We start from the raw sequence: 54,745 nt of genomic DNA on the forward strand, positions 1-54,745 counted from the left end.
CATCGCGGTGGTCGCCAGGCCCGCGACCAGCAGGGTCATGACGAGCATGGACTTGCGGCCGATGCGGTCGCCGTAGTGGCCGGCGACGATCGCGCCGACGGGGCGGGCGATGAAACCGATCGCGAAGCCGGCGAAGGCGACGAGGGTGCCGACGGTCGGGTCGGAGCTGGGGAAGAAGAGCGTGTTGAAGACCAGGGCGGTCATGAAGCCGTAGAGCAGGAAGTCGTACTGCTCGATGACGGTGCCCACGAAACTGCCGATGGTCACTCGCAGGAGGGCGGGTCTGGGTCGGCTGTCGACGGTCATGGGGGGTCCTTTCCTACCGATCGATCGGTAGGCCGAGAATAGACGACCGATCGATCGGTAGGAAGACCTTCCTTATCGCGGCACGAGCGCGTTGCGGCGCACGTCCGACCACGTGCCGCGGTCGACGCAGATGCCGCAGTCCGGGCCGTAGAACAGGGCGCGGGCCTGCGGGTCGTCCATGAGCTGGAAGCGCCACCAGGCGGTGGTGGGCGCGGCGAACGGGCCGGGGTCGCCCACGACGGTGAAGTGGTCGGCGCCGCGCACCTCGCCGTAGATCGCCGGGATGTGGTCCGCGTCGTTGTAGAAGGCCCTGACCAGCGCGGGCCAGACGATGGAGTCGTTCTGGCCGGCCATCAGGAAGGCGGGGCCGTGGACGTCGTCGATGTCGGCCAGCGGGCCGGGCTGGATGGGCAGGATGCTGTCGACACGGGAGTCGGCGCCGACGACGATGGCGGCCGCGCCGCCCTGGGAGTGTCCCGAGGCGCCGATGCGGGTCAGGTCGACCTTGCCGTGGAAGATGCTCGACGGGTCGGCGTCGAGCCGGGTGAGGGCGTCGATCCCGGCGCGCATGGAGATGCCGAGGTTCGACATCGGGGTGTTGGCGGCCGAGACGATGAAGCCGTGGCTGGCCCACTGCAGGAGCAGGTCGCGATAGACGAGCGGGGCGCCGCCCGTGCCGTTGCCCCAGACGATCACCGGGTGCCGGCGGTCGCTCCCGGCGATGTCGCGGGGAAAGTAGAGGGTGTTGACCGCGCCGACCTCCACGGCGGTGGCGTAGGGGCCGGGTGCGCCCCAGTCCGCGGTCGCGGCACGGGCGGGAGCCGTGCCCAGGGCGAGCACGAGGATCAGGGGGATGAGCAGGCGTCGGAACACGGTGGCCTCCTGGCTGGGGGGTTTGATCGCATCCTGGCCATGCCGGGGGCCGCCGTCTTTCCGCACTTGGGGCAAGGATTGACGTACCGGTTTGGGCAATGTGACGATCCCGGCATGGCCGACCTGCACAGCCGGATGGCGCCGAAGGTGCGGGGACTCACCTCCGCGGTGGTCGCCCGGTGCGCCGCCGAGATCCCGTTCTACCGGGAGTCGCCGCCCGAGATCCTCAGCGGCGAGGTGGCCCGTTCGGTCTCGGCCGTCCTGGCGATCCTGCTGCGCACGCTCCGCGGGCCCGACGCGGTGGGCCCGGCCGATCTCACCCGCATCATCGAGTGGTCGGCGCGCCGGGCCGAGGAGCGGCTACCACTGGAGGCGGCGGTGACCGCCTACCTCATCGGCGCCGAGGTCTGGTGGCAGGCGCTGACCGAGGTGGCCGAGGCCGACGAACTGGCCGCGGCCGGTGAGGGGCTGCTCGGCTGGCTGCGTACGGCGATGCCCGCCGTCGCCCTGGCCCACCAGCAGGCGCAGGAGGACATCAGGAGCGAGAGCAAGCGGGTACGGCGGGCGCTCATCGGCGCGCTGCTGGGCGGCCAGCCGTACGAGAGCCTGGCCGAGGCGGCGGGCGTGGAGGTGGGCCAGGCGCACGAGGTGGTGCTCTTCGACTTCGGGCAGCCCGCGCCGCCGGTCCGGCTCGTGCAGTCGGCGCTGGACGCGCACACCGGGACGCTGGTGCTGATGGACCACGTCGACGGGGTCGCGCTGCTGCCCGGCGGATGCGCGCTGGAGCCGCTCGTACGCAGGCTGGCCGAGGTCGTGGGTCGGCCGGTGCTCGCCGCCGCGGCCCTGGCGGGGGAGCCCGCGAACATCCCGGACGCGGCGCAGGAGGTCCGCGAGGTGCTGGAGCTGGTGCGCAGGATCAACAGGCCGCCTGGCCTCTATCGCTTCGACGACGTCCTGCTGGAGCACCAGCTCGCGCGACCAGGCGCAGGACTGGTACGGCTGGCCGCCAAGCTGGCGCCGCTCGACGGCCATCCCCATCTGCTGGAGACGCTGCGCGCGTTCGTCAACCGGGGACACAACCGCCGCCGGACCGCGCTCGACCTGCACATCCACCGCAACACGCTGGACTACCGGCTGCGGCGAGTGAGCATGCTGACCGGACTGGACCTGGCGGTGCCCGCGCAGGCGCGCCTCCTGGAAGCGGCGGTCACCGCCCGCGATCTAGCCAGACCCTGAGCTCCTCGTCCCTGGGGGCGTGCACGACGCCGGAGTCCGGTGAGTCGAAGATCATGACGGGCCGGGAGGAGTCCCACCGCTGCCAGCCCGGATCCCCGGTCGCGGCGAAGGCGACCCAGGCCCGGTGCATGGCGTCGGCCAGCTCCTGCGGAGCGCCGTCGCCGGCCAGCTCGCGGCCGTGCCGGAGATTGTCGAAGACGAAGCCGATCTCCAGGCCGTGGCACGAGCCCAGGTCCATGACCGGGGAGCGCCAGGCGAACTCGTAGACGTAGGCCCGCTCCACGGCATCGGCCAGGCGGTTGAGCGGGCCGCGCAGGAGCAGGTCGGTGGCCATCTCGCCGAGGATCTCGCCGGGCTTGGCGCCGGGGCGGCCGGAGCGGTAGAGCCGGGCGACCCGGCTCGGGATGCGGAACTTCAGCAGGGCCAGGCGCAGTGTCAGCCGGTTGATTCGATCCACGGCGCCGGTGGGGACGAACCAGAGGCGGTACTCCTCCCGGTTGGCACCGATCAGGAGGTCGACCTCGACCGGACCGGAGCCTGGCTCCGCCACGATGTGGAAGCCGGGCCCGCCGGTGATCGGATCGGCCTTGCCCACCACCTCGACCTGGGCGTCGAGCAGCCGCTCCCGGTCGACGGCGGCGAACGCCTCGGCCGTGGGCGGCACGCCCAGCTTGGCCGCCATCAGTTTCACGGTCTTCCCGGCCTCCTCGCGCGTGACCGTGTGCGGGGGACCGCTCTGCATGATCGCCCGGTGGAACAGGCCCTTCGCCCGCGGGCTGGTGAGCAGCGCGCCGATGCTGATCGCCCCCGCGGACTCGCCGAAGACGGTGACGTTGCCGGGGTCGCCGCCGAAGGCCGCCACGTTGTCGCGCACCCACTCCAGCGCGGCGAGCTGGTCGAGCAGACCGCGGTTGTCGGGCGCGTCGGGGAAGACGCCGAAGCCCTCCACGCCGAGCCGGTAGTTGATCGAGACCAGCACGACGCCGTCCCGGGCGAAGGCGTGCCCGTCGTACAACGCCGGGCTCGACGAGCCGTTGCGCAGGGAGCCGCCGTGGATCCAGACCATCACCGGGCGGGCGCCGTCGTCCACGCCCGGGGTCCAGACGTTCAGGTTGAGGCACTCGTCGCCGGGGATCCGCTCCTCGGGGATGAGCCGGTCCAGCGGTGGCCGGTAGGGACGTTTGGGGGCGGTCGGCCCGAACTTCAGCGCGTCACGGACCCCTTCCCAGGGCTGAACGGGCGCGGGGGTACGGAAGCGCTCGGCTCCGAAGGGAGCCGCCGCGTAGGGAATGCCACGGAAGACCGCGATCCCGTCCTGGAGCAGGCCACGCACCTTGCCGTGCCGGGTGGCCGCGATGATGTCCATGCCTCGAATCCTACCGATCGATCGGTAGCAAACAAGGTGTCAACGTGCGGCGCCAGCCGTGCTAGGTGCCGGGCGGCAGGTCGCCGTCCCGACGCCTCGTCGCGCTCGGCGCGAGACAGCGAGGGAAGAACGCGACGACGACCAGGGCTCGGTCCTGCCGCTGATCAAGACGGGCAGGGGCCGCCCCCCGTTCCGGGTCTCCAGCAAAGCCGGGGCGGTTCACTGACCCGCGGAATCATAGGTCCTGCCAGGGGCGGTGCGGTTCCCCGCCGCTCCCGGTGATTCACCATGATCGCCCGCTGCGTCCGGCACGGATCTGGCACGACGATCATGGGGTCGACCGGTACGGACGCACCTGAGATTCGGCCTCTCGGTCTCGTGCCCAGTGGCCCCGGCCCCTTGGCCTGTGCACCCTCCGCGCCCTCCGAGACGGTCCCGGACCTTCGATCGCCGTCAACCGGTTCGGTGATCGGCCACAGCGCGATCGCGACCTGTAGGGGGGCCGACCCATGGCTAGGTCCAGATCGGGCCCTGGTCGGTCCAGATGACGCCCTTGTTGCGGCACAGGCAGAAGGGGTGGCCGATCGGGTCGGTGTAGATCCGCCAGCCGTAGCCTTCGGGGCCGATGAAGTCCTGCTGCAGCGTCGCGCCGAGGTCGAGGACGCGGCGCTGCTCGGACTCGATCTCGTCGACTTCGAAGTCGAGGTGGAACTGCTTGGGGTGCTCGCTGTCGGGCCACCGCGGAGCGCGGTAGTCGTCCACCCGGATGAAGGCCAGTTCGACCTCGCCGAACTTGATGCCGGCCCAGTTCTCGTGGCTGCCTTCCTTGATCGGGCGGCCCGTCACCTCGGAGTAGAAGGCCGCCAACTTCATCGTGTCCGGGCAGTCGATGATGAAATCGGTGAGTCGCAGCATCCCGCGATCTTGTCACAAGATCTTTGATACCGGCCTTGGCCACGATGGCGGGAACCGGGCATCCCAGCGAACCGGGTCCGGCGGTCTTGCCTTCTCTACAGGTCAGCGGCATGATCGCGCGTCGGATCCGGTAGGTCCCTGTTCCCTGACCCTACGGGTGCGCGTTGCGGTACTCCGGAGGGTCGTACCGTCAGCGAATTCCTCGGGCAAGAAGGGCCCTGGCGGCCCGGGACGCCTTCGCGGGGGATCCGGCGTCGAACGGTGGCTGTGGGTCGTACTCGATCGCAAGTTGGATCGCCTCGGCAGTGGTCTGATCGGTGATGCGCGCTGCCAGCGCGAGCGCCATGTCGATGCCGGAAGAGACTCCGGCGGCGGTCACGATCTTTCCCTGAAATATCACGCGCTCGGCCGTGTAGGTGGCCCCGAACGACTCCAGCACATCGATCGCCGCCCAATGGCTAGTCGCCGAGAGTCCTGTCAGCAGTCCGGCGACTCCCAGCAGCAACGACCCCGTACACACGGAAGTCGTCCAAATGCTCCCCTGGTGCATCCGCCGGAGCCAATCGAGAAGTTCGCCATCCCGCAGTAATTCCCGCGCTCCTGGACCCCCGGGAACCACTAACACGTCACAGGAGTCAATATCGGTAAACGTCGCATCGGCGGTGATGGCAAGCCATCTGGGAACGTCCCGCACCGGTCCGGGCTCGGTGGCCGCGAACACGATCTCGACGCCCGGCAAGAACTTGAGCACCTCATACGGACCAACCGCGTCAAGGGCGGTGAACCGGTCGAACAGCGGTATGACGATACGCACAGCGACTCCCTTACCGAACTACGGGGAACGGCGACCAGGCCATTAGGAAGAATCCGCAGTTCAAGCTGGTAATGCGGAGTAGGGCACCTGGGACTCGAACCCAGAACCTACGGATTAAAAATGGACGGCTCTTATTGCCATTCACAACGCTCTGAACTGGCGTTTCGGGTGCCGTCTCCCACCTGCATGGGGAGGAAAACCGTGCATGGTCCGGAACTTGATGACGCTTTCGAAGAGGGGGCTGGGAGACTGTGTGACATGAGCAAGATCGAGCGGCCGCTCGTACGTGAGTTGTTCCCCGATCTCGTCGCGGATCTCATCGCGTGTTTGAGAGAAGAAGGGGAGGAAGACCTTGCCGTCTCCACCTGGGACATTCGGTTCCACGAGGAGTGCGGATGCGGTGATGACTTCTGCCAGAGCTTCTATACGGCCGAGCGGCCGGACGGAGCGTACGGTCCCGGGCACAGATGCGTGCCGCTGCTTCCGCCGAGAGGTGATCTGATCCTTGACGTCGTTGAGGAACGGATCATGTACGTGGAAGTCCTGCACTATCCGAAGCTGCCACGTCCGGTGAGTTGAAGCCATCAGCTTGGGGATCATCTACTGACTCTGGTGCTCTGAGGTGGGAAAACGGGGGTACAGGTCAGGACAGGTCGAGTTCCGGTGAGTCTGCCAGTGGGATGCGATATCCAGATGGTGGTGGTCTGGCCCCGGAGGCGCGCGCCAAGCGGGAACGGGTCCGCTTGCAGGCCCATCCCGGCCTGCTTGATGCCTTCGTGGCTCACACATATTCCGCGCGCCCCCCACCTGATCTATGGTGATCGTCGTCAATTGGAGGTCACCCGTGAACAGGCTCGGCCGACGAGGCTTCGCGTTCGTATCTCTCATGATGGGCGCGGTTGTTTCGCAGCCGATCAACACCGCCGCGGCCTATCGAGAGTCCTCTACAGTACATGTCGAGGTATCAACGAGAATCGCGAAGCCGCCTGCCCCGACTCTCCCGAAAAAGCTGTCGGAGCCGATCCGGTATGCCTACTCGCCCTGTGGTGACTTCGGGAAGACGTGTGGCGTGTGGCACGTGGTTACCACCTCCGGGAAGCAGTGGGCAGTCCGTGACGCGCTACCGGACGAAGACCTAGGCAAGATCGCTGTGTCACCGGATGGCGTCCGGCTCGCTTACGTGCTCGCCAAGAGTGAACGCCTCGTGATCCGCGACCTTGAGCGAGGGACGGTCCGTATCGTCCCAACCCCGAAGAGTTGGGACGGGTGGGAGATGTCTTTCGGGTTCTCCCGCAACAGTCGGTGGTTGGCAGTCGACTCGATAGGCGGCCACCCCAAGTCGCGTGCCATCCGATATGACGTGAAAACCGCCAAGGTTCTCACTCTCCCACGGGCATGTTGTGTCATCGGCGTCTCTGATGTAGGCACGACCTTCGTGGCCGCTCACAAGGACTCCGCCAAGACAACGGAGGCGAGCGCTGTGCGTCCGGGGAGAACGTCAAAGGTCCGTTTTCCGATTCTCCCCTACCTGATGCTGTCGAAGACTCACGTCTCTCCCGATGGCCACCTGCTTGCATTCGATGGCGAGAAGTATGGCGTGCCATCCCGCACCGTTGGCACCTTGGATGCGAAGACCGGCCAGATCGTTAGCCGTGTCACCCCCGATATCGACGGTCTACGGGAGATCGAAAGCTTTGTCTACTGGTACGACACCAGCAGAGTGCTCATTCATATCGAGACAAAGGGGTATGAATCCCAGCTCTACCTGGTCGATGTCCATACCGGCCGTGCGGAGCGAGTTTTGTTGCCCGAGGAGGCGTTCGATCTCCACTCCGTGATCGTGAGCTCACACGTCGAGGTCGCCGAGTGAGGCTCCGGCGACGAGAGCGAAACAAGGTCGGTCAAGCTTGGCATCAGTACCGCTTCGGTCACTCCCGTGCCGGATCGGACACGGGATGGAGTTCCGGCTTATCGCCTGGTTGGCTGCAGTCTCATTCAATCGGGTGAGAGTGTGAACCGCGCCGGGGTACATCATCGACGGCCAACACGAGGTGGCCAACAAGCGGATCTTGGAAGTGCTCACGACGTGACAATCTCAACAACAGGACACGAAGGACTCCGGGTAGCCCTCGGGGTCCTTCGTCGTGTCGGCTACCGCGGCCCCGGAACCGCTCCGCGAGCTTCCGAAACCTCTGAGCTGACCTGGGGAAACGTCGTCGATCCCATTCCGCGTATATTCCGGGACCGGTGGCAGACGGCTGCGTCCGGCTGCATGGGCGGAGAAAGATCGTCAGGAACGTAGGCCCAGGTCAGAGCCTACGTTCCTGCTCGCGGGTGGTAGGGCGCCTGGGACTCGAACCCAGAACCTACGGATTAAAAGTCCGCAGCTCTAACCATTGAGCTAACGCCCCGCAGGTGACAGCGTACCGAGGATAGTGTCCACTAACGTCCGTCGCCAGGCCTATTCGCGGTCACCTGTTTGCCGAACGGCAGGTGGAGGGCGGGAACGGCTCCTAGAGTGGCGGGCATGACGAGCTCGGGGCTTGAGCCCGCCCGCAGCGCACATGTCTCCACGCGGCAAGGGTATGTCGTGGTCGACGTGGAGACCACCGGTTTCTCGCCCTCCAGGGGCGACCGGATCTGCGAGATAGCGCTCGTCTCGCTGAACGCCCAGGGCGAGACCGTCGACGAGTGGCACTCGCTGGTCGATCCGGGGCGCGGCACCGGGGCCGTGCACGTCCACGGCATCACCGGCGCGATGGTCGCGGGCGCGCCGATGATCGAGGAGTTGCTGGACGAGGTCTGGCAGCGGATCGCCGGCCGGGTCCTGGTGGCCCACAACGCCTCCTTCGACCTGCGCTTCCTGCGGCACCTGCCCGGCAGCGAGTGGGTGACCGAGACGCTGTGCACGCAGCGGCTGGCACCGGGCTTCATCCCCGACGGCCGGTGGACGCTCGCCGCCTGCTGCGAGCGCGCGGGCATCCCGCTTCTCGGGGCCCATGCCGCGCTGGCCGACGCCCGCGCCACCGCCGAGCTGTTCCGTTTCTACCTGCGTACCGGGGTCTCCTGGGCGGAGAAGCTGGAGCGGGCCGCCCAGGCCCCCGAGTGGCGCCCCTGCGGCCTGCCCCAGCGCCACCCCCGCCGGAGGTAGCCCGAACGGCGCCGGACCCGGGCCCCTCGGGCGTACGCGACACGGAAGCGTCAGCGGTAGGCGGGGATGCCGGTCAGCGCCTCGCCGAGCACGAGCGTGTGGATCTCCTGGGTGCCCTCGTAGGTCAGCACGCTCTCCAGGTTGTTCATGTGCCGGATCACCGGATACTCCAGCGTGATGCCGTTGCCGCCCAGGATGGAGCGTGCCTGGCGGGCGATGTCCAGGGCGGCGCGGACGTTGGCGAGTTTGCCGAAGCTGACCTGGCGGGGAGTGAGGGTCCCCGCGTCCTTGAGGCGGCCCAGATGGAGCGCGGTGAGCTGTGACTGCCCCAGTCCGACATAGGACCAGGCGAGCTTCTCCTGGGTCAACTGGAAGCCGCCGATGGGCCTGCCGAACTGGATACGGGAGGTGGAGTAGTCGACCGCGGACTCCAGGCAGGCGCGGGCCGCCCCCACCACGCCCCACAGGATGCCGAAGCGCGCCTCGGACAGGCAGGACAGCGGGCCCTTCAGGCCGCGCACCCCGGGAAGTACCGCGGAGGCGGGCAGGCGGACGTCGTCGAAGTAGAGCGACGAGGTCACCGAGGCCCGCAGGGACATCTTCTTGTGGATCTCCGGGGCGGTGAAGCCGGGGGTGTCGGTGGGCACCACGAAGCCGCGGACGCCGTCCTCGGTCTGCGCCCAGACCACCGCGACGTCGGCGATCGAGCCGTTGGTGATCCACATCTTGGCGCCGTTGAGTATCCAGTCGCCCGAGGGGTCCAGCTTGGCGTGGGTGCGCATGCCGGCCGGATCGGAGCCGTGGTCGGGCTCGGTCAGGCCGAAGCAGCCGATCGCGTCGCCCGCGGCCATCCGGGGCAGCCACTCGTCCTTCTGCTCGGCGGAGCCGTACTTCCAGATCGGAAACATCGCGAGCGAGCCCTGCACGGAGACGAACGACCGCAGCCCGGAGTCTCCCGCCTCCAGTTCGCGACAGGCCACCCCGTACGAGACGGCGTCGAGGCCCGCGCAGCCGTACCCTTCCAGGTGCATGCCCAGCACGCCGAGCGAGCCGAGCGCCGGGGCGAGCTCGCGGGCGGGGAAGACGGCCTCCTCGAACCAGTCGCCGATATGAGGGAGCACCCGGTCCGCGACGAAGTCCCGCACGGTGTCGCGGATGAGCCGCTGCTCCTCGGAGAGCGTGTCGTCGATACGCAGGAGGTCGTCCATGGCTTTTCCTCTCTGTTCGGCCCTGTCAGGGTATTGCCGGGACGAACAGGGTGGATGTCAGGGTTGCGCCAGGGGAAGTCCCGATGTGATGAGGACCCGCTACGGGGCAGTCTTAATACATGAACGAAAACGACTTTTCCGGCGTCAAGCAGCTCCGCAGGACCAGGGACGGGCGCATCGTCGCCGGGGTGGCCTCCGGCCTCGGACGCTACGCCGGAGTGGACCCCAACATCATCCGCGCGGCCCTCGCCATCGCCACCTTCTTCGGTGGTCTCGGGGTGGCGATCTACGCGATCGGCTGGGTGCTCCTGCCCGAGGAGAACAAGGACAGGTCGGTCCTCCAGGACCTGATCGATAAGAACAAGGACAACCCGATCTGGGTGGACGCCAAGACCAAGGCCGAGCAGGGCTGGGCCAAGGCCACCAGCCAGCACCGCGCTCCGCACCAGCAGGCCCCCGAGTATCCCCCCTACCAGGCTCCCCAGCCCCCTTCGGCCCCGTACGGCACGGTGCCGCCGCGTAGCGACGACCCCCGCCCCCAGGGGTGAGTCAGGAGTTCGCCTCGGCGCGAACCCTCTCGATGATCTCTTTGCGGGATCCCCTCCAGAGCACGGCCAGCGCGACCGCCACGGCGAGTCCGGTCGCGCCGGCCAGTGCCACCACCATCTCGGGGCCGAGATGGTCGGCCGCGGCCCCGCCCACCAGGATCCCGACGCCCTGGGAGGCCAGCAGGCCCGACTGGACCAGCCCGAATGCCTGCCCCCGCCGCTCGGCGGGGACGCACTGCACGAACGCGGCGTTGGCCGCGAGCTGGTAGGCCCCGCCCAGTCCCGAGGCGAACCAGAGCAGCAGCACCACGGGCAGCGGCGGCCGTGCCGCGCACAGGATCAGCGGCGCGCAGGTCAGCATCGCCATCCAGCCCATCGACCGCAGCCGGTTCGACGGACTGACGTAGCGGCTGAACAGGAACGCGCCGACGACGGTACCGGTGGGCATGGCACCCATCAGCAGACCGGTGACCAGGGAGAGCTGCTGGGGATTTCTGGTCAGCTCACCGGCGTACGGGGCCGCGATCCCCTCGGGGAGCACGTAGAAGCCGCAGAGCCAGGCGAAGAGCACCAGCGTCCGTAACCGGGGGTCGCCGAAGACCAGCCTGGCGCCGGCGCGGGTCATCGTCCACATCGAGGGCCGGTTCTCGTCGGCGGAGATGGGGGCGGGACGCCGCCGTACACCCGAGACGATGATGAGCGCGGAGGCCAGGTAGGTCGCCGCGTCCAGGGCAAGCGCGCGATACGGCCCCATTCCCATGATCAGGAAGCCGCCGGCGGCGAAGCCGAGCATCTGCGCGCCCTGGTTGGTCATGTTCTGCAGGGCGGAGCCCGCGACGTAGCGGTCGCCCGTGAGCAGCTCCGGCAGGAGCGCCGCCCGCGCCGCCGAGAACGGCGCGCTGAGCAGCACCACGCAGAAGACCAGCACGCACAGCATGGCGAACGAGGTGCCGGGGATCGCCATGAGCGCGACCAGGAGGGCCCTGAGCACGTCACAGACGAGCATGATGCGCCGTCGGGCGTGGCGGTCGGCGAGTCCCGCGAGGAGCGGCCCGCCGATGATCGGTGGCAGGTAGGTCAGGGCGTAGACCGACGCCGTGGCCAGGGGCGAGTCCGTCCGCTCGAAGACCAGGACGGACAGCGCCACCCGGGAGAGCTGGTCGCCGAGCAGGGAGAGCCCCTGGCCGATCCAGAGCGCGCGGAACTCGCCGATGGCGATGACCTCGCCGTAGGTCGCTTGGCGTTCCGCCGGACGGCGGTGCCGCCCGGGTGGTCGGCCGGACTTGGTCGCCGCCATAGGACTCCGCTGAGCTCGCAGGCACACTGACTGTGGGTGTTCACTGTGTAACCTACGGTGCCTGCTGTGAGGCCGACGCGCAACCGAAAGCAATCAAGCGCATGCAAACCGTAATGATAAGCTGTGATATTTCAGGAACGGCGGTTTTGATGTGTTGTGCAGGGCTAGTTACCAGCCCAGCTCGTGCAGCCGGTCATCGTCGATGCCGAAATGGTGGGCGATTTCGTGCACGACCGTTATCTGCACTTCCTCGATGACCTGCTCCTCGGTCTCGCAGATCGAGCAGATCGGCCTGCGGTAGATCTCGATCCGGTCGGGTAACACTCCTGCGTACCAGCCGCCACGTTCGGTGAGGGGAATGCCGGTGTAAAGACCTAGAAGATCTGGCTCGGGTGGGTCGTCGACGACGACGAGCACCACGTTGTCCATCATTTTCGTCAGCGCGGGGGGGATGGTGTCCAGAGCCTCGGCCACGAGCTCCTCGAACTTCTCCCGCGAGATCTCGATCACACCTGTCATTCTGCCCCGGCGCTCCCGGGGCGAGGTGGAGGCCCATGAAATTCGCTGATTGGACCCAGAGGACCCGCCGGCTCGCCACCGGTCGCGCGGGCAGGCGGATCGCCCGCGGTACGGCCGTCACGGCCGTCGCACTGGCGGGTGCGTGGCTCGGCATCATGCTCGGCGGGGCCGTACGGTCCAATGTCGGTCCGGTGGAGCTCGGCATGTCCGCCGAGCCCTCGTGGACCGGGGAGACCGTGCTGGACGCTCACCCTTTCGGCACACTTCTGTTCGACACGCACAACGCCCCGGTCGGCCTCCGGGTGACCCTGGAGAACATCAATCCCGACCGGGCGCGCGGGTTCCTGGACGACCCGAGGTTCTCCGCGGACCGGCTCCCGGCGCTCCTGGAGGAGGAACTGGGCAACGGGGTCAGAACGCTGATCATGCGCGCCGCCTTCTGCGGCCTGGCGGGGGCCCTGGTCACCTCTCTGATCGTCTTCCGCCGCCCAGGACCCGCCCTCGCGGGCACGCTCGCCGTCGCCGTCGCGATCGCCGGCACGGGCGCCGCCGTCGCCCTGACCTTCCGGCCGGACTCCGTGGTGGAGCCCAAGTACACCGGCCTGCTGGCCAACGCACCGACACTGGTCGGCGACGCCGAGTCGATCGTGACCAGGTTCGAGTCCTACCGGGTCCAGCTCGCCAAGCTCGTCAACAACGTCTCCCAGCTCTACGACGTCGTCTCCGCGCTGCCGGTCTACGACGCCGACCCCACCTCGATCCGGATACTGCACGTCTCCGACATCCATCTCAGCCCCATCGCCTGGAACCTCATCCGCTCGATCACCACCCAGTTCAAGATCGACGCGATCATCGACACCGGCGACCTGACCGACCACGGCACCGGCCCCGAGGACAAGTTCGTCGAGGAGATCGGCACCTTCGGCGTCCCGTACGTCTTCGTCAGGGGCAACCACGACTCCATGACCACCCAGCGGGCCGTACGCAGGCAGAAGGGCGCGGTCGTCCTCGACGACTCGGCCAAGACCGTGGCGGGGCTGCGCATCTACGGCCTGGGCGACCCCAGGTTCACCCCCGACAAGTCCGTCTCCGTCGACTCCAACCTCGAATCCCTCGACGCGCTGGGCCGCTCCCACGCCGCCAGGCTGGCCCGGCTCCCCAAGCAGGTCGACCTGATCGCCGTCCACGACCCGACGATCGCCAAGGGATTCTCCGGCGCGGCCCCGATGATCCTCACCGGCCACTCGCACGAGCGATCCACCGAACTGCTGCCCTCCGGCAGCCGCCTCCTGGTCCAGGGATCCACCGGCGGCGCCGGGCTGCGAGCCCTCGAACACGACGAGCCCACCCCCGTCGCGGCCTCGGTCCTGTACTTCGACGCCGACACGCACCGCCTGCGGGCCTGGGACGACATCACCCTGGGAGGGCTCGGTGAGCAGTCGGTTCAGATCCAGCGTCACGTTGAGACCGAGCCTGGCCGTACAATTTCTCCTGTGCCGACGATCGCCCCGTCTCCAACGGGGTCCATCACCGTCACACCGACGCCGTAGGCCGGAAAGCCGCTTTGGCAACGGGGCAAAAGTCCCCTATGCTTCAGAGGTCTCCAGCGGAGCACGGCGAAGGAACGGGACGCGAGTCCCGAGCCCCCATCGTCTAGTGGCCTAGGACACCGCCCTTTCAAGGCGGCGACACGGGTTCGAATCCCGTTGGGGGCACCGGCAGAGCCAAGGCTCGCCAGGGAAACGGAAGGTCGAAGACCTCCGAAGAACTGGTAGGCTGGCAAAGCCAGAAAGGCCGGGGACAAAAGCCCCAGCCAAGCAAGGTCCTGTAGAGCAGTTTGGAGTGCTCGCCACCCTGTCAAGGTGGAGGTCGCGGGTTCAAGTCCCGTCAGGACCGCTCAGGTAGGTGTTCGATCCACCACCAAGGTCAGGTAGCTCAGTCGGTACGAGCGTCCGCCTGAAAAGCGGAAGGTCGGCGGTTCGACCCCGCCCCTGACCACAGCAACTGAGCAGCGCAAACGCCCCGAGCCGATCACGGCCGGGGCGCTTTTCGTTGTGCTTGACGACAACGAGTTCCGACGTTCCAGGTTGAGGTAAGCCTTGGCTACGACAACCCCGATGTCTACAAGGCCACCCAGGCCGCCTGACCACCACGCCAAGGGTGTTCGCCAAAGCGGATCAAGCTCAGATACCTTGCTACAAGATCGTAATGAGATGCGAGGCATCGGAGTGGTGTCCAGCCCAGATACTGCTGTAGTGGCGTTTCGTGGGCTATATATCCTGATCGTTCCGTTTGTGGTCGCAGGAGTTTCCGCGTGCTCGGTCATACCTGAGCCATTAATTTCCAAGGCGACTGGACGGGAGTCCTACCGCGAACCGAGCGAAGCGATGATGCCTACCCTCAAGAAGGGTGACCTGGTCACCGGTAAGATCCCCGGTGGGACATACGCACCCAAGGTGGGTGACGTCATCGCTTTTCTGCCCCCGAAATCATGGGGCGGGAGTGGCGGATATATGATCAAGCGAGTCATTGGCGTTCCAGGGAACACAGTCAGTTGCTGCGATCCGCAGCATCGGATGGTCATTGACGGCAAGCCGGTGGATGAACCGTATGTGACCAACGAGCGGGCTTCGAATTTCACCTTCGAGCCGGTAGTTGTCCCGGAGGGACGTATCTGGGTTCAAGGCGACAATCGCGATGTCTCTCTTGACTCGCGTAACCACCATCGCATGGGGGCTGAGGGCACCGTTCCTGTGTCCAACGTTATCGGAGTCATCGACGTTAGCACTGCGAGGTAGAACCCGCTCATGAAGCGTTCGACGATCGCGGTGCTCGTGGCCGCTGCTGTCTGGGGTGGCGCTCTGCTCGTTCCTATCGCTTTTGTCGTGCTGAACTACGGGTGCGATGCCGATGATGACCGGCTCGTCGCATCCCTCGGCATCCTCGATGTTCGTCCGGCAAGCGCGACACCGCAGGAGGGACGCGACAGCTCTTGCGAGGAGGACGATCGGATCACAACCGTCCGGCAGACCTACCGTCCCTCGGGCCCGCGAGCCGACGTGCTGCCCTTCTACCGAGACATCGCACTCAAGAACGGGTGGACGCCCCCTCCGGGGGATGACGGTGAAGGGGTGCACTGCTTCACCAAGTCCGTCGAAGGAAGGAACGTCGAGCTCTTTGTGCAGTTTGTGGATGCGACGGGAGAGGAGTACGGCGATGACTACGAAGTACTCGTGAGCACTTCCGCGGCCGGCATGAGCTGGTGGTGTTGACACCGCGGACTCTTTGAATGCTTCGAGCCTCCACCATCGGCTACGGGAGGTGGGGCTGACGACAACGGTGACGACAACATCGGCCACCGCGAGCACACGTCGGCAGCCGTCCACAGCCTTCTGACCTCGTGCTGGTTGAGCGGAGCAGGGTGATCGTTCCGCCTGAAAAGCGGAAGGTCGGCGGTTCGACCCCGCCCCTGACCACAGCAACTGAGCAGGAAAGACGCCCCGAACGATCATCGTTCGGGGCTTTTTGATCTCCTATGACAGCAACATCACCAGTCTTCGGCCATCTCTCGGAGATAACGGAAGTGCTTGTCTATGCCAACCTCTGAGCCCTTGAGGTAGCCGGCAATCCTCCATCTCATTCGTATCTTTATGCAACGGCCTGAGTTCTGCGCATGCCCGCGTGCGGACCCACCGCAACATCTTTGATGTACATCATCATGTACACTGAAGACATGAAGGTGATGACCATGTCCGAATCGCGGGCCAACTACGCCGCCACCCTCGACGCTGTCATCGATGACCAGGAAGAAGTCCTCATCACCCGCCCTGGCGGGGAAGGCGTCGTTATGGTGTCGCAACATGAATACGAATCGATGCGCGAGACGCTCTACCTCATGGCCTCGCCTGCCAACCGCCGACGTCTGTCGGAGGCGGTCGCCCGCCTGGAGGCTGGCGGCGGCACCGTCCGCGAACTGGCCGATGAGGACACCACCTCGTGAAGGTCCCCTTTGACGAGCTTGCCTGGGATGACTACTGCTACTGGCAGCGAGAAGATCGACGGATCCTCAAAAGGATCAATCAGCTGATCGCCGACATAGCCCGAAACGAGAACGAAGGCATCGGCAAACCAGAGCCGCTGAAGTACGAATGGTCCGGCTACTGGTCCCGGCGCATTACTTCAGAACATCGGCTCGTCTACCGCGTCAACGACGACACCATCATGATCGCCGCCTGTCGCTATCACTACGAGAAGTAGCATCTGCCCGGCCGGCGAACCCCGGCATCCCGCTTCGGTTCAGAGCGGGAAGCCTGCGGCGCCCCTCTTGCGGGAGATGCCTGTCACTCACGGGCTGTGGCCAGGGCGATCGACCCCGGGGCCCGATGGACGGTCCGGCGCGGGGTGACCTGCGCTGATGTGACAGCAGCACTGGCAGCAACATGCCCACACACCAGCACATCTGCGTCACCGTCCACATGCGACTGACCATGGCCTCGGTCAGCCGAGCAGGGCAGTTGTCCCGCCTGAAAAGCGGAAGGCCGGCGGTTCGACCCCGCCCCTGACCACAGCAACTGAGCAGCACAAACGCCCCGAGCGAATATCGTTCGGGGCTTTTGATTTCCAGTGACGGCAAAGGTCTCCTTTCCTGGCGATGGTGACGACCGAGAGCAACGCCACGAGGGGAAGCTGCGGTTAGGGTGGTTCGTCACCGCGTCGCCTTTGACGACCGATTACTGGCCGACCGTCGGGCGACAACACTGGGGACGCCGACCTCGGCCCCGCGTTTTGATGATCAGTACCGCATCACGCGATCGGCTCGCCGATGTTCAGAATCTTCAGACACGATGGCCGGTCAGCCGGTTCCCAATGGGCCGCCTGGGGAGATCAATCCGGTTTCGTAGGCCAGTACGACGGCCTGGACACGGTCGCGGAGGCCGAGTTTGGACAGGATGCGGGCGACGTGGGTTTTCACCGTCGTCGCGCTGAGAGTCAGCCGGTCGGCGAGTTCGGCGTTGCTCAGGCCGGTGGCGAGCAGGCGTAGCACTTCCAGTTCTCGGGGCGTCAGTTCGGACAGATCGCGGTGGAGATCGGCCTCGCCTCGTCCCGGGGTGCGAAACGCTCGATGAGGCGGCGCGTGATGGTCGGTGCGAGCAGGGCGTCGCCGGAGCGCACCAGACGTACCGCGGCCACCAGGTGCTCAGGGCTGATGTCTTTGAGCAGGAAGCCGCTGGCGCCGGCGGTGAGGGCGGCGTAGACGTAGCGGTCGAGATCGTAGGTGGTCAGGATGACGACGCGGGTCTCGTTCGCTCCACCGCTCATGATCTGGCGGGTGGCTTCGATGCCGTCCATCCGCGGCATCCGGATGTCCATGAGCACGACGTCCGGCCTGGTGCCCCGCACGGCGGCGACCGCTTCGGCCCCGTCGGCCGCCTCCGCCACCACCTCGATGCCGTCGGCGGAGAGGATCATCCGAAACCCGGTGCGGACCAGCGTCTGGTCGTCGGCGATGACCGCGCGCAGCGGCCCGCTCATACGGCGGTCCACGGAATGCGGGCCGTGATCCGATACCCGCCCCCGGTTCTGGGTCCGGTGACCAGGGTTCCGCCGTAGACGGCCAGCCGCTCACGGAGTCCGATCAGTCCGCGGCCGTTGCCGGCCCGCGACTGGGGGCCCGGCGCGCCGCCGGTGTCGGTGACCTCGATCTCCAGCTGGTCGCCGCTGTGGCCGATCGCGACGAACGCCGCCGCGCCGACCGCGTGCTTCATCGTGTTGGTCAGAGCCTCCTGCACGACGCGGTAGACAGTGAGGCCGATCCCGTCGGGCAGGGGGCTCGGCGGCGAGAGTGCGACGTCCACCGACACCCCCGCGGCGCGTACCCGCTCGACGAGGCCGTCGAGTTGGTCGAGTCCGGGTTGCGGTTCGAGCCCGTCGTCCCGGCCGTCCACGCGCCCGCCTTCCGGTCCGGCAAGCAGGCCCATGACGTTGCGCAGTTCGGCCATGGCGGCTCGACCGCTGCTTTCGATCGCGAGCAGTGCCTGCTTGGACAGTTCCGGCTCGGCGTCCATCACCTTGCGCGCCGCGCCCGCCTGGATCACCATCACACTCACATTGTGGGTCACCACGTCGTGGAGTTCGGCGGCGATCCGGGAACGCTCGGCCTCGACTGCCTTCCGCATGGCTTCCTCCTGGGCCTGCTGAAGTTCGGTGAGCCGATCCCGGCTCCGCCGCAAGAAGCGGATGATGCTCGCGCAGACCCCGGCGCTCAGCAGGACGATGTAAGGCCCCAGCCAACTGGGGAGACTGGGGAGGCCGGACGCGACATCTCGGTCCACGGCGCCGGCGAGCACGGCCGCGAGCAGGAGGCCGGTTACCGCGGGCACCCGGTTGCGGCTGTGGGCGATGGCACTGTAGCCGGCGATCGCGCAGGTCAGCATGGTGATCCACGTCTCACCGCCGTTCATGGCCAGCGTCGCGGACACCACCACCCAGAAGGTGGTGAGCGGATACCTGCGCCGGGCCGCCAGCGGCAAGGCGGTCAGTACCACCAGGAGCACGGGCGGCTCGTACCCATCGGAGACGGCGTCGTACGGCAGGTTGATCCGCGCAGGGGTGAGCGGCTGGACGCCGATGCTCGCGTCCGGCAACACAGGAGGGGACGGGGCTTCTGGAGGAGATGGGGCTTTTGGAGGGGTCGGAGCCTCTGGAGGGGTCGGAGCCACCGAAGAAGGCCGCAGTTGCAGCAACTCGATCAGAGGGTCCGACCGCACGTCGACGTGATGAACCGGGCCGGGGAGTCCCCCCACCGCCAGCAGCGCGATGGAGGAACCAGAGCCGACCAGGCATCGCCATTGCGAAAAGTGGCGCTGTTAACGAGGGCGGAAATGAAGTGTCCCGGAGGTGACCTCCGGGACACTTCATTTGTGTGCGTGCGATGTCAGCCGAGGGCATCGCCGAGCTTGCCGAGAGCGTTGCGCTTGTCGTCGAGGGAGACGTGGGCGTAGATCGTCATGGTCACCTCGATGTCGCTGTGGTCGACGATGTCGCGGACGACCTGGGGCGGCGCGCCGAGGTTGAGTAGCAGGGTCACGCAGGGGACGGAGATCGTGAAAGCGCATGTCCCCGAGGCCGGCGGCCTTGCGGATCGCTTCTCAGCTTCGCCGGAGGTTGTCCGGCTCCAGAGGCGTTCCACGCCGAGACGGAAAGACGAGGCCGTGTTCCTCCCAGTCCTGCCAGCGGTCGGAGCGTTCGGCGAACTGTCGCCTACGGTGCTCCCGAAGTGTCTCGACGCAGATCGAGGGAATCGGGACAGTCCGTTCGGAGTCATTGGTCTTGGGGCGGACGAACTGAAGACGACCCCCGACCCGCTGGAGGGTCTGGATCACTTCGAGTTTCGCGCCGTCGAGGTCGAGGTCCACCCAGCGGAGCCCGAGGAGATCCCCGCGCCGCAGGCGGGCCTGGCGGCCCTGCGGTACGGGTTCCCTTGCCATCGGATGACGGAGGTGGCGACCCCGAGCAGGACTCCTCCTGGCCCTGACGGCACCCGCCGCCCCGCGCCCGCCCTGACGCACGCCGGTGGACCGCCGGGCGCGGGCGGTGTCAGCCGATCCACGCGCCGGTGGTGAAGTTCCCGGTGTTGATCGCCATGACCGGGATCATGATGGCCATGCTCACCAGCCACACCCAGGGTCTTCGCACCCCCGCGACGCCGATGGCGATCCACAGGGGGAACCAGGTCAGCGACCCCCGGCCGATCGACATGTAGAACGACGACAGGGTGAGGAAGGACAGCACCTGGGGGATGATGTACGCGAACTCCGGCCACTTGCGCCGTACCGCGAGGCAGCCGGCCAGCACCAGCAGCACCGCGGCCGAGATGATCTCCTCGTAGTAGGACGTGGTGAGCGAGGCGACGTCGTCGGACATGCTCCAGGTGTTGGCGAGCGCCTCCCACGGCCAGACGGCGTGCCGGCCCCAGAACCGGTCCTGCACCGAGTTGTAGGCCAGCCAGTCGCCGGTGCGGGTCCACTGGTAGACGCTGTACAGCACGAGCGGCACACCGGGGAGCGCGAGCCAGGGCAGCAGGCGCCACCCGCCCGGGCGTTTGCGGCCGTTCTCCGCCACCAGGAACATGACGAGCAGCCCGAAGGCCAGGAACAGGCCGGAGATGCGCACCGTGGCGGCTCCGGTGGCGCACAGCGCGGCGTCCTCCCAGCGGCCGTTCCTGGCGAGCAGCCACGCCGAGACGGCCAGGGCGAGGAACAGCGCCTCCGAGTAGCCGGAGTACAGGAACACGGCGAACGGGCTGAGGAACAGCGCCGCCACCGCGTACCGGCCGCTGCCTGCCGCGTACGTCTCGGCGAGCCGCGACAGTGCCACCGCGAGCACCGCGCTGGCCACCAGCGAGATGATCATCGTGGCCAGCCGGCCGTCTTCGATGACCGGCCGCATCACCCTGATCAGTATCGCCATGCCGGGGAAGAACGCCGGCAGCTTCTCAGCGTCCTGCATGCCCGGGGGGCCGTCGTAGCCGAACTGGGCGATGGTGATGAAGTTCTCGGCGTCCCAGCGGGTGAACCGGTTGAGGAAGGGGTCGGTGGTCCTGCCAGGGCCGGCCAGGTAGGCGTAGATCAGCACACCGACGTGCGACAGCGCCCAGAGGAGCAGGGCCAGCCGGTCGCCGGGGTCGGTCAGGAACCTGGGCACCCACCGCCGCCCGGCCACCTCACCGGTTGACTCGCCGGTCGTCTTGCTGGAGGTCTCGGCGGGACGTGCGCCGGGTTCCGCGTCGGCCGGTTCCGGCTCCGTGATCTCCACCGGCCCGCTGGGCGCGCGATCAGTCACGCGAGAATCCTTATATAGCCGCAAAATCCGGGCAACCGGTTGCCCGCAGCATGATCCTTCCGTGTCGGCCCGTCCCCGCTCGTCTCCTGCGAAGACCACTTCCGCCCGGTGGCGGGACGCCCCGCCCCGCCGTGAAACTTCCACGCGGTGCTAGCCGCCGTGCCCGCCGTGGAAGGGGGATGTCACGCCCTCGTACCGCAGATGCAGGGCCATCCCCTGGTCGGCGTGCGCGAGGTTGTGGCAGTGGTTCATCCACACGCCGGGATTGGCCGCGCGGAACGCCACCGCCCACACCTCGCCGGGCCGTACGTCGAAGGTGTCTGGCGGCAGATCGTGTACGACCTGCAGGCCGCCGGGGGCGCCCATGATTGTCGTGGTGCTGGTGGTCGCTGGCCTTGCCGGTGCTGTCGCAGTCGAAGGACGGCTGGAAGCAAACGCCGGTGCCGAAGCCGGAGGAGGGTGTGACGCAGGTCTGCCTCGCCAAGGTCATCAACAGTCGGAATGTCTACCTGTCTGTGTGGTACTCCGACAGGCCGGAGGAGAAGGACAGCGATGACTACTTGTTGCAGGTCGATTCCGGCCCCAGTGGGGGCAATCTGTGCTGATGCCGGGGAGGGGTGTTCGTCCGATCTCGGTTCTGGAACGTGAGGGTTGACGACAACATCGGCCACCGCGAGCACACGTTGGCAGCCGTCTACAGCCTTCTGGCCTCGTGGCCGTCGAGCGGGGCAGGGTGATCGCTCCGTCTGAAGAGCGGAAGGTCGGCGGTTCGACCCCGCCCCTGACCACAGCAACTGAGCAGCACAAACGCCCCGAGCGATTATCGTTCGGGGCCTTTTTTGATCTTCAGTGACAGCAACGTCTCTGCTGCTTCAAATCCCAGGTTTTTCGTGTCCTGGACGATCCCGCCCAAACGCAGGATCATGAGAATGTGAGCAGGACGGACAACACAATGCCGCTTCGCTTGCAGGAGCAGGATGGTCGCCGCTTCAGGCACGATATGGGCGGGTCCTATTCGGGTATCGGTGAGGATGCCAACCTGGCGGAGCGCAAGGCCCGGCAGCGGGTACGACTCACATTGCTGCGCGGTGAGGAACCAGAGCCGACCAGGCATCGCCATTGCGAAAAGTGGCGCTGTTAACGAGGGCGGAAATGAAGTGTCCCGGAGGTGACCTCCGGGACATTTCATTTGTGTGCGTGCGATGTCAGCCGAGGGCGCCGCCCAGCCTGCCAAGAGCGTTGCGCTTGTCGTCGAGGGAGACGTGGGCGTAGATGGTCATGGTCACCTCGATGTCGCGGATGACCTGGGGCGGGACGCCGAGGTTGGGCAGCAGGGCAACGCAGGTGTGCCGGAGATCGTGAAAGCACATGTCCCCGAGGCCGGCGACCTTGCGGATACGGAAAAAGTCGCGCGCCCCGTTCATCTATGATCCAGGATGTCCGATGGCCGGTAAGAACGATCAACGGGTCCCCGTTCAAAATCAGATAGTCTGATTTCATGAAGGTGATGACTGCTACTGAGGCATCTCGAAGCTTCGCGGTCGTTCTGGACGAGGCGGAGCGAGGGGAGACGATCGTGGTCACCCGGGGAGGTAAGCGGATCGCGGTGATCGGTCCCGCGCCCACGGCGCCGGGACGTATGGTCAAAGCCTTCCTGGCCAGAGCTGCGGGGACGCTGGACGCCGATTTCGAGGCCGATGTCGCGGCGGCCCGGGAGGCTGTCGACGACGAGATGAGGAGCACGTGGCCCGACGCCTGATCCTGGACACCGGCGTATTGATCGCGGCGGAGCGGGGCAGGGCCTCCGTGGACGCGGTGATCGGGGATGCCGACGATGTGGCGGTCGCCGCGATCACCGTGGCCGAGCTGCTCGTCGGTGTGGAGCTGGCAGATGAGGCGCGCCGTCCCGGACGGCAGGCTTTCGTGGATGAGGTTCTGGCGTTGATTCCGGTCGAGGAGTACACGGTGGACGTCGCCAGGGTTCACGCTCGTCTTCTGGCGCATGTGCGCCGGTCGGGAAAGACACGGGGAGCGTACGATCTGCTGATCGCCGCGACGGCGGCCGCCACCGCCAGAATCCTGATCACGATGGATTCGTCCGCCGCGTTCGACGACCTGCCCGGCGTCCGGGCGCAGGTCGTTCCCCGCTGAACGCCGACGGCGATCTTGACGGCAACGTTCACCATGGTCAACTGCTTCATCAAGATTAACGAGGGCAGCGATGAAGCGTCCCGGAGGTGACCTCCGGGACGCTTCATCCACGTACGTGCGATGTCAGCCGAGGGCGTCGCCGGGGGTGCCGTTTCGCCTGGGGAGAGGCTGGACAGGTATGAGCGGGGATCTGGTGAACCTGGCCCATGAGGTGTCGCCGTGTGTCACGGCGGCGCGGTGCTGGTCAGGGCCAATGAAGAGGCCGCCGACGCCGCTGTCGGGTGGGGGCGCACGCTGCCGTGGTGCGTCTTCGAAGTCACCGCCACCGAGGCGATGACGACGCCGGCCGCCGTCCACTTGATGGTCCACGGCGACGGCCGCCGCTGAGCCGGGGCTCGCGCCACCGGGACGACGAGAGCCCACGGGGCGTTGACTTTGTCGCAAGGCATGACGCACTATGTTGCTACAAAGCTTGCGACAAAAGGAGGCGCTGTGACCCGTGAACCGTTACCGGACGTCGGCCCGCCGGTGCGTGCGGCCGATCTGCGACTGGCGGGCGAGTGGCTGGCCCGGCACGACCTGGCCGACGCCCGTCCGACCCCGCTGCTGGCCAGCCGGCTGGCGGTCCGCAGACGCGCCGGCCTCGCCGCCAACGTCATCTTGGCCGTGCTGATCCTCGCGAGCGCGCTCGCCGCGGCCTACGACCGGCTGGCCAGTTCCGCCTTCGGCGGCTTCCAGCCGCATCGCCCGCTGCCGCTGCTGGCCCTGACCGCGTTGGTGGCCGGGCTGCTGCTGGCCCAGTCGCTGCTCGACTGGTGGGTGCGACGCGTCGACCAGCGGGCGGGCGCGACGCTGTCCCGCAGGGCCGCCCATCTGATCCAGCCCGGCTGGCGGGTCGTGCTCGGCCGGCCGTACGCCGTCTTCGCGGTCGTCACGTTCGCCGGTGCGATGGCGCTGGCCGGGAGCGCCCTGGCCGTTCCCGACTCAACCGTGCGGCAGTTGGCCGTCGTCGTGCTGATCGGCCTGCTCGGCGTGACCGCCATCACCGCCATGCAGCTGCGTCACCTGATCAGGCGCCCGGTCGTGGCGGAGGACGAGGAGTCGCTCACCGCCGACGTCATCATGCGCGTCGAGGACGCCCGCGCCGTCACCACGCCGAACGTGCAGTGGTCGCTGCCCATGGTGCTGCTGTTCGGCACCGCGCCCGGCTGGTGGAGCGCCGCTTCGGCCGCCTACCTGGTCCTGGGCCTGGCCGCGTGCATCGCGCTCCATGCCAGGACGCCGTCGAGCGCGACGGTGGGCCGGCGGGCCATGAGCGTCCGATGATCGTCATCGACACGGCCTCGCCGGTGCCGCCGTTCGAGCAGCTACGAGCCCAGCTCGCCCGGCAGATCCAGGACCGCACGCTGGCCGTGGGCGCCCGGCTGCCGACCATCCGCCACCTCGCGGCCGACCTCGGCCTGGCCGTCAACACGGTCGGCCGGGCCTACCGGGAACTGGAGGAGGCAGGGCTGATCGAGACACGCGGGCGGGCGGGCTCGTTCGTTTCGGCCGCCGGCGAGGAGGGCCGGGAGCGAGCCCACCGAGCCGCCGCCGACTACGCGGCCCTGATCGCCAGCGTCGGCATCGACGCGGGCGAGGCGCTCCGCATCGTACAGGCGGCTCTGACATCCGGCGCGGCAGCACCGGCCTCGTCATGACCGCGACCCGGCCGCGGGGGTCACGTCCTCGAACGCACGACGTCGATGTGGTGGCCGATCAGGCGGCGTCCGGGCCGCTGCATCGGCTGCACCGGAAATCCCGCACCAACTCCGCGGTGATCTCGATCTCGGTGTGGGTCATGGGGAGCAACAGCAGCTCGACTCCCACCGCGAACCACGGCCCCTGTTTCTCCACGTGATCAAGCGAAGAGTCTCACGTACCTGGCGGTGCCGATTTCACAGTCATTGAGAAAGCAGCTGTTCCTTTCGAAAAGGGGTACCAGTGCGATCAAGTCTGACATCGTTCATCGCCGTGGCGACGGTGGCCATCGTGGCGGCAGGCGTGCCCACGTCGGCCGGGGCCCGGATCGGCACACCGGAGTCGGCGGTGGCCGAAGCCGGGGGAGCGGCTCCGATCTGGGGCGAGTGCCCGCCGGTGGAATCCGGCGGCGTCTCGCGCGACCCACGCCGGCAGTGCGCGACGTTGCGGGTGCCGCTGGACTACCGCGCCCCGCGCGGGCGGAGCATCGAGATCGCGATCTCCCGGATCGGCACGGCGCGTCCCGGGGCGCGTCGCGGGATCCTGCTCTCCAATCCGGGCGGCCCGGGCGGTAGCGGCCTGGACCTGCCCAGCCGGCTGGCGGTCGTACTGCCGCGCGAGGTCCTGGATCGGTACGACCTGATCGGCTTCGATCCGCGCGGGGTCGGCCACAGCACCCCGGTCACCTGTGGCCTCGATCTCATGAGGCAGTTCACGCTGCTGTTGCCCTACCCGGGACCGGATGGCGGCATCGGGCGCAACGTCGCCTTCGCACGGGACACCGCGGCCGCGTGCGCCGAGCATTCCGGCGATCTGCTTCCGTTCATCACCACGGCCAACACAGCCCGGGACATGGACCGCATCCGAGCCGCACTCGGTGAGCCGAAACTGTCCTACTTCGGCCTCTCCTACGGCACCTATCTGGGAGCCGTCTACGTCTCGATGTTCCCGGGACGCACCGATCGGATCGTGCTGGACGGCGCCGTCGATCCGGACCTGGTGTGGCGGGACATGGGGCGAACCTGGAGCCAGGCGATCGCGGTGCGCCTGCCCGACCTGCTGGCCTTCGCAGCCGAGCGGGACGCCGTCTACCACCTCGGCGCGACACCGGACGAGGTGCGGCGCACCTACGACCGGCTGCTCGCGACCCTCGACAGGCGGCCCCTGCCGATCCCGGGCGGCCCCGTGCTCGATGGCAACGCACTGCGCGAGATCACCCGAGTGGGGCTTTACCTCGACGGCGACTTCCCCTTCATCGCCGAGTTCTGGCAGGAGCTCACGGCCGCCGTCTCAGGATCCACCGTGGACCCCGCCATCCTGAGGCGACTGGACCGGCTGGGCTCTGCCGGCAGGGCCGACGACTCGGGAACTGGGAGCGCGGCAGGTGGCGAATCAGGTTCAGGCCGGCAGGCGGTTGGTTGGAGTGGGGCCTGGTTCGAACAGCTCGACGAGGTTGCCGGCGGGATCGGTGAGCAGGATCTGGCGTCCTCCGGGGCCGGCGACCACGTCACTGCGGAATGGCAGTTCGGCCTTGCGGAGCCGGTCGATCGTGGTGTCGAGGTCCTCAACGATGAGGTGGATGCGGTTTCGGCCGGCAGGGGTGTCCGAGGGTGTGGCGCGGGCGCCGGAGCTGGTGGGTCCGGATAGCAGCAGCCGCAGGGGACCACGGACCACGTCGGCGAAGGCGGGCGCGGCGTCCAGGCGCAGGGTGAAGCCCAGGTGAGTGGTGTAGAAGTCGATCGAGGCGCGCACGTCGTCGACGAGGTAGCGGACGCCGGCGAGCTGATCGGGTGTGGTCATGGCAGGGTCTCCTAGGGGGTCAGGACCGGCAGTAGGTGGCGGACACGGGTATCGATCTCTGCCGCGGTATGGACGAAGGCGCGGTGGGCGTCCTTCTGGGCGGCCTTGGACGCTGCGGGGTCGGGGATGCTCCAGTGGATGCGCCGGGTGTGGTCGCCGAAGTCGGGGCAGACCTCGCGGACCTTGTCGCACAGGCTGATCACGTAGTCGAAGTGGCGGTCGGTCATGGTCGCCAGGGATCGTGGGCGCTGTCCTGTCAGGTCAATGCCGTAGCCCTCGTTTAAGGCCTGTACGGCATGGGGGTGGAGCTGCGGCCGGGGGTGGCTTCCCGCGCTGGTGACCTCGACGTGGTCGGCGTGGCGGCGGAGCAGGGCTTCGGCGATCGGTGAGCGGGCGCTGTTGCCGGTGCAGGTGAACAGTACGGTGGGCGCAGGTCCCGGATGGCGTGGCGGTGGGGTGGGACCGGGGTGGAGCGCCGGATGCAGAGCGGCGCCGGCATCGGTCAGCGCCTGAGCGCAGCGTTCCAGATCCAAGTGGTAATAGGTGTCACGCGCATCCGCGCTGCTGCGGCGTGCGCTCACCAGCTTGCCGCCGCGTAGCAACCGCAGATGGTAGGAGAGCAGGTTCTGCGGCTGACCGATCAGCTCCACCAGCTCACGCACCCGATAGTCGCCGGTGGCCAGTTCGCTCAGCAGTCGCCACCGCACGGGGTGTGCGGCCAGCTGCACGAAGTCTGGAACCACTTGAGCGGGGGATGCCATGACGTGATAATACATCAAATGAATTTGATGGATTGGGCTCGCCGCGCAACCGCGGGTTCTCATCTCACCGGCCTGGCTGCGGTCCGGCGGAGACCTGACGGGCGCCACCAACCTCATTCCCGGCCCCAACTCCACCGAACTGGCCGTTCACCTGGGTTTCGACCGTGCCCGATGGCGTGGCCTGCTGGCCGCGGGGTTCTGCGCCGAGCGCGTCGTTCACTCGAAAGCGGGAGGCGCCGACCGCTGTCCCGACCCGGAGCGTGTGACCGGCGTCTTCCAGCTCGGCCGCCACCGCCACCTGGTGAACCGCGACGTTGGCCGGTTCGAACTCGGTCCGGCGACCTCACCAGCCCGCGCCCATCAGGCACGCTGCCAGGCGAAGTACGGCGTCGGCTCCCGGCCTCGCCGAGTCGGTGTACCCCCTACCGCCGAGGCGGTGCCTCAGCTCACGGCCTTCTTGACGAGAGCGGTGATCGTCTTCGCGACTTCGTCGCTCAACTCGGTCACGGCGAAGGACGTGGGCCACAGGCCGCTGTCGTCGGCGAGCTTTGCCTCGGAGGTGAAGCTGAAGGTTGAGTAGGGCTCTTTGTCCGTGTTCCCGCTACGGAAGAAGCACACAACCTTCCCTTTTCTGGCGTAGGCCGGCTGTCCGTACCACAGCTTCGGCGACAGCTCTGGGGCGTTGGTGGTGACAATGGCGTGGATGCGTTCGGCCATTGTGCGGTCCGACGGTTCCATCTCCGCGATCTTCGACAGCACATCGAGTTCCTCGGCGGCCGCCTTGTTGCCACGGCCACGGTTCGCCTCCTTCCTCAGTTCCGCGGCGCGTTCCTTGATGGCGGCACGCTCCTCCTCGGAGAAACCGTCCGTGCTTTTCTTGCTCTCCGCGCCGATGTCCGCGCTCACCGCTGTCACTCTCCTCGTCGTCATCGCTGTGAAGTGGTTGTGACGCTAGCCGTGCCGCGAAGCCGGCGCTTCTCGATTCTTGATCGATGCTCGCCCCGCGCTTCCGGGACACACCTCGTCGCACGGGCCCACACTGCCGGCTGTCGCCCGCGCGGCAGGCGAGGTGGAAGATGGTGCGTATGGGTCTCGGGCGTGCGGAGGCGCAACGGTTGCAGGACATCGCCGTGATCCGTCGTGTCCGGGATCGGATCGATCGTGAGTACGCCAAGCCGCTGAACCTTCAGGCGCTGGCCGCTGGGGCGCATATGTCGGTCGGGCACCTGAGTCGAGAGTTCCGTCGCGTCTACGGTGAGTCTCCGTACTCGTATCTGATGACCCGGCGGATCGAACGGGCGATGACGCTGCTGCGCCGCGGAGACCTCAGCGTCACGGAAGTGTGTTTCGAGGTGGGTTTCTCCTCACTGGGCACGTTCAGTACGAGGTTCACCGAACTGGTCGGCGTGCCGCCGAGCGTCTACCGGCGTGACCATTCCCAGGCCGCAGCGGGTATTCCGCCGTGTCTGAGCAAGCAGGTGACCAGACCGGTCAAGAATCGAGAAGCCCGCGCCCGGTAGTCATGCGTAGCGTGCCGGGCATGAACGTCACCATTCAGCACGCCTTCCTCCCGCACACCGACCCCGAGGCCGCTCTAGGTTTCTATCGCGACATCCTGGGCTTCGAGGTCCGGGCCGATGCCGGCTACGAAGACATGCGGTGGATCACCGTCGGCCCGGTCGGACAGCCCGGCACCTCCATCGTGCTGCAGCCGCCGGCGGCCGATCCGGGCATCACCGACGAGGAGCGCCGCACCATCTTGGAACTCATCACCAAGGGCGCCTACGCCGCCGTCACGCTGGCCACCGACGACCTCGACGGGCTGTTCGACCGTCTGCAGGCCGCAGGTGCCGATGTGGTCCAGGAACCCATCGACCAGGACTACGGAGTCCGTGACTGCGCCTTCCGTGATCCCGCCGGCAACCTCATCCGCGTAACCAGCGCATCTGCCTGAGCCGGCCCGCACAACTTTCACACTGAAAGCACGAAAGGACCACCGATGCCGCTCTCTGTCGACATCATCACTCTCGGTGTACCGCAGGTAGAAGCCGCATGTGCCTTCTACACGTCCGCGTTCTCAGCCACGGCCACGGACGACGACCACACCGCCGGCCTCGACCTTCACGGCACCGGGCGGCTCGCCCTCCGCCAGATCGACGCGCTCGCCACCGACTCCGGTACGGACCCGGCGACCTTGGGTTTCCGTGGCTACGTCCTGTCCTCCATCGTCAACCGGCCCGCCGAGGTCAAGGCCCTTCTCGATGCCGCCACAGCCAAGGGCGCGACGGTCATCAAGCCGGCGAGGAAGCAGTTCTTCGGTGAGTTCACCGCCGTCTACCAGGCACCGGACGGGGCCGTGTGGAAGCTGACCGCGGCCTCCAAGAAGGACACCGATCCCGTCCCCGACCCGCCGAAGCCGATCGAGACCGCCATCTACCTCGGCGTCGCCAAGCCGATGGCATCCAGGGCGTTCTATGAGACGCTGGGCATGAGCGTCAACCATGACTACGGCGACAAATTCCTCGACTTCGCCATCGCCGACGGCGTGTGCCGGCTGGGCCTGCTGCCACGCAAAGCCCTCGCCAAGGACGCCGGCGTCGACGAGCACGGTGACGGCTTCTCGGCGCTCGTCCTCACCCACATCGCCGCTTCCCGTGACGACGTCGACGCTCTTCTAAGCGCCGCTGACTCTGCCGGCGGCCGGGTCACCGCCGCAGCGGCCCGAACCGACCGGGGTGATTACGCCGGGCACTGCACCGACCCCGACGGCTACCACTGGAGGATCACCACATCCGGCTGACCGCCACGGGTCGCTCGGCGCGACTGGACGGGGGCTGCAGGAGGGGGTGGGAAGGGGCGAGGAGATCGCGGGGGCTCCTGAAACGCGCCCAACGTTCCGGCTGGTAGATCGGTGGACACGACGAACAAGGTGACAGAGCCCGAGCTTGGCGGCAAGACGCCGGAACGCCGAAAAATTGGGAAGCTCTCCGTCGAGAAGTTCATCGAGCTCAGGGATACGCGGGCCACCGATGCCGTTCGTGCGCGACTGCGCTGACCCCCTGGTATTCATGAGAAGGCGTCCCGGCGCAGGTCGCGGGCCTCGGGGCGTCGCTGGAAGCCGGCCGACCTGTAGGTGGCGACGGCGCCGACATTGGAGCTGGGGGTGATGACGGTCGCGCTCGACGAGCCCAGCTTTCTTAGGGCGGCCGCCGCGGCGAGGGTGATCGCGTGGCCATGGCCGTGGCCGCGATGTTCGCGGTGCACGCCCATCGGCTCCAGCAACCCGGGCTTCCCCGGACCGGCCGACCACACCGTCACCGCCGCCACCGCGTCGCCCCGGTCGTCGTACGCGACCAGACACCGGGCGTCGGCGTACGGCGGTCCGGCCGCCATCGCGTGCCAGCGCTCGTCGGTGAACGTCGACCCGTCGAACGACGCCCGCTGTACGGCGGCCCGCACGTCCGCCTGCTCCGGTCCGATCACCTCGATCCGCACGTCCGGGTCCTGCACCGGCTCCGCGAGGTCGCGGCGCAGCGGCGTCCACGGCTCGCCGGCGTTCCAGCCGTTCCCGGACAGCAGGTCCCGGACCAGCGCGCGCATGGGCGCTTCGACGTTCGCTCTCCCCTCGGGCAGTACGCCGCGCTCCGGCTCGGTCATGTCCGCGACCAGCCGTCGCGCCACCTCCTCGTCCCGCCGGGCGTCCGGCGCGATCGCGAGCCGCAACACCCTGGGGTCGTCCAGCAGCCCGACGGCGAGAATCCGTCCGTCACGGCTCCAGGTCCGGACCGCCGCGGCCGTCGCCTCCGCGCCGAATCGCCAGAACCAGCCCAGGTCTCCCGGGTGGAGTTGCGGTGGCGCCTCGTCGTGCTGCCAGTCCCGCAGCACGTCCACGACCGCGCTCAGCCCGTCGACTCCCGGCTCACCCGACACGATCGCCATGGCCCCGATCACACCCCACCGCACCGGTGGTCCGCACCTGATTTTCTGCCGGAGTGGTGGGTCGGAACGTCGGGGACGCGATGACGGTGTTCTCAGTGTGTTCCGCGGAATTGTCATATGCGTCGAAGAACTTGTCGGCCTCCTGGCGCATGTGCTCGTAGTCCACCCGCGGTGGTCGGCGATGGCGGGCGACCAGTTCCTCGGCGGTCAGGCGCCGCCTGCGGGCAAGGGGCCGTAATTCGGCGACCTCAATGCCGTTGCGGGTGATGTGGTAGATCTCACCCGCCTCCACCGCGTCCATGACGGCCGCGGAGTTGTTGCGGAACTCGCGCTGGGTAACCGTCTTCACTCATTTAGTGAAGCTTCCCGTGTCTCGACGTGCTACGCCGTCTCGAAAGTGGCGAGGTGTCGATCGCCGTCCCGGCCCGAGGTGCGTGAGCGGCGTCTCCCGGCTCGACCGTGCACGCCACCTCGTGAAGCGAGTGGTCGTTGCGTCTCTTCATGTCACGAGGGGGCGAGGCGGAGGATCTGGTCGCGGACGGGGTCGTCCAGGTCGGCCTGGAGCGGGCCGTTGTTGACGGCGGGGGCGCAGTTCATCGAGATCGTCACCGCGGCGGCCGGCCCTTGCGGATAGTCGAATATCAGCCGGATGCCGCGTTGGGTGGCGCCTCCGAGCCCTTTGCAGGTGTTGTCGCTCGGTACGGTGTCCAGGGAGTTCAGTGTCGCGGCCAGGGCGCGGGCGATGTCCCTGTTGTGCCGTTTGCGGTAGGGCGGCCTTGAGTACGTGGCGTCCCTGCACACGGTGAGGCGTCCGGGGCGTCCGGGAACCATCAGCTCGTCCTGACCTCGGCGGTCGCCGGGGCCCCGGCAGGGGTCCTCCGGTGGTACGGGCCGCCAGATTCCGTCCTTGTAGGCGGTGGTGATGGCGGGCCCGGCGTAGGAGGTGCTGCTGGCCGTGCCGTTGGTGGTCCTCACGCAGCGATTGACCTCCTCGGCGCTGCCCACCCACAGGGCGCGGCCGTCGGGGTAGGCGAACCGGATGAGGTAGTTGGTCATCGGTCCCCCCATCAGCGTGCATGCCCGGCCCACATCGGCGGTGGTCACCGGGAGGTAGGCGAGGTCACCGGCCATCGCCGCCGCCTGGTCTGTCAGCGTTCGCGAACCGGCCAGCCGCTCACCACCCGGACGCGTGTTGTCCCCGGGGTAGGCGCAGATGAGGGCCTTCACCGGTGAGCCGGGGACGAGCGACTCCTCCACGCCGTCGATGTCGGCGGCGGCGGGTACCCAGCCGCCGATGTCGTCGCTGCCCCAGCGTTGCGGGCAGGTGGCCGGTACGGGCGATGACTCGCCGACCGCTCCCGAGAGGAGCACGGCCGCCCCGCACACCCCGGCCGTCGCGAGGCCAAGACCGATCGACGTGGAAAGCTTCATAGTCCATAGACGTCGCTTCCCGGTCGATCGGTTCGCTTCGCCGGTCCCTGTCCGGGCGCGGGGTGAATGGGATGCCTGTAAAGCATCAACCGGGGTAGAACAGTCGGGGGAACTCTGCAACCCCTGAGCAGGTGTGCTGCGCGGGATCACCGCGACTCACCGCTTCTCGTCTCCGAGGTGACATATTGAAAGAGGTGGCTCTGCAGCCGTACGCCCGGCTGCCGCGTGAGTACCGCGGTCTCGAAGTGCTGGCCAGCACGGTCGACGCGTACGGCCGGACACTGTGGTTGCTGTCCGACAGCCCGGACGCGCTACCGGATGACCTCTCCGGGAACGGAGGGCTCACCGCACCGCCCCGAAAACAGCCCTATGACGCGCTGCTCGTCATGGACAGGAACGGCACCGTGAGTGAACTCGTCCTCCATGACGTTCACCTGCTGGTCGGCGAGCTCGACGCGCTGCCCAACGGTCGCTTCCTGCTGACCGGCACCGCTGCTCGGCACCGCACGCCCGCTTCAGCAGCTGCCAACGCTCAGATCTACGGCCGCGATGGGCGACCACGCCGTAGCTTCCCGATCGGCTGGCCCGGACACCTCCTCGCCGATCGGCGCCACAACGTGTGGACCGGCTACTTCGACCAGGCCATCTACACCGACCCCATCAGCGCGCCAGGCCTTGTCCGCTGGGACACCGGCGGCAACCGGCAGTGGGCGTATCAGCCTCCCCCGGGAGGAGAGCACATCGCCGACTGCTACGCGCTCAACGTCACCGACGGCGTCGCGTGGGCCTACTACTACCAGGCGTTCTCTCTGATCGAGATCCATACCGGGGGCCGGCTGACGATCCGCGAGACACCCGTGAAGGGAGCGCACGGGCTTGCTGTACGTGGCGACCAGGTCACCTTCCTCGCAGACAGGGAAGGTCATGACCGCTTACACCGGTGCCGCCTGACCAATGGCGCCGTGCTCTTGGAGGAAAAGACGATCCTCACCATGCCGGGTGGCAGGCCACTCGGCCGCTACCGGGCCGTCGGCAGGGCGCACGCCCTCTACCTGCTCGATCCCCCATCCCACTCCTGGCATGTGTATCTGGCGTGACGGCCACACATCGTCCAGTGATCTCATACGGGTAGGCCGCTCCCCATGGTGACGTTGGAGGGGGTCGCGCTACATGGGTGATGTTGTGATGCCTTCATTGATGGGGACTGTGGCGAGGGCGTCGGCCAAGTGGGGCAGGGATGAGACGACGACCGAGCCGTTGATCTCGGTCATGTGCTTGCGGCTGTCACGCAGGCCGGCGATGCCGATCGCCCGGGTGCCGAGGTCCGCCGCGATCATCATCGCCCGGACGGAGGCGCCGACCACGGTGCATTCGGCGGGTTTCACGGCCAGTGCCTTTCTCGCCCGTTGTACGAGGGCGGTTCCCATCGGTCTGCTCGAAGGACGGTGGTGCCGGTACCCGATGACCGGTCCCACCAGCTGCCGCAGCTCGTGCCGGTCCAGATAGGACTCGATGGTGGCGGAGTAGCGACTGCCCACCACGGCGACGTTCCTACCGCCGGCCTGACAGGCCAGCAGAGCCTCGCGTACGCCGGGCGTGGGAACGGCCGTGGTGACCGCGGTCGTCTCGGCCGCGCGCAGGATGTCCTCCGCCTCGTCGCCGTGGGCGGCACTGACCTGGTGGGCGTAGGCCACCATCCACAGCGGACTGGTCGCCATGAGGAAGGCGATGCTGTCCGGCAGCGGCGCAGGATGTGGGGCCGGGAGGCGCGCGCGGATGTCGTCGGTGATCGCCGACGTGTCCACACCGGCGAACAGGTCGCAGATCACACTGTCGAAAACGAACACCATGGCGCGGGTGCGCTCCAGCACTCGCGCGACATGGGGACGTACTCGCGTGGCAGGCAAGCGGGAACCTCCTGGCCATGATGTCGCAGCTGTCCTGGTGCGGCGCTGTACGAACCGGGTTTTCTTCCTGATGAGGGAAGGTATCAACACGAGGCCGGATGCCTGCCATGCACGTCACGCCCCAGATGGCCGCCACCGCGGCTCACGCGGTGATCGGCTCGATCGATTCGTCAGCCGGTCGCGATGGCGATTCCCGGGAAGGCGGCGGTCGCGTTGCTCCACGGCGCGTAGTACAGCCGCCAGGAGCAGACGCGGCCGTTGGGGACGTAGCCGGTGCAGGGCACCTGAGCGCTGGTGTCGATCAGGGAGATGACCCCCACCGCGTACTGCTGGGTGGTGCCGGACGGTTCGGGAGTCTCCACCGGGCCGCCGCTGTCGCCCTGGCCGGCCACGTTCTTGCGCGTCGGATTCTCAAGAAGGGCCAGGCCGTAGAGCACGCTCTCGGCAAGGTAGATCGTGACGTTGGTCATCTTCACCTGGCAAAGGCAGATGGTGCCCGAGTAGGCGCCGGAGGTGCAGAGCCACATGCCCACGTAGGAGGCGGAGGTGCCGACGACCGGGTTGCTGAACTCCGGCGATACGGTGCCGGGGTTGTTGTTGTAGACGCGGCCGGCGGTGCTCGCGCGGATCAGCATCACGTCGCGGCTGGTGTTGGCATAGGCGATCGGGCCGATCACCTGGCCGGTCGGGTCGGTGGCCGTCTGCCCGATGCTGCCGCAGTGGGCCGCGGACAGCATCCAGCTCGCCCCGCCGGCGGTGACGGCGAAGCCCGTCGAGCAGCCGCGGCCGGTGCCGGTGGTGCGCCAGGCCGCGCCGCCCAGCCAGGGCGCGGCATCGTCCCAGCGGCTGGCCGGGGTCGGTGTGACGCCGGCCTCCACGGTGACCGGTACCGCCGAGTCGGCGACCTTCGAGCGGGTCAGGCCGTAGGCGGCGCCCGAGACCGTCAGGCCCGAGCCGTCGACGTTCGGCGCGATCGAGGTGATCGCGCCGCCGGAGGTGCGGCCGAGACGGTTCGTCTCGCTCTCCAGTTCCCGGGCCGAGTAGGCCGCGGGCAGGACACTGACCGGGACGTCCCGGCGTAGTCGGCCGACCAGGTCGTCGATGCGCTCGGGGGTGTCTCCCTTCCAGTAGACACGCAGTTCGCGGTTCTCCGGCGCCGCGACGATGCCGGCGAACCCAATGTCGCCCTGCGTCCTGACGGCGGCGGTGACGCGGTCTGCGGCCTTGACCAGCTTCTCCTGGGTGGCCACCAGGTCCTTCCAGGAGGCGAAACCGCCCGGGACCTCGCCGGTCGGCTCGACGGCCCGGGTGATGGCGTTCTCGGGGGAGGCGGGAGCGGGGGCCGCGGTGGCCTGGATGGCGTTCATCGCGACCAAGGCGAGGGCGACTCCCAGCGCCACTGCCGGACGACCGGCGGATCGTGAGGCTCTTGCGGTGATCGGGGGGATTTTCACCGGATGCTCCTCTGCGTTTCACTTGCGGGGATACATCCGATATTTCATGAGTTTACGGCACAATCAATGTCTTGACATGTATTTTCAGAGTGGTAAATCGATGAAGTCAGACAATATCGTGTTGGGATTCCGGCCTCGGGCTCAGGGCCTGTTACGCATCTCCGTCTGGCCGTTCGGGAGTTGAGGTCGCCCAGTTCGGGGCCGGTCTGAGGCTTCCGCCTGCTCGGCAATGCCTCAGCCGTTGATTTCCAAGATGACCGGAAAAGAGTCCTATCGAACCGAGCGAAGCGATGATGCCCACACTGAAGATGAGTGACGCGGTCACGGGCAAGGCGGCCGACGGGACGTACGTGCCCAAGGCGGGTGACGTCATCGCCTTTTCGCCCCCGAATGAGCGGAGCAGGGTGATCGCGCCGCCTGAAAAGCGGAAGGTCGGCGGTTCGACCCCGCCTCTGAGCACAGTGGCCGAGCAGCACGAACGCCCCGAGCCGATCACGGCCGGGGCCTTCTTGGTTCTGGTCGACGGCGGTGCTGCCGACAGGGTGGGTCGGCCGATACGAGGCCCTCGCAGGTCGGTCGAACGAAATGACCGCATGACTCCGGGGCATTCCAGAGTGGCCAGGGCTTCCCTGTTGAATGAATGCGCAGGGGCGCTAGATTTTGATGATGAAGCGCTCAACGATCGCGGTGCTCGTGGCCGCCTGTATGGGGGTCGGTGCCGCCTTAGTGGCTTTTGTCGCTTTTTCGGCGTCAACCGATGGGTGTACCGCTGAGGATGACCGGCTCATCGCCTCCCTGGGCAAGCTCGACATCCTCGATGCTCATCCGGCGCACGCGAAGCCCCAGGGGGGGCGCGGATCCGGTTGTGACAGTGTCTACCGGACGGTGACTGTCAGTCAGGCTTACCGTCCTTCGGGCCAGGTGGCCGAGATGCTGTCCTTTTATCAGGACGCCGCGACCGTGGACGGTTGGAAACCCTCTCCGAAGGATGAAGGCGGAGTGGTGAACTGCTTTGTCAAATCCGTCGACGGTAGAGATGTTCACCTCTCGGTGTTGTTCCTGGAAACGGAGGACGATGACTACGAGGTGAACGTGAGCTCCTCCGTGAGCGGCAGGAGTCGGTGTTGAGCTTCGACCTCCTGGAACACGACGAAGGCCTGCGGACGGGGTGAGGACGGGCCGGCTGGCGGGCATGCCGCGCATGCCCGCGTTCGGGACGACGGGTCCACGATGCGGGTCCCCGTGATCGGGCCGCGGGAGGCGGTCAGCGGTTCAGTCGAAGCCGGCGTGCGGTGCGCTGGTGCCCTGTGGCACGCGGAGCGGGCCGGACGCGCCGGGACGGACGTCGAAGTCGAAGATCGCGGTTGGCAGGTAGACGGTGGCGCAGGAGTTGGGAATATCCACCACCCCCGACAGCCGGCCCTCGATCGGCGCGGCGCCGAGCAACAGATACGCCTGCTCGGGGCTGTAGCCGAACGCCGTCAGGTAGTCGATCGCGTGCAGGCAGGCCCGCTGGTAGGCCAGTTGCGAGTCGAGATAGCGCTGCTCGCCGTCCAGGGTGACGGACACCCCGGAGAAGGCGAGCCACTCGCTGTACTGAGGGCCGGTGCGGCCCGGCATGAAGATGGCGTTCTCGCCGACGCGGTACGTCTGCATGCCCTCCTTGATGACGTCGACCCGCAGGTCGATGAACCCGCCCATCTCGATGGCACCGCAAAAGGTGATCTCGCCGTCGCCCTGTGAGAAGTGCAGGTCGCCGACCGACAGGTTCGCGCCGGACACGTACACCGGGTAGAAGACTCGGGAGCCCCGGGTGAGGTTCTTGATGTCCTGGTTGCCGCCGTTCTCTCGCGGCGGTGCCGTGCGGGCCGCCTCGGCCGCGACCCGGTCGAACTCGGACGGGGAGACGGAGCCGAGGACGGCGTCCTGGGGCTCGGGAGGCAGGGCCAGCGGCGGCACCCTCTGCGGGTCCGTGGCCCTCAGCGCCGACTCCCGCGCGTTCCATTTCGACAGCAGCGCCGCTGACGGCGCGGTGCCCATGAGTCCGGGGTGGGTGATGCCGGTGAACGACACCGCCGGGATATGGCGCGATGTGGCAGTCTGACCGGAGAAGTCCCAGACCGCCTTGTAGGCGTCGGGGAACTGCTCGGTGAGGAACCCGCCGCCGTTCCTGGTGGGGAAGATCCCGGTGTAACCCCAGCCCTGGCCGGCCAGCGGGCCGCTGTCCTCCTGAGGGATGGGCCCCAGGTCGAGGATGTCCACGACCAGCAGGTCGCCCGGCTCGGCTCCCTCCACCGCGAACGGGCCGCTGAGCGCGTGCACCTTCGTCAACGGGGCGTCACGGATGTCCTCGGCGGAGTCGTCGTTGTGGATCGCACCGTCGAACCACTCCCGGCAGTGGACCCGGAAGCTGTCGCCGGGCTTGACCCATGCCACCGGCGGGATCGCGGGGTGCCAACGGTTGTGACCGATCTTGGCCTGGTCGGTGAACTTCCTCTTCGAGTCGAGCGGGAAAATCAACTCTGGCACGGCTGGGTTCCTTTCGGCGCTGCGAGACGGTCACGGCCGCGGCAGGCGGCCGGTAGCGGGATGGACGGCCACCGCGCCTCCGGCGCGGCGCCGCGGCAGGGACGTGACGACTTCCGGCTCGGAGGCGCTGCGCTCCGCGCGCTGCAACCGAGCGGCCACGGCGGCCGGAGTGCGCGCCAGCATCGGCGCTGAGAACGCCCGAACCGAGGCCGCGCCGCAGTCCGGGCACGGCACCGCAGCGGGTGCGGTGCCTATCCGAAAAGTGACCTCGATTTCTGAGCAGTGCGGACACCGATAGGCATATACCGTCATAGCACGCGCCCTTCGAGCGACTTCGATTCGGTCCTCCCCGGTCGTGATCCCTCTCTACCGACGTGATCTCGGAAAACAGTCTCAGAGTCGGATGTATCCGCAATTTAACGTGTGAATGGAATGCAATCCATCTCACTTCCGCCAACTTGCTCGCACGGTAAGGTAGATCGCTTATTCCACAGGCGAAAATACGAGGAGATGTTCCTTCGTGCTCAATGTTCTGGCCGGTGGTGACGTTCCCGGCCCGCTGTCGGGAAATGTCGGTCTTTGACCGTTGCTTAGCTGATCATCGCTGATTCTTGGCGGCGAAGATCGGTGGCACGTCCAAGGGGATGTCACGCGGCGATCCGCAGGCCGTCCTCGTCCGGGTCGCGGATCAGCCGGACGCCGGCGGGTCCGAGGGAACCCGCCGGGCCCGCGATGATTTCGGCGACCTGCCGATCGTTCCCGGTCTCACGATTCGAGAACGCCGCCGGCCCTGGGGGCCATCTCGAAAGGCTCCGAATTGAGATCGATCCGAACACGGCATTCCAGTATGCCTTTTTCTTTTACCTGAAATTTTAGCGGGAGGATAGTCGATATGGCAGGTCCGCGCGCCGGGGATCCAGGAGGATTGGCGCTCACCATCGAGGGTGACGCCGGTGTTTATCGATCCCGGGCCCGGGGATACTTGTCGTCGTAATCGCTCATTCCGGGCGAATCAACGAATCCGGGAGGCTGACATGAATGGCTACCTACCGTATCGTGATTCCACTCCGACTACCCGCATTGGGGGCGTACGCGGCTGGCAGGCGGACATTCTTCGCGGCGAGTCGTAGCTGAATGAGCCGAGGTGCTGCGGTGCGTAAAGGCCGCAGTGCCTCGACCTGTTGCAGGCGGGGCGATGCATCGGGGGGCGTCTGTGGTGCGATTGTTCTACCCTGCCGTCTGGCGCAGCGATGCGGTGGAGGATCTGTTCGGATTCCCGGTCCCCGATCCCTACCGGTGGTTGGAAGACGGCGATGACGCGCGCGTGCGGGACTGGGCCGCGGCCCAGGATCATCTCTTCCGCGCGTATCGCGCCGGATGGCGTGAGAGGCGATCGTGGGCGTCCTTGGTGGACCAGGTGTCATCCTTCGGCGTCTCGGAGCCTCCGATGGTGCGTGGTTCGGTCATGTTCCTTGCCGAGCAGCTCCGTGGGGACGAGCAACGGCGCCTGCTCGTCGTTGACACCGAGGGGAACAGGCGGGTGCTGGTCGATCCGGTAGAGATCGATCCGTCCGGCCACACCGGGCTGTACGCCTGGTGGCCGTCGCGCGAGGGCGAACGCGTGGCCGTCCAGATGGAGGTCGCCGAGCAGCCCGGCAGCGACATCCTGGTGCTGGACGCGCGTACCGGTGAGGTGCTGGACGGGCCGTTGCCACGCGCCCGTAACACCTCGCTCGCCTGGCTGCCGGGAGGGGACGCGTTCTACTACGTCAGCCGTGTTCCCGATGAGGAACTGGCCCCGGGCGACATGCGTCTGCAGCGGCGGGTGAGGTTGCACCGGATCTGTTCCCCCTGGCAGACCGACGCGGTGGTGTTCGGCGGCGACGATGCCCCGGACCACTATTACGGGCTCACGGTCAGCGCCGACGGCCGTTGTCTGGCGATCACCGCGATGGTCGGCCCCGCCTCACACAACGATGTGTACGTGGCCGAGCTCGTCGATCCGGAAGCCCCGCATTTCGTCAAGGCCGTGGACGGACGCGCCATAGGCGCCCGTGTTCTCCCACGCTTCCTCGCGGACAACGACCTGCTGCTGGTCACCGACCACCAGGCCCCGTGTGGCCGCATCTGCGTGGCGCACCGGCACGACACCGACCCGGCCGCGTGGCGCGCGCTGGTAGCCGAAGATCCCCAAGCCCCCTTGGACGAGTGCCTGGTCCTGGACGACCCGGCGCTTCCACGGCCCCTTCTGCTGGTGGCACGCACCCGCCACGGCATCTCCACCCTGACACTGCACGACCTGGCCAGTGGGCGGCTGCTCACCGGTCTGCCCCTTCCCGGTGCGGGCGTCGTGTCGTCCCTGCGCACGAACGTCCCACACGGGCATCACGCGTGGTTCAGCTACTGCGACGCGACCACGCCTCCTACCATCTATCGCTACGACGCCACCAGCGGGAGGACGGAACAGGAAACCGGCGCCACTACAGCCGGACACACTCCGGAGATTCACAGCCGCAGCGTTCGCTATCCCGCCGGCGACGGTACCGAGATCACGCTGTTCCTGTTCACCCCGGCCGAAGAACATCGGGGCCCCCGCCCCACCCTCCTCTACGGCTACGGCAGCTTCGGCATGCCGATGCGCCCGTGGTTCTTCCCCGCGGCGGCCGCGTGGGTCGGCGCCGGCGGCACCTACGCGGTCGCCTGTGTACGCGGAGGCGGCGAAGAAGGCCAACGCTGGCACGACGCAGGCCGCGGAGCACACAAACATCGCGCGGTCAGCGACTTCAACGACGCCGCGACCTGGCTCATCGACACCGGCCGAACCACCCGCGACCAACTGGCGATCTTTGGTCAGTCCGCCGGCGGGCTACTGGTCACCGCCGCCGCCACACAGCGGCCGGACCTGTACGCCGCGGTCATCGCCGAAGGCCCGCTGTGCGACATGGTGCGCTACGAACACTTCGGCCTGGGGTGCACATGGACCGACGAATTCGGGACCGCCTCCCAGCCCGAACAACTCCAATGGCTACTCGCGTACTCCCCGTACCACAACGTCACACCCGGAGACTCCTATCCCGCATTCCTGCTCACCGGCGCGGTGACCGATCTGCAGACCGGAGAGGCGCACGTCACCAAGATGTGCGCGGCCCTCCAAAACGCCACCAGCGGTGACCGGCCGATCCTCATGCGCCGAGAGCCCGACACCGCCCACGCCGCCTCTCCCGCGAGCAAAGAGCGCGCCCTGACCGCGGACATCCTGGCCTTCGCCGGAGAACACACCGGTCTGTCACCGAAGAAAGCAACCACGCGTCTTCACGAGACCGACGCGGAACCACATGGAGACGGGCTGGAAGTGCATTGAAGATCCTGCGTTCCGGTCCCGCTTCGGATGGTTCGGGACCAGACGTCGGCTTTCGCGTTCCGAGCCGGATCGACTGAGGTGACAGGCGTCATCGCCTCCCGGAAAACCTGCAGATTACAGGCGTGTTCCGGTTATAAGGTGCGCTCGTGGAAAATCTTGAAAGCCTCGTCATCGCCAGGCGGCTTCGGGTTCCCGTCGACGCTCTCGACGCCTTCGCGCCGGGCCGGGGGGAGACGGCCGCCCGTCAGCTCGACGCCGCGCTGTTGAGCGTCGGCTTCAAGTGCTCGGCGGCTCTGCTCGAACACCTGACGAGGCTGCCCGGCGAGACCGTGTCGGATCTCGGCGTACGGGTCCTGGCCACCGTCCGCGGCCTGGTGGGCGACCACGTCCAGCACAACGCCTACTTCGTCGACTTTCCCGCGAACGTGCCCGACACCCTGGAGTTCTGGGCCGGTCTGCTGCGTGAGGCCCTGCTCGACCCGGTCGCCGCCGCGCGGGTCCAGCCGCCGACGCTCGACCTGCTGACTCTGCCGGGCTATGGCCGCTACCGGCACACCTACGCCGACCTGCTGGCCGCTCACGCCGAGCTGATCCCGCTGGCCGGGGACCGGGTGACCGTGCTGGAGCTGGGCGGGAGCCTGGAATCGGAGGCGCGTGAGCTCTACTTCTCGCTGGCGGGCTCCGAGGTGCCGCCGGCCGCCGAGGATCTGGCGGCGTTGCGTTCCCTGGCGTCGTTCTGCGCTGACCAGCCGGAGCGCATCCCCATGCGTGAGAACCGCGCGGTCATCAACGAGGTGCGGCTGGCCGCCGGCCGGCCGCTGCTCGTCGACACGGTGACCGACGTGCTCCGGCTCGCCTGCGGCTGCTCCGGCGGCGATGTCACGCTGGCCACCCCCACCAGGATCCGCTCGTTCCGCCGCGCCGAGCGTCGCGCCCTGCTGCAGGCCTTGGACACCGTCGCCTCCCCGGCCAAGCTCGGTGACGTGCCACGCCATCGGGAGCAGTGGAAGCGGCTCGGCGAGCGGCTGCATCCCCACGAGTACCCGCGGTTCCCACGTGCCGCCGCCGTCTTCGAGGTGGCCAGAGGCGTGCGTAGGGCCGTCGGCTTCGACAGCCGCGTCGAGGCCGCACTGTCGGCGGGCCGTACCTCCGACGCCGTCGAACTGCTGGGGAAGGCGCCCGGTGCGCTGCTGCGCCGCCTCGACCACCTGCTGCGGATCGGCCTTTCCGCGCCGACCGTGCTGGACGCCGCGGAAAACGCCGTGGCGGGCGCCTCCGGCCGCCTCCTGTTGTCCCTGCGCGAGCACCTCCAGAACCGGCTCGCCCCCGCCTCCGGCCGCGTCTTCACCAACCGGTACGGCAGGGCATGGGCGACGCCCGACTCCCGCTCGCCGCTTGAGGAGGAGGTCCTGTCTCGGGCGCTCGCCATCCTGGACGAGGAGATCGTCCGCCGCCTCCCCGATCCCGGCGCACTGATCGTCGATCCCGACGTGCTCGACGTCGCCCTGCCGCTCTCGGGCAAGGCCGTCTCGCCCGGGCTCGGCATGCTGCCCCGCGGCTCGCTTTCGACGGTGGACGGAGAGTTGCTCAGGTTCTTCGTCCACTGGCGGCAGGCTGAGCGGCGCACCGACTACGACCTGTCCGCGCTCATGCTCGACGCCTCCTACGGCAACGCGACGCACATCTCGTGGACGAACTACGGCAACGACTTCGCCGAGTACTCCGGCGACCTCACCGAGGCACCCCACGGCGCGTCGGAGTTCATCAACATCCGTCTCGCCGACGCGACTCGGCCGATCATCATTCCGCAGGTCAACATCTACGACGGAGAGCCGTTCGACGAGGCTGCCGAGGCGTTCTTCGGCTATATGACCAGGGAAGCCGGGCAGGAAGGCAGGCCGTTCGAGCCGCGTACCGTGCGTACGAAGTCCGACCTGCGGGGCTCGGGCCGGATCGCCCTGCCGCTTGTCTTTCTCCGTGATGACAACGGCGGATGGCGGGTGAAGTGGCTGCACCTCTACCTGAAGGGACGTCCCGGCTTCAACCAGGTGGAGGGCAACCGGGTCACCACCTCGTTGCTGACGCGTTCGATCGTGGAACGCGACTACCTGCGAGTCCGATACCTGGCCGATCTGCTGGGTAAGAGAGGCTCTTCAGCGGAGCACACCACCTACATCGGATTGGCGGCGCCGGCCGACCTGCCGCCGGGCTCGCGGGTGTACACGCCAGGGACGCTGCACGAACTGATTCCCGCCTGATATCGTGAAGATCGCGAGGCCATGGGAGGGCTTCCTTCTCACACCCGATTTGGATCCTAGCCTTCCCGCTTTCCTCGCATTCTGGTCGTGAGGCCATCTGAGAGCTTCCTTCTAACCTGGTTCGATTCCAGGTAGACCCCGGTGGGTCTGCTGGTATATCCAGCTCTTGGGCCTTCCTCACGACCGGTCCGCTGCGAAACGCCGCCGATTACTTGCCGTAGCAGTACTTGTCGGTGATTCCGACGTCGGCGAAGCGGACGGTTCTCCAGGCGGTGTAGGGAGCGCGCCTTGGAAAAGATGCTTTATATGACAGGGTCGGGTCTCTCTGCAGTCATTCGGGCGACGATCATCCGCCAGAGGGCGAACTGCAGCAGGGCGAGGAGCACGGCGGAGGGCATCAGGGTCCAGATACCGGCGCTCTGTCCGATGGCGCCGGTCAGCCAGGGGAGCACCGCGCCGCCGATGACCGATATCCCGTTCATGATGCCGATGGCGGTCGGCACCAGCCGGGCCGTGGTCAGATCAGGCACCACCGCCATGGCCGTCGGGAAGACGGGCCCGAGAAAGAAGCCGAGCAGGAGGAAACCGGCGGTGGCCACGGCCGCTCCCGGTGCCGCCCAGGTGAGTACCGCGCTCGCCGTCACGCCGGCCAGGCAGGCGTAGGTCATGCCGACCGCGGTCAGTCCCATCCTGGTGGCGACCGGACTGATCAGGAACCGGCCCAGGGTCAGCCCGAGCCAGTAACCGCTGGAGATGTACCCGGCGGTCAGGCCGGTCTGCGCGTGCTCCTCGACCAGGAAGGTGAACCCCCAGTTGCCTACACTGATCTCCAAACCGACGTACACGGCGAGAAACCCCGAGGCCAGTGCCACCGCGGGCGAGCGCATGGCGGCGGTCAGCAGACCGCCCCGCTCCGGTTCGGAGCCCTCGGGGTCTGCCGGAGGCAGCAAGGCGTCAGGGTACGGAGGCCCCGCCGGCACGGGGCGCTCGGCCGCACCGTCACCCGCGGGGGTGCGCCTGGGATAGGCCACCAGGAAGCCGGCCACCAGCGGCAGGCACGCCACCGCCAGCACCAGCCACACGGCCGTCCACGGCAGGAAGGTCAGCATCCAGGCGGCCGTCAACGGGCCGAGAAGCGCGCCGACACCAAAGAACGCGTGCAGGCGGTTGAGCAGCGTCGTGGCCGAGGGCAGCTCTGTGAGGTAGGCGTTGAGCACCGACTCCAGCACGCCGATGCCGTAGCCGGCCACCAGCTGCACTGCCAGGAAGGCCACGAACGGCGGGCGGCTTGCCATGTACAGCGTGGCCATCACGTACAGGCCGCCGCCGATGGCGAGGGCCAGGCGCGTACCGAGGCGCTCAAGCAGCGGGCCCGTACCGGATCCGGCGAGCATGAACCCGGCGGAGGACACGAAGAAGGTGATCCCGATCGTCGTCATGTCGACGCCGTAGTCGCCGATCAGCGCGGGCAGCAGCACTCCGCCCACACCGGCGTTCAACCCGGCCAGCACAAAGGTCGCGTACGCCAGGGCGACCGGCGCCCGCCACGGGCTCCTAGGGACGGGCACATGCTCTCCAGCGCGGATGGGATTCAGACACGTTGAAGCTCAGAGCACAGTGCGATCAGGGTAGCCCGAGGCCGGATCACAGACCAGATCTCGACGATGCCGAATTGGCGGGGCTTTCCGGAAAATCGAAACCAGCGATGGTCGGATTCCGATTCTGCCGCAGCCTCTCGAAGAGGTCGTCGATGGGAGTGGTCCCCGCCGGCCACTTGAGATGGTGTCGAAGTCGGCGTCCGCGTGCAGCACGGTGAGCTTGCGGTACCGAGCCGTCACCGCCATGAGGAGATCGACCAGGGAGGCGCTCCGCTGCCATCCCTTGTCAGCGAGATCGCGTTGCAACCCGCTCGTCTCGTCCCAGGCCGGCAGAGGTTGTCCGGAGCTGTCGGGGTGTCGCGTCGGCGAGCGGGTTTAGCAGGGTGACATGCACTTGGGTTACCCCATGGGCAGGCAGAATCAGACTTTGACGATCTACCCGGGGTGCGGGCACAGGTCGTTCCCCGCTGAGCACTGACGGCAACGTCCATCACCACAGCCGCCCGTGGGACGCCGATTCGGAATCCCGCTATTTTCAGGTCGCGGCCCGGGAGCCGGGCGACTGGAGCTTGCGGCGTAGGTCACCGGCCTGAGGGTGGCCGAGATCGCGGAAGATCTCGTACGCCTCCAGCCAGCGCTCGCGGGCCGTCTGCGGGTCCCCGGTGGCCTCGCTCGCATCACCGAGGTGCCCGAGAAGCTGGGCCCGTAATTCGGGGCTGTCCATCGTGCCGGCCAGCCGGAGGCCACGCCCGTAGTGCCGGATCGCGGTCTCCGGATCGCCCAGCCGCTGGTACAGCAGGCCCAGCGTGTCCAGGGTGACCACCTCGTTGGCCCGGTTACCCGCCCGTTGCTGCAGATCCAGCGCTCGCAGCTGGAACTCCAGTGCCTGTTGATAGGCACCGAGCTCGGAGTGGTACCAGCCCACCGCGAGGCTGGCCTTGCCCGCCCAGAGCGGGTCGTCGAACTCGGTGAAGAGCGACAACGCCTGCTCGGCCTGGTCGAGCGCACGCTCACTGTCGCCTTGCAGCCAGTACACGTAGGACAGCACGAAGCGGTTCTCCGCCTCGCCCGCCCGGTCTCCGGCGGTGAGACTCAGTTCGAGCGCCTGCCGCATGTGGGCGTGCGCGTCGTCGAACCGGTCGAGCCGGCCGTTCACCGCGCTCAGGAAGCGGTGCGCGTGCGCCGCCGCCGGGCGGTCGGTCATGGCGGTCGCCGCGCGCAGTGCCACCGCCCACGCCGCCCCTTCGTCGTGCCAGCGCCGCTGGTCGTTCAGGAATGTGTCCAGCGCCCAGCTCAGCTGCCACGCGTGCCGGTGCATGCCCTCCTCCTCGGCCTGCCGCAGCGCGGTCAGCAGCACCGCGTGCTCGGTCTTCAGCCATGCCAGGGCGGCCGGGAGGTCGAATACGTGTTTCGGCTCGGCCCCGTCCGCGGGCGCGCCGAGGGTCATCGGGATGGGCGCGCGCACCGGATTCAGCACCAGCTCCGCGTGGTAGGCAGTGTGCGTGTAGTGGTCGAGCAGCCGGGTCAGCGCCGCCTGCCGCACGGCCTCGGCCTCCTCGGCCCGGGCGCGCTCGCCGGCGTAGGCGTGCAGCAGGTCGTGCATTCGGTAGCGGCCAGGCGCATGCTCGGTGATCAGGCTGGCGTGGGTCAGTTCGGCCAGCGTCCGCCGGACATCGGGCAGCGCCCGGCCGGTTAACGCGGCCGCGGCGGCCACCGAGATGTCGGCGCCCGCGGCGAGCCCGAGCAGCCGGAACAGTCGTGCGGCGTCCCGGCTCAGCGCATCGTAGGACCAGGAGAACACGGCGTCGATCTCGAGGGCCGCGAGCCGGCCCCCTGGGTGGCGTAGCTCCGCGGCTATCGCCTCGGGCTGGAAGCCGGTCAGCCGCGCCCGCGCACCGACCAGCGCCAACGCCAACGGGAGCCGTCCGCACGCGGCCGCGATCGCGGCCACGGCGTAACCGTCCGCGACCTCAGCCCCTGGGCGCCGACCGGTGTCCGGGGCGGACCGGGAACGGGGTGACCGGGTGTTCGAATCGGCCTTCTGCGGGGCGCCGGTGCCGAGCCGGCGGTTGAGCAGCTCGACCGCCTCCTCGATGTCCGGGATGTCCAGCGTCAGCGCGGCGGCGCCGGTCTCGGCGATCAGGGCGGTGAGCTGCCGACGGCTGGTGACGACCGTGCGGGTGGCCGGGCCGGCCGGGAGCAGCGGCCGGACCTGGTCGGCGTCGCGGGCGTTGTCGAGCACGACCAGCAGGTGGCGGTCGGCGGATCGGCTACGGTAGAGCGCCACCTGCGCCGCGAAGCCGGGCGGGACGCGGTCGGGCGGCACCCCGAGGGCGTCCAGAAATCCGCGGACCACCTCGGCGGGGTCGACCGTGGCGTGCTGGGAAAAGCCGCGCAGGTCCACGTACAGCTGGCCGTCCGGAAAGCTCGGCGCGACCAGGTGAGACCAATGCACGGCGAGTGAGGTCTTGCCCACTCCGGCCGGGCCGGAGATGGTGACCACCGCGGCAGTGGCCGCGTCGAGCGTGCGCAGCGCCTCGGCACGACCGGTGAATCCGTCGACGTCGGCGGGTAACTGCGCGGGCACCGGTGGGTGTCCGGCGTCTGGCTGCGCGGCGAGCTGGAAGACGGCCCGGTCCGCCGGGGACAGCTTCAGCGTGTCGGCGAGCACCCGGACGGTGCTGGACCGGGGCACTGTGACGCGGCCGGACTCGATCTCGCGGATCTGTCGCTCGCTGATGCCGGACAGGGCGGCCAGTTCCTCCTGTGTGAGCAGTGCACGAATCCGGAAGTCACGCAGCACGCTGCCGAACATCGATCCCCTTCCCGCCGATCCACGGTATTCGATCACGTTCGTGGCGTTCGCAGCCTAACCGCCGGTTAACCGCCGGTCGAGCGCCTGCCGCCGGGCCGCTGCGGTTGGTTCGCTGGAGGGACCTCACCGGGGTTCTACCACTGGAGGAAAGATGAAGTTCTGCACGCGAAGGCGGCGCTCGCCGCGGGGGCAGCGCTGATGGTCGCCATGACGGGCGCGGTCGTCACGATCGCTCCCATCATGGTGATGGGCCGGCGGCGAGGCGTGTGGGGTGACCGTCCGATACGGCCCCCGGCGCGGCGACGTGGGCTACGGCAGGACGACATGTGGCGGCACGGTCCACGAGAACGCCGTGCTCGACAACCCCGGCGAGGCGGCTCCAGGTCTGACGGGCCGGGCGGCCAGACCTGACAGCCGGACCGAGATCGGCCAGTACGAGCGCATGGTGAGCTGCTGATCGCAATCGTCCGGTGATCGGCCGGAGCGGGTGGCCCGGCCCGCTCCGGCCGCCGGGTTCCGCGGACGGGTTCGCCAGGCCCAGCCGTCTTGATGACGCGGAATGGCGCCGGGCTCTCTCCCCGGAGCTCCGGCCACGCCGAAGAGCTCTTTCCGCTGCCTTACTCCCGGCCCGGGGCCGGGGTTCGTTTCCTCCACCTCTCCCCTCGGCCCTACAGCCTTACGGGAAGCCATGAGCACTATTCGCATGAGAGCAATCACGTTTCTGACAATGTCGGTTCTACTGCTGTGCGCGTCGATGACGGTCTCGGCACAGAGTGCCGGCGCGCACGCCACCACCACGGTGATGACGGAGACCGGCTGCGATCACATCCGTGATCGATTCCGGTCACTCGCCCGTCAGGGCAAGAAGAAGGTGCTGTGCGTCGCGCCGGTGGCACAACGGCCCAGCAGATCGGTCCTGAGTTCGACGAGCGCCGCCGCCGACCCACCGCCCCTGCCCGGCTGGTGCATCGACCCCCCTGACGATCAGTCGAAGAGCGCGTGGAAGACCAGGCGATTCGCCGCCTGCCTGATCAACTACGCGACCGTCAGCGTCTACGACACCACCACGGGGCTTCTGCTCGGCCGCACCACCGTGAACTACATCCATTTCATCGGCATGTTCTACGACAGCCTGGAACTCACCGATGTCTTCGCGATCGTCCGCTTCTTCTCCGAGGGGGAACTGGCCCCGGACGACGCGATCAGTTTCCGCCTTGTGGCGAGTTGTTCCGTCGGCTGTACGGCGGGCGACTTCGGCCCCGCGATCACACTGCCCGAGAATTCCACCCGGTCTCTGACCCCACCCGTACCCCATCTGGTGAACGTGCCCCAAGATGGCCTGCGCACCGTTCACACCACCTATGAGTTGCAGCTGACGCATCCGGGTGGGGACACGGAAGTGATCAACTATTTCCCGCCCGCCCAGGGCCCCTACCCCTCGCCGGACATTCGCTGCGACAAGATTCTCAGCGGCGCCGGCTGCGTCATACCGAGTTTCGCCCCCACGCTCAGCGGACTGACCGACTATCCGGCGGTCAGCGCTCACATCAGGACGGCGCAGGCAGGCGGGCTTCCCGGGGCCCCCGGCACCACGCCCCTTCACCGACTGGCCGACGCGGCCAAGGTTAGGCAGAACCGGGACATGGCATGCCCCGACTGGCTGCCCCGTCCCTCAGGGCAGACATGCGACGAATACCCCATGGCACGCACCTGGGAGGGTGCCTGGACGAGCGGCGGCGCCTTCAGCCGGGCCATGGTCCCCGAGGCGGAGAACGAGGGCGCGGGAGGGAAATTCGGAGCACTCGTCCGCTACCAGCGACTGCTGGACCGGGACGCCTTCTGGGTCGATCCCAACTGAGCCGCCGGGACGCCCCCTTCGCGTTCCCCAGCCAGGTCAGGCACCGGACCGGCCATCACGTAGACCCATCTATGAAAGGACAGTCATGACAAGCACCAGCGCGACGCCCTCGAAGCGGTTCAGGAGGATTCTTCTTGCCGTGGTCATCGGAGCGGCGTTCACGGTCGCCGGCCCGATCTCCGCCGCGAGCGCCACCCCATCCGAATGCGACCAGTCCGGGATTCCCGACTACTACCAGGTCGTCATCGGTGCCAGCCCCAATCTGGGCGACCGCACCCTCCAGTTGTGGAACGGCGGTGGCTTCAACTACAGCTATGCCCGGCTCTCACCCCACTACTCGGGCGAGCAGGTGTGGGTCGACCGTAGCCTGAGCGGGATGCCCAGCAGCCTGCCCATGTACCCCACCACCGAGCAGGTGAACGCGAACGGCGGCTGGAAGCAATGCGGTCCGTTCTCCAGCTCCGAAAGCAGCCTTGTCATGAACTGGAACACCAGCCAGCAGCGGCACTACGCGGTCCGGGCCTGCGCGCGCACCGCGATACTCGGCAGCTTCTGCGGCAACTGGTACATCGACCGGACCTGACCGGCCGCCACGGCACCAGGCCGGTGGCTCGCACGTCACCACCGGTCGACCACCCCGCCCACAGCACAGCCCTTCTGAAGGGCTGTGCTGTGGGCGGGCGTCCGGCTTCATCTGCCTTCTGGGCCGGATGTCACCTTGACGCCCCGCTCAGCTCCCGGGACTCCTGCCGTACCTCGGTACGGCCCAGGCGGCTGGGCCACCAAGCCCGCGGGCCCAGGTCCCGTACCAGCGCCGGGACCAGCAGAGACCGCACCACCAGGGTGTCGAGCAGGACGCCGAAGGCGACGATGAAGGCGATCTGCACGAGGAAGGCGAGGGGGATCACCACCAGCGCGGCGAAGGTGGCGGCGAGCACGACGCCCGCCGAGGTGATCACCCCGCCGGTGGTGACCAGCCCCCGCAGCACCCCCTTCTCCGCCCCGAGGTGCGCGGTTTCCTCGCGCACCCTGGACATGAGGAAGATGTTGTAGTCCACCCCCAGCGCGACCAGGAAGACGAAGCCGTACAGCGGCACGGACGCGTCACTGCCGGTGAATCCGAACACGTGCGTGAAGACCAGCGTGGAGACGCCGAGGGTGGCCAGGAAGTTCAGCGCCACGGTGACGACCAGGAGCACGGGCGCCACCAGCGAGCGCAGCAGGACGATCAGGATGAGCAGAATGATCGCCAGGACGACCGGGACGATGAGCAGCGTGTCGTTCTTCGCGGTCTCCGTCGTGTCGTACTGCTGGGCACTGTACCCGCCGACCATGACGCCGTTCTCGGAGGCGAGTGCGGCGCGCAGTCGCTTGACCGTGTTCTGGGCGGCTTCGCTGTCCGGCGCGTCGCTCAACGTCGCCTCCACCAGCGCGAGTCCATCGACGATCTTGGGGGCGTCGCCCGGTCGCCCGCTCTGGGTCACCGCCGCGGCGTCGGACACGCCCTCGACGCCGTCGGCCGCCTTCTCCACGGCCGAGGCACGCTCGGCGGGGGTGACGATGACCGCGGGCTGCCCCGAGCCTCCGGGGAAGTGCTCGCTCAGCGCCGCCTGTGCCGCCACCGACGGTGTGTCGTTCACGAAGGTCTCGTCCAGCGGCACGCCTCTGGCGTTCAGTTGCGGCGCGAAGAGGGCGAGGGCGATGAGAGGCAGGATGGTGGCGATCCAGAGCCGGCGCGGATGGCGGTCGACCAGGGCGGCCACCCGGCCCCAGATCCCGCGGGCCTCGGTGTTGGCCGGACGCGGCTTCGCCGGCCACATGGCGGCGCGGCCCAGCAGGACGAGAGCCGCGGGCAGGAAGGTGAGCGCGCTGAGGGCGGCGCACACGATGCCGATGGCACCCACCGGGCCGAGCGCGCGGTTGTTGGTCAGGTTGCTGAGCAGCAGTGCGAGCAGGGCCAGGGCCACCGTGGCGGCACTGGCGACGATCGGCTCGAACGAGCGCCGCAGCGCGACGCGGCCTGCGGCGAAGCGGTCGCCGGTCGCGGCCAGTTCCTCCTGGAATCGGGCGGTCAGCAGCAGCGCGTAGTCGGTGGCCGCGCCGATGACCAGGATGAACAGGATGCCCTGCACCTGGCCGTCGACCCGGACGATGTCGCGGTCGGCCAGGAAGTACACCACCGCGCAGGCCAGGCCCAGCGCGAAGACCGAGCCCGTGACGATGATGAGCGGCAGCAGCACGCTTCGGTACACCACCAGCAGAATGATCAACACGGTGATCAGCGCCACCCCGAGAAGCAGGCCGTCGATCCCGGCGAAAGCGCCGGACAGGTCGGCTCGGGTGGCCAGCGGTCCGGCGAGCTGGGCCCGCAGGCCGTCGACCGCCACCGCCGAGCCGGTCCGGTCCAGGATCTCCCCGAGCGAGCCTTCAAGGTCGGAACTGAACTGGATCACGCCCTGCAGAGCCCGGCCGTCCTCCGATCCGATGGCGGGTGTGGGTGTCCCGACGACGCCCTCCGTGCCGCGCAGCGAGGCGAGCGCCCGAGTCGCCGCTGCGCTCTGCTCGGGAGTGATGTTCTTCCCGTCCGCGGTCCACACCACGATGAGTGGCTGCGTCTCCCCCTCGCGGAACCTGTCCTGCACCTCCAGTACGCGTGTCGACTCCGCGCTCTGCGGTAGGAAAGAGGCCTGGTCGTTGGTGGACACCTCGGTGAGTTTGCCGGCGAACGGCCCCAGCCCCCCGCCGACGGCCAGCCAGACCAGCACCAGCAGTGCCGGAACAAGCCAGCGGATCGGTTGCCGTGCCATGAAGATCACCTTTCCGTGATGCCATGTAGCTCAACTATCAAGATACTCAATCGTTGAATTAATGTAGCATGGCGGTATGAACGGCGATCGCGAGGTGGGTATCGACCTGCAGTCCTTCGCGGTACGAATGCGTCGGATGACCGCCGAGTTCAACCGCATCGCCCATGAGTTCGCCCACGAGCAGGGGCTGCACCCCACAGATGTCCAGGCCCTCATGAAGATCTTTGACGCTCCGTCGCCGATCACTCCGGGGCGGCTGCGGGAGGAGTTGAACCTCACGTCGGGTGCCGTCACCGCGTGCCTCGACCGGCTGGAGCGGGCCGGGCACATTCGCCGGGTTCGCGACGTGCACGACAGGCGGGTGGTCCACCTGCACTACCTCGACGCGGCGAAGGAATTCGCCGCGGCCTTCTTCGGCCCGCTCGGCCGTAGCACGGACAACGCCCTGCGGCGTTTCAGCCCGGAGGAGTTGCGCACCGTGGCAGCCTTTCTCGACGCCATGAACGGGGAGCTCGGCGTGTTGCGAGCCGAGCCGGGTTCTTCCTGACCTTGTCTTCGAGTGCGCGGGCCGAACGGTTGCGTTCTTCTCGCTCGCCGCATACGGGGCGGCAGGGGGCACATCCATGGAGACGGCTCAGCGAGGGCTTCCAGGCCCACGCGGCGGCGGGCTTCGCCTGAGGTGCCGCGGAGATTCCGGATGGATCGTGTTCCGGGGCCACCGGGGATCGACCGAGCGGAAAAACGGAAACGCCTCGGAGGACCATGCCCCGAGGCGTTCCGATTGAGATCTTTGTCAGCCGAGAGCGTCCCTGATTCACGCGATCGGTCTGTGGCGGTCCGCCTCAGCGGAACCGCGGGTCGTTTCCGGCCTTCGTGGTCACCTTGAGCGACAGGGCGTCGGCGATCTCACCCCACGAGACGTAGGAGAAGTTCGTGGCGTCACGTTCGTCGTCGACGTCGGGCCCGCTCTCCGGCTCGTCGTGCGTGACCAGCAGGCCCCGGCGGTAGTCACCGACAGGACGGTTCGTCACGGCGAGCCCGTCGGAGCCGTTGACGTCGTCGGCCCCCTTGGCGCCCTTGACCCGGAAGCCGCCCACCGGAGCGTTCTTGCCCTGCCGGTCGTAGACCGCGAACGTGTCGTCTCCCTGGCTCGACACGATGACGTATCCGGTCGAGCCCGGGCCGTAGTAGATGTCGACGCCCTCGGCGTCAGCGGTCAGCCGGTTGCCGCCGAAGCCCTTGGCCTTCGGGTCGATCGGCCG

General features: G+C 67.8%; 58 protein-coding genes, 8 tRNA genes and 2 pseudogenes (2 of these 68 only partly in view). 36 read left to right on the plus strand and 32 right to left on the minus strand.

Annotated elements, in window-relative coordinates; genetic code table 11:
• Positions 1 to 306, minus strand: the start of a protein-coding gene (locus AB0K21_RS26430) for an MFS transporter (protein WP_343963263.1). It extends 972 nt beyond the left edge of the window; the window shows 306 of its 1,278 coding nt (coding positions 1–306); its start codon is at positions 304 to 306; the stop codon falls past the left edge of the window.
• A gap of 72 nt (positions 307 to 378) precedes the next feature.
• Positions 379 to 1,179 (minus strand): acetylxylan esterase, encoded by an 801-nt coding sequence (locus tag AB0K21_RS26435; protein ID WP_343963264.1) that lies wholly within the window; start codon positions 1,177 to 1,179, stop codon positions 379 to 381.
• Between the two features lie 114 nt (positions 1,180 to 1,293).
• On the opposite strand from AB0K21_RS26435, the gene AB0K21_RS26440 reads away from it, so the two are divergent.
• The gene (locus AB0K21_RS26440) at positions 1,294 to 2,415 is read left to right on the plus strand and encodes a helix-turn-helix domain-containing protein (protein ID WP_343963265.1); all 1,122 of its coding nucleotides are present in this window, start codon (positions 1,294 to 1,296) and stop codon (positions 2,413 to 2,415) included.
• Here AB0K21_RS26440 and AB0K21_RS26445 read toward each other — a convergent pair.
• The 3 genes from AB0K21_RS26445 to AB0K21_RS26455 form a co-directional block, all read right to left on the minus strand.
• Positions 2,387 to 3,781: a carboxylesterase family protein gene (locus AB0K21_RS26445; protein WP_364154106.1), complete on the minus strand. Its 1,395-nt coding sequence runs from the start codon at positions 3,779 to 3,781 to the stop codon at positions 2,387 to 2,389. The two genes, AB0K21_RS26440 and AB0K21_RS26445, sit on opposite strands and share 29 nt — an antisense overlap.
• Before the next feature lie 513 nt (positions 3,782 to 4,294).
• Positions 4,295 to 4,696, minus strand: coding sequence for a VOC family protein (locus AB0K21_RS26450; RefSeq protein WP_343963267.1), 402 nt, complete (start codon positions 4,694 to 4,696; stop codon positions 4,295 to 4,297).
• A 190-nt stretch (positions 4,697 to 4,886) separates the two neighbouring features.
• Positions 4,887 to 5,510: a DJ-1/PfpI family protein gene (locus AB0K21_RS26455; protein ID WP_364154109.1), complete on the minus strand. Its 624-nt coding sequence runs from the start codon at positions 5,508 to 5,510 to the stop codon at positions 4,887 to 4,889.
• Between the two features lie 258 nt (positions 5,511 to 5,768).
• On the opposite strand from AB0K21_RS26455, the gene AB0K21_RS26460 reads away from it, so the two are divergent.
• Positions 5,769 to 6,089, plus strand: coding sequence for a hypothetical protein (locus tag AB0K21_RS26460; RefSeq protein ID WP_364154112.1), 321 nt, complete (start codon positions 5,769 to 5,771; stop codon positions 6,087 to 6,089).
• Positions 6,090 to 6,354: 265 nt separating this feature from the next.
• The gene (locus tag AB0K21_RS26465; protein ID WP_364154115.1) at positions 6,355 to 7,380 is read left to right on the plus strand and encodes a hypothetical protein; all 1,026 of its coding nucleotides are present in this window, start codon (positions 6,355 to 6,357) and stop codon (positions 7,378 to 7,380) included.
• A gap of 465 nt (positions 7,381 to 7,845) precedes the next feature.
• Here AB0K21_RS26465 and AB0K21_RS26470 read toward each other — a convergent pair.
• Positions 7,846 to 7,921, minus strand: a tRNA-Lys gene (locus AB0K21_RS26470).
• Between the two features lie 116 nt (positions 7,922 to 8,037).
• Here AB0K21_RS26470 and AB0K21_RS26475 point away from each other — a divergent pair.
• Complete coding sequence (locus AB0K21_RS26475; RefSeq protein WP_343963272.1) at positions 8,038 to 8,661, plus strand: 3'-5' exonuclease; 624 nt, start codon at positions 8,038 to 8,040, stop codon at positions 8,659 to 8,661.
• Positions 8,662 to 8,711: 50 nt separating this feature from the next.
• Here AB0K21_RS26475 and AB0K21_RS26480 read toward each other — a convergent pair whose 3' ends face one another.
• Complete coding sequence (locus AB0K21_RS26480) at positions 8,712 to 9,869, minus strand: acyl-CoA dehydrogenase family protein (protein ID WP_343963273.1); 1,158 nt, start codon at positions 9,867 to 9,869, stop codon at positions 8,712 to 8,714.
• 119 nt (positions 9,870 to 9,988) lie between these two features.
• Here AB0K21_RS26480 and AB0K21_RS26485 point away from each other — a divergent pair, with 119 nt between their 5' ends.
• Positions 9,989 to 10,417, plus strand: a complete 429-nt coding sequence (locus AB0K21_RS26485) for a PspC domain-containing protein (protein ID WP_343963274.1) — start codon at positions 9,989 to 9,991, stop codon at positions 10,415 to 10,417.
• A gap of 1 nt (position 10,418) precedes the next feature.
• Here AB0K21_RS26485 and AB0K21_RS26490 read toward each other — a convergent pair whose 3' ends face one another.
• Together AB0K21_RS26490 and AB0K21_RS26495 are read right to left on the minus strand one after the other, a co-directional pair.
• Positions 10,419 to 11,714 carry an MFS transporter gene (locus AB0K21_RS26490; protein ID WP_343963275.1) on the minus strand — a complete coding sequence of 432 codons (1,296 nt, stop codon included), beginning with the start codon at positions 11,712 to 11,714 and terminating at the stop codon, positions 10,419 to 10,421.
• Positions 11,715 to 11,882: 168 nt separating this feature from the next.
• Positions 11,883 to 12,224, minus strand: a complete 342-nt coding sequence (locus AB0K21_RS26495; protein WP_343963276.1) for a metallopeptidase family protein — start codon at positions 12,222 to 12,224, stop codon at positions 11,883 to 11,885.
• A 44-nt stretch (positions 12,225 to 12,268) separates the two neighbouring features.
• On the opposite strand from AB0K21_RS26495, the gene AB0K21_RS26500 reads away from it, so the two are divergent.
• The 10 genes from AB0K21_RS26500 (at position 12,269) to AB0K21_RS26545 (ending at position 16,798) form a co-directional block, all read left to right on the plus strand.
• Entirely contained in the window at positions 12,269 to 13,783 is a 1,515-nt protein-coding gene (locus tag AB0K21_RS26500) for a metallophosphoesterase (protein ID WP_343963277.1), read from the plus strand.
• A gap of 92 nt (positions 13,784 to 13,875) precedes the next feature.
• Positions 13,876 to 13,948, plus strand: a tRNA-Glu gene (locus AB0K21_RS26505).
• Between the two features lie 106 nt (positions 13,949 to 14,054).
• Positions 14,055 to 14,129, plus strand: a tRNA-Asp gene (locus tag AB0K21_RS26510).
• Between the two features lie 28 nt (positions 14,130 to 14,157).
• Positions 14,158 to 14,231 (plus strand) — tRNA-Phe (locus AB0K21_RS26515).
• 215 nt (positions 14,232 to 14,446) lie between these two features.
• On the plus strand, positions 14,447 to 15,031 hold the full coding sequence (gene lepB, locus AB0K21_RS26520) for a signal peptidase I (protein ID WP_364154122.1): 585 nt from the start codon (positions 14,447 to 14,449) through the stop codon (positions 15,029 to 15,031).
• Between the two features lie 9 nt (positions 15,032 to 15,040).
• Positions 15,041 to 15,505, plus strand: coding sequence for a hypothetical protein (locus tag AB0K21_RS26525; protein ID WP_364154125.1), 465 nt, complete (start codon positions 15,041 to 15,043; stop codon positions 15,503 to 15,505).
• A 138-nt stretch (positions 15,506 to 15,643) separates the two neighbouring features.
• Positions 15,644 to 15,709 (plus strand) — tRNA-Phe (locus AB0K21_RS26530).
• 257 nt (positions 15,710 to 15,966) lie between these two features.
• Complete coding sequence (locus AB0K21_RS26535; RefSeq protein WP_364154128.1) at positions 15,967 to 16,233, plus strand: type II toxin-antitoxin system prevent-host-death family antitoxin; 267 nt, start codon at positions 15,967 to 15,969, stop codon at positions 16,231 to 16,233.
• Positions 16,230 to 16,490, plus strand: coding sequence for a Txe/YoeB family addiction module toxin (locus tag AB0K21_RS26540; protein ID WP_364154131.1), 261 nt, complete (start codon positions 16,230 to 16,232; stop codon positions 16,488 to 16,490). The genes AB0K21_RS26535 and AB0K21_RS26540 overlap by 4 nt, the downstream gene beginning before the upstream one ends.
• 238 nt (positions 16,491 to 16,728) lie before the next feature.
• Positions 16,729 to 16,798: transfer RNA gene (locus tag AB0K21_RS26545), tRNA-Phe, on the plus strand.
• A 287-nt stretch (positions 16,799 to 17,085) separates the two neighbouring features.
• Here the strand turns inward: AB0K21_RS26545 and AB0K21_RS26550 are convergent.
• The 6 genes and pseudogenes from AB0K21_RS26550 to AB0K21_RS26575 form a co-directional block, all read right to left on the minus strand.
• A pseudogene (locus AB0K21_RS26550) lies at positions 17,086 to 17,765 on the minus strand (response regulator transcription factor).
• On the minus strand, positions 17,762 to 18,877 hold the full coding sequence (locus tag AB0K21_RS26555) for a histidine kinase (protein ID WP_364154134.1): 1,116 nt from the start codon (positions 18,875 to 18,877) through the stop codon (positions 17,762 to 17,764). The pseudogene AB0K21_RS26550 and the gene AB0K21_RS26555 overlap by 4 nt, the downstream one beginning before the upstream one ends.
• A gap of 290 nt (positions 18,878 to 19,167) precedes the next feature.
• A complete protein-coding gene (locus AB0K21_RS26560; protein ID WP_343963297.1) occupies positions 19,168 to 19,320 on the minus strand; it encodes a hypothetical protein in 153 nt (50 codons plus the stop codon).
• A gap of 61 nt (positions 19,321 to 19,381) precedes the next feature.
• Positions 19,382 to 19,720 (minus strand): hypothetical protein, encoded by a 339-nt coding sequence (locus tag AB0K21_RS26565; RefSeq protein ID WP_343963298.1) that lies wholly within the window; start codon positions 19,718 to 19,720, stop codon positions 19,382 to 19,384.
• Between the two features lie 109 nt (positions 19,721 to 19,829).
• Positions 19,830 to 21,074 (minus strand): mannosyltransferase family protein, encoded by a 1,245-nt coding sequence (locus AB0K21_RS26570; RefSeq protein WP_364154139.1) that lies wholly within the window; start codon positions 21,072 to 21,074, stop codon positions 19,830 to 19,832.
• 150 nt (positions 21,075 to 21,224) lie between these two features.
• Complete coding sequence (locus AB0K21_RS26575) at positions 21,225 to 21,440, minus strand: multicopper oxidase domain-containing protein (RefSeq protein WP_343963301.1); 216 nt, start codon at positions 21,438 to 21,440, stop codon at positions 21,225 to 21,227.
• Between the two features lie 29 nt (positions 21,441 to 21,469).
• Here AB0K21_RS26575 and AB0K21_RS26580 point away from each other — a divergent pair, with 29 nt between their 5' ends.
• Together AB0K21_RS26580 and AB0K21_RS26585 are read left to right on the plus strand one after the other, a co-directional pair.
• Positions 21,470 to 21,679, plus strand: a complete 210-nt coding sequence (locus AB0K21_RS26580) for a hypothetical protein (protein ID WP_343963302.1) — start codon at positions 21,470 to 21,472, stop codon at positions 21,677 to 21,679.
• 117 nt (positions 21,680 to 21,796) lie between these two features.
• Positions 21,797 to 21,862, plus strand: a tRNA-Phe gene (locus tag AB0K21_RS26585).
• A gap of 32 nt (positions 21,863 to 21,894) precedes the next feature.
• Here the strand turns inward: AB0K21_RS26585 and AB0K21_RS26590 are convergent.
• A complete protein-coding gene (locus tag AB0K21_RS26590; protein WP_364154144.1) occupies positions 21,895 to 22,194 on the minus strand; it encodes a hypothetical protein in 300 nt (99 codons plus the stop codon).
• Between the two features lie 85 nt (positions 22,195 to 22,279).
• A complete protein-coding gene (locus tag AB0K21_RS26595) occupies positions 22,280 to 22,498 on the minus strand; it encodes a hypothetical protein (protein ID WP_364154147.1) in 219 nt (72 codons plus the stop codon).
• 83 nt (positions 22,499 to 22,581) lie between these two features.
• On the opposite strand from AB0K21_RS26595, the gene AB0K21_RS26600 reads away from it, so the two are divergent.
• The 5 genes from AB0K21_RS26600 to AB0K21_RS26620 all read left to right on the plus strand — a co-directional run bounded on the left by AB0K21_RS26600 (position 22,582) and on the right by AB0K21_RS26620 (position 24,925).
• Complete coding sequence (locus AB0K21_RS26600; protein ID WP_364154151.1) at positions 22,582 to 22,833, plus strand: type II toxin-antitoxin system prevent-host-death family antitoxin; 252 nt, start codon at positions 22,582 to 22,584, stop codon at positions 22,831 to 22,833.
• Complete coding sequence (locus tag AB0K21_RS26605; RefSeq protein WP_343963305.1) at positions 22,818 to 23,225, plus strand: PIN domain-containing protein; 408 nt, start codon at positions 22,818 to 22,820, stop codon at positions 23,223 to 23,225. Before AB0K21_RS26600 ends, AB0K21_RS26605 begins: the two co-directional genes overlap by 16 nt.
• Positions 23,226 to 23,444: 219 nt before the next feature.
• Complete coding sequence (locus AB0K21_RS26610) at positions 23,445 to 23,612, plus strand: hypothetical protein (protein ID WP_364154154.1); 168 nt, start codon at positions 23,445 to 23,447, stop codon at positions 23,610 to 23,612.
• A gap of 105 nt (positions 23,613 to 23,717) precedes the next feature.
• A complete protein-coding gene (locus tag AB0K21_RS26615; RefSeq protein WP_364154157.1) occupies positions 23,718 to 24,551 on the plus strand; it encodes a hypothetical protein in 834 nt (277 codons plus the stop codon).
• A complete protein-coding gene (locus AB0K21_RS26620; RefSeq protein WP_364154160.1) occupies positions 24,548 to 24,925 on the plus strand; it encodes a GntR family transcriptional regulator in 378 nt (125 codons plus the stop codon). The genes AB0K21_RS26615 and AB0K21_RS26620 overlap by 4 nt, the downstream gene beginning before the upstream one ends.
• Positions 24,926 to 24,983: 58 nt before the next feature.
• Here AB0K21_RS26620 and AB0K21_RS26625 read toward each other — a convergent pair whose 3' ends face one another.
• Positions 24,984 to 25,121 carry a hypothetical protein gene (locus tag AB0K21_RS26625; protein WP_364154163.1) on the minus strand — a complete coding sequence of 46 codons (138 nt, stop codon included), beginning with the start codon at positions 25,119 to 25,121 and terminating at the stop codon, positions 24,984 to 24,986.
• 294 nt (positions 25,122 to 25,415) lie between these two features.
• On the opposite strand from AB0K21_RS26625, the pseudogene AB0K21_RS26630 reads away from it, so the two are divergent.
• Positions 25,416 to 26,090 (plus strand): annotated as a pseudogene (locus AB0K21_RS26630) (alpha/beta fold hydrolase); the annotation flags it as partial.
• A 273-nt stretch (positions 26,091 to 26,363) separates the two neighbouring features.
• Here the strand turns inward: AB0K21_RS26630 and AB0K21_RS26635 are convergent.
• The 3 genes from AB0K21_RS26635 to AB0K21_RS26645 all read right to left on the minus strand — a co-directional run bounded on the left by AB0K21_RS26635 (position 26,364) and on the right by AB0K21_RS26645 (position 28,432).
• Positions 26,364 to 26,765, minus strand: coding sequence for a VOC family protein (locus tag AB0K21_RS26635; protein ID WP_364154166.1), 402 nt, complete (start codon positions 26,763 to 26,765; stop codon positions 26,364 to 26,366).
• An 11-nt stretch (positions 26,766 to 26,776) separates the two neighbouring features.
• Positions 26,777 to 27,526, minus strand: a complete 750-nt coding sequence (locus AB0K21_RS26640) for an ArsR family transcriptional regulator (RefSeq protein WP_364154169.1) — start codon at positions 27,524 to 27,526, stop codon at positions 26,777 to 26,779.
• 441 nt (positions 27,527 to 27,967) lie between these two features.
• On the minus strand, positions 27,968 to 28,432 hold the full coding sequence (locus AB0K21_RS26645; RefSeq protein ID WP_364154171.1) for a DUF1801 domain-containing protein: 465 nt from the start codon (positions 28,430 to 28,432) through the stop codon (positions 27,968 to 27,970).
• Positions 28,433 to 28,611: 179 nt separating this feature from the next.
• On the opposite strand from AB0K21_RS26645, the gene AB0K21_RS26650 reads away from it, so the two are divergent.
• The 4 genes from AB0K21_RS26650 (at position 28,612) to AB0K21_RS26665 (ending at position 30,581) form a co-directional block, all read left to right on the plus strand.
• Positions 28,612 to 29,046, plus strand: a complete 435-nt coding sequence (locus AB0K21_RS26650) for a helix-turn-helix transcriptional regulator (RefSeq protein WP_343972847.1) — start codon at positions 28,612 to 28,614, stop codon at positions 29,044 to 29,046.
• Between the two features lie 20 nt (positions 29,047 to 29,066).
• A complete protein-coding gene (locus AB0K21_RS26655; RefSeq protein WP_343972573.1) occupies positions 29,067 to 29,480 on the plus strand; it encodes a VOC family protein in 414 nt (137 codons plus the stop codon).
• A 45-nt stretch (positions 29,481 to 29,525) separates the two neighbouring features.
• Complete coding sequence (locus tag AB0K21_RS26660) at positions 29,526 to 30,326, plus strand: VOC family protein (RefSeq protein ID WP_343972576.1); 801 nt, start codon at positions 29,526 to 29,528, stop codon at positions 30,324 to 30,326.
• A gap of 111 nt (positions 30,327 to 30,437) precedes the next feature.
• On the plus strand, positions 30,438 to 30,581 hold the full coding sequence (locus AB0K21_RS26665) for a hypothetical protein (RefSeq protein WP_343972579.1): 144 nt from the start codon (positions 30,438 to 30,440) through the stop codon (positions 30,579 to 30,581).
• A gap of 11 nt (positions 30,582 to 30,592) precedes the next feature.
• Here the strand turns inward: AB0K21_RS26665 and AB0K21_RS26670 are convergent, their stop codons facing one another.
• From AB0K21_RS26670 to AB0K21_RS26680, 3 genes are all read right to left on the minus strand, one after another.
• Positions 30,593 to 31,465: a GNAT family N-acetyltransferase gene (locus tag AB0K21_RS26670; protein ID WP_343972583.1), complete on the minus strand. Its 873-nt coding sequence runs from the start codon at positions 31,463 to 31,465 to the stop codon at positions 30,593 to 30,595.
• Positions 31,446 to 31,814 (minus strand): type II toxin-antitoxin system prevent-host-death family antitoxin, encoded by a 369-nt coding sequence (locus tag AB0K21_RS26675; RefSeq protein ID WP_364154176.1) that lies wholly within the window; start codon positions 31,812 to 31,814, stop codon positions 31,446 to 31,448. Before AB0K21_RS26675 ends, AB0K21_RS26670 begins: the two co-directional genes overlap by 20 nt.
• Before the next feature lie 155 nt (positions 31,815 to 31,969).
• Positions 31,970 to 32,896: a hypothetical protein gene (locus tag AB0K21_RS26680; RefSeq protein WP_364154178.1), complete on the minus strand. Its 927-nt coding sequence runs from the start codon at positions 32,894 to 32,896 to the stop codon at positions 31,970 to 31,972.
• A gap of 194 nt (positions 32,897 to 33,090) precedes the next feature.
• On the opposite strand from AB0K21_RS26680, the gene AB0K21_RS26685 reads away from it, so the two are divergent.
• Positions 33,091 to 33,993, plus strand: coding sequence for a hypothetical protein (locus tag AB0K21_RS26685; RefSeq protein ID WP_364154181.1), 903 nt, complete (start codon positions 33,091 to 33,093; stop codon positions 33,991 to 33,993).
• Positions 33,994 to 34,062: 69 nt separating this feature from the next.
• Here AB0K21_RS26685 and AB0K21_RS26690 read toward each other — a convergent pair whose 3' ends face one another.
• Positions 34,063 to 34,803: an HAD hydrolase-like protein gene (locus AB0K21_RS26690; protein ID WP_364154184.1), complete on the minus strand. Its 741-nt coding sequence runs from the start codon at positions 34,801 to 34,803 to the stop codon at positions 34,063 to 34,065.
• A gap of 170 nt (positions 34,804 to 34,973) precedes the next feature.
• The gene (locus tag AB0K21_RS26695) at positions 34,974 to 36,203 is read right to left on the minus strand and encodes a hypothetical protein (protein ID WP_364154187.1); all 1,230 of its coding nucleotides are present in this window, start codon (positions 36,201 to 36,203) and stop codon (positions 34,974 to 34,976) included.
• 447 nt (positions 36,204 to 36,650) lie between these two features.
• Between AB0K21_RS26695 and AB0K21_RS26700 the strand changes: the two genes are divergently transcribed.
• Positions 36,651 to 36,713, plus strand: a tRNA-Phe gene (locus AB0K21_RS26700).
• A 210-nt stretch (positions 36,714 to 36,923) separates the two neighbouring features.
• Positions 36,924 to 37,385, plus strand: coding sequence for a hypothetical protein (locus tag AB0K21_RS26705; protein ID WP_364154190.1), 462 nt, complete (start codon positions 36,924 to 36,926; stop codon positions 37,383 to 37,385).
• 144 nt (positions 37,386 to 37,529) lie between these two features.
• Here the strand turns inward: AB0K21_RS26705 and fmdA are convergent, their stop codons facing one another.
• Both fmdA and AB0K21_RS26715 read right to left on the minus strand, forming a co-directional pair.
• Positions 37,530 to 38,786, minus strand: a complete 1,257-nt coding sequence (gene fmdA / locus AB0K21_RS26710) for a formamidase (protein WP_343972592.1) — start codon at positions 38,784 to 38,786, stop codon at positions 37,530 to 37,532.
• 30 nt (positions 38,787 to 38,816) lie between these two features.
• A complete protein-coding gene (locus tag AB0K21_RS26715) occupies positions 38,817 to 39,098 on the minus strand; it encodes a zinc ribbon domain-containing protein (protein WP_343972595.1) in 282 nt (93 codons plus the stop codon).
• 883 nt (positions 39,099 to 39,981) lie between these two features.
• On the opposite strand from AB0K21_RS26715, the gene AB0K21_RS26720 reads away from it, so the two are divergent.
• Both AB0K21_RS26720 and AB0K21_RS26725 read left to right on the plus strand, forming a co-directional pair.
• Positions 39,982 to 42,147, plus strand: coding sequence for a prolyl oligopeptidase family serine peptidase (locus AB0K21_RS26720; protein WP_364154195.1), 2,166 nt, complete (start codon positions 39,982 to 39,984; stop codon positions 42,145 to 42,147).
• Between the two features lie 146 nt (positions 42,148 to 42,293).
• On the plus strand, positions 42,294 to 44,405 hold the full coding sequence (locus tag AB0K21_RS26725) for a hypothetical protein (RefSeq protein ID WP_364154198.1): 2,112 nt from the start codon (positions 42,294 to 42,296) through the stop codon (positions 44,403 to 44,405).
• A 302-nt stretch (positions 44,406 to 44,707) separates the two neighbouring features.
• Here the strand turns inward: AB0K21_RS26725 and AB0K21_RS26730 are convergent, their stop codons facing one another.
• Both AB0K21_RS26730 and AB0K21_RS26735 read right to left on the minus strand, forming a co-directional pair.
• Positions 44,708 to 45,973 (minus strand): MFS transporter, encoded by a 1,266-nt coding sequence (locus tag AB0K21_RS26730; protein ID WP_364154201.1) that lies wholly within the window; start codon positions 45,971 to 45,973, stop codon positions 44,708 to 44,710.
• 565 nt (positions 45,974 to 46,538) lie between these two features.
• Entirely contained in the window at positions 46,539 to 48,818 is a 2,280-nt protein-coding gene (locus AB0K21_RS26735; protein ID WP_364154204.1) for a tetratricopeptide repeat protein, read from the minus strand.
• Between the two features lie 271 nt (positions 48,819 to 49,089).
• Between AB0K21_RS26735 and AB0K21_RS26740 the strand changes: the two genes are divergently transcribed.
• The 3 genes from AB0K21_RS26740 to AB0K21_RS26750 all read left to right on the plus strand — a co-directional run bounded on the left by AB0K21_RS26740 (position 49,090) and on the right by AB0K21_RS26750 (position 51,259).
• Positions 49,090 to 49,275 (plus strand): hypothetical protein, encoded by a 186-nt coding sequence (locus AB0K21_RS26740; protein WP_343972611.1) that lies wholly within the window; start codon positions 49,090 to 49,092, stop codon positions 49,273 to 49,275.
• 270 nt (positions 49,276 to 49,545) lie between these two features.
• Positions 49,546 to 50,676 carry a hypothetical protein gene (locus tag AB0K21_RS26745; protein ID WP_364154208.1) on the plus strand — a complete coding sequence of 377 codons (1,131 nt, stop codon included), beginning with the start codon at positions 49,546 to 49,548 and terminating at the stop codon, positions 50,674 to 50,676.
• 85 nt (positions 50,677 to 50,761) lie between these two features.
• Complete coding sequence (locus AB0K21_RS26750) at positions 50,762 to 51,259, plus strand: hypothetical protein (protein ID WP_343972617.1); 498 nt, start codon at positions 50,762 to 50,764, stop codon at positions 51,257 to 51,259.
• Positions 51,260 to 51,389: 130 nt separating this feature from the next.
• Here AB0K21_RS26750 and AB0K21_RS26755 read toward each other — a convergent pair whose 3' ends face one another.
• Positions 51,390 to 53,483 (minus strand): MMPL family transporter, encoded by a 2,094-nt coding sequence (locus AB0K21_RS26755; protein ID WP_364154212.1) that lies wholly within the window; start codon positions 53,481 to 53,483, stop codon positions 51,390 to 51,392.
• A gap of 76 nt (positions 53,484 to 53,559) precedes the next feature.
• Here AB0K21_RS26755 and AB0K21_RS26760 point away from each other — a divergent pair, with 76 nt between their 5' ends.
• Positions 53,560 to 54,030, plus strand: coding sequence for a MarR family winged helix-turn-helix transcriptional regulator (locus AB0K21_RS26760; RefSeq protein WP_343972623.1), 471 nt, complete (start codon positions 53,560 to 53,562; stop codon positions 54,028 to 54,030).
• Positions 54,031 to 54,325: 295 nt separating this feature from the next.
• Here the strand turns inward: AB0K21_RS26760 and AB0K21_RS26765 are convergent, their stop codons facing one another.
• A protein-coding gene (locus tag AB0K21_RS26765; protein ID WP_343972626.1) for a phytase crosses the window boundary here: on the minus strand, positions 54,326 to 54,745 show its 3' end. It continues 930 nt past the right edge of the window; 420 of the gene's 1,350 nt are visible here — the last part of the coding sequence; the start codon falls outside the window, past its right edge — the gene reads right to left on this strand; the stop codon is at positions 54,326 to 54,328.

Origin of the sequence: Streptosporangium sp. NPDC049248, from assembly GCF_040678965.1 — a bacterium.
Classification (GTDB): Bacteria; Actinomycetota; Actinomycetes; order Streptosporangiales; family Streptosporangiaceae; genus Streptosporangium; species Streptosporangium fukuiense.

Excerpts from the sequence above, each read along its gene's own strand:
- AB0K21_RS26440 (WP_343963265.1), top strand. The coding sequence starts at position 1,294 with ATGGCCGACCTGCACAGCCGGATGGCGCCGAAGGTGCGGGGACTCACC.
- AB0K21_RS26445 (WP_364154106.1), bottom strand. The coding sequence starts at position 3,781 with ATGGACATCATCGCGGCCACCCGGCACGGCAAGGTGCGTGGCCTGCTC.
- AB0K21_RS26450 (WP_343963267.1), bottom strand. The coding sequence starts at position 4,696 with ATGCTGCGACTCACCGATTTCATCATCGACTGCCCGGACACGATGAAG.
- AB0K21_RS26460 (WP_364154112.1), top strand. The coding sequence starts at position 5,769 with ATGAGCAAGATCGAGCGGCCGCTCGTACGTGAGTTGTTCCCCGATCTC.
- AB0K21_RS26475 (WP_343963272.1), top strand. The coding sequence starts at position 8,038 with ATGACGAGCTCGGGGCTTGAGCCCGCCCGCAGCGCACATGTCTCCACG.
- AB0K21_RS26480 (WP_343963273.1), bottom strand. The coding sequence starts at position 9,869 with ATGGACGACCTCCTGCGTATCGACGACACGCTCTCCGAGGAGCAGCGG.
- AB0K21_RS26485 (WP_343963274.1), top strand. The coding sequence starts at position 9,989 with ATGAACGAAAACGACTTTTCCGGCGTCAAGCAGCTCCGCAGGACCAGG.
- AB0K21_RS26490 (WP_343963275.1), bottom strand. The coding sequence starts at position 11,714 with ATGGCGGCGACCAAGTCCGGCCGACCACCCGGGCGGCACCGCCGTCCG.
- AB0K21_RS26500 (WP_343963277.1), top strand. The coding sequence starts at position 12,269 with ATGAAATTCGCTGATTGGACCCAGAGGACCCGCCGGCTCGCCACCGGT.
- lepB (WP_364154122.1), top strand. The coding sequence starts at position 14,447 with ATGCGAGGCATCGGAGTGGTGTCCAGCCCAGATACTGCTGTAGTGGCG.
- AB0K21_RS26525 (WP_364154125.1), top strand. The coding sequence starts at position 15,041 with ATGAAGCGTTCGACGATCGCGGTGCTCGTGGCCGCTGCTGTCTGGGGT.
- AB0K21_RS26535 (WP_364154128.1), top strand. The coding sequence starts at position 15,967 with ATGAAGGTGATGACCATGTCCGAATCGCGGGCCAACTACGCCGCCACC.
- AB0K21_RS26565 (WP_343963298.1), bottom strand. The coding sequence starts at position 19,720 with ATGGCAAGGGAACCCGTACCGCAGGGCCGCCAGGCCCGCCTGCGGCGC.
- AB0K21_RS26575 (WP_343963301.1), bottom strand. The coding sequence starts at position 21,440 with ATGGGCGCCCCCGGCGGCCTGCAGGTCGTACACGATCTGCCGCCAGAC.
- AB0K21_RS26590 (WP_364154144.1), bottom strand. The coding sequence starts at position 22,194 with ATGGCGATGCCTGGTCGGCTCTGGTTCCTCACCGCGCAGCAATGTGAG.
- AB0K21_RS26595 (WP_364154147.1), bottom strand. The coding sequence starts at position 22,498 with ATGAACGGGGCGCGCGACTTTTTCCGTATCCGCAAGGTCGCCGGCCTC.
- AB0K21_RS26600 (WP_364154151.1), top strand. The coding sequence starts at position 22,582 with ATGACTGCTACTGAGGCATCTCGAAGCTTCGCGGTCGTTCTGGACGAG.
- AB0K21_RS26620 (WP_364154160.1), top strand. The coding sequence starts at position 24,548 with ATGATCGTCATCGACACGGCCTCGCCGGTGCCGCCGTTCGAGCAGCTA.
- AB0K21_RS26635 (WP_364154166.1), bottom strand. The coding sequence starts at position 26,765 with ATGACCACACCCGATCAGCTCGCCGGCGTCCGCTACCTCGTCGACGAC.
- AB0K21_RS26640 (WP_364154169.1), bottom strand. The coding sequence starts at position 27,526 with ATGGCATCCCCCGCTCAAGTGGTTCCAGACTTCGTGCAGCTGGCCGCA.
- AB0K21_RS26650 (WP_343972847.1), top strand. The coding sequence starts at position 28,612 with ATGGGTCTCGGGCGTGCGGAGGCGCAACGGTTGCAGGACATCGCCGTG.
- AB0K21_RS26655 (WP_343972573.1), top strand. The coding sequence starts at position 29,067 with ATGAACGTCACCATTCAGCACGCCTTCCTCCCGCACACCGACCCCGAG.
- AB0K21_RS26660 (WP_343972576.1), top strand. The coding sequence starts at position 29,526 with ATGCCGCTCTCTGTCGACATCATCACTCTCGGTGTACCGCAGGTAGAA.
- AB0K21_RS26670 (WP_343972583.1), bottom strand. The coding sequence starts at position 31,465 with ATGGCGATCGTGTCGGGTGAGCCGGGAGTCGACGGGCTGAGCGCGGTC.
- AB0K21_RS26680 (WP_364154178.1), bottom strand. The coding sequence starts at position 32,896 with ATGAAGCTTTCCACGTCGATCGGTCTTGGCCTCGCGACGGCCGGGGTG.
- AB0K21_RS26705 (WP_364154190.1), top strand. The coding sequence starts at position 36,924 with ATGAAGCGCTCAACGATCGCGGTGCTCGTGGCCGCCTGTATGGGGGTC.
- AB0K21_RS26715 (WP_343972595.1), bottom strand. The coding sequence starts at position 39,098 with ATGACGGTATATGCCTATCGGTGTCCGCACTGCTCAGAAATCGAGGTC.
- AB0K21_RS26720 (WP_364154195.1), top strand. The coding sequence starts at position 39,982 with ATGCATCGGGGGGCGTCTGTGGTGCGATTGTTCTACCCTGCCGTCTGG.
- AB0K21_RS26735 (WP_364154204.1), bottom strand. The coding sequence starts at position 48,818 with ATGTTCGGCAGCGTGCTGCGTGACTTCCGGATTCGTGCACTGCTCACA.
- AB0K21_RS26745 (WP_364154208.1), top strand. The coding sequence starts at position 49,546 with ATGTCGGTTCTACTGCTGTGCGCGTCGATGACGGTCTCGGCACAGAGT.
- AB0K21_RS26750 (WP_343972617.1), top strand. The coding sequence starts at position 50,762 with ATGACAAGCACCAGCGCGACGCCCTCGAAGCGGTTCAGGAGGATTCTT.
- AB0K21_RS26755 (WP_364154212.1), bottom strand. The coding sequence starts at position 53,483 with ATGGCACGGCAACCGATCCGCTGGCTTGTTCCGGCACTGCTGGTGCTG.
- AB0K21_RS26760 (WP_343972623.1), top strand. The coding sequence starts at position 53,560 with ATGAACGGCGATCGCGAGGTGGGTATCGACCTGCAGTCCTTCGCGGTA.